General features: G+C 69.5%; 54 protein-coding genes (1 of these 54 running past the window's edge). 30 read left to right on the top strand and 24 right to left on the bottom strand.

Going from position 1 to position 55,283, the window contains the following annotated elements; translation table 11 throughout:
* The 4 genes in view from bcerS to I4Q42_RS09215 are tightly spaced (at most 32 nt apart) and all read right to left on the bottom strand, a layout consistent with a single transcriptional unit that may run on beyond the window.
* Positions 1 to 1,027, bottom strand: the 5' portion of a protein-coding gene (gene bcerS, locus I4Q42_RS09230; protein ID WP_198575778.1) for a ceramide synthase. Its footprint begins 128 nt before the window's first position; only the first 1,027 of its 1,155 coding nucleotides appear in the window; the start codon lies at positions 1,025 to 1,027; its stop codon lies beyond the left edge, outside the window.
* Positions 1,027 to 2,088 carry an LptF/LptG family permease gene (locus I4Q42_RS09225; protein ID WP_198575777.1) on the bottom strand — a complete coding sequence of 354 codons (1,062 nt, stop codon included), beginning with the start codon at positions 2,086 to 2,088 and terminating at the stop codon, positions 1,027 to 1,029. Before I4Q42_RS09225 ends, bcerS begins: the two co-directional genes overlap by 1 nt.
* Positions 2,085 to 3,278, bottom strand: coding sequence for an LptF/LptG family permease (locus I4Q42_RS09220; RefSeq protein ID WP_198575965.1), 1,194 nt, complete (start codon positions 3,276 to 3,278; stop codon positions 2,085 to 2,087). The genes I4Q42_RS09225 and I4Q42_RS09220 overlap by 4 nt, the downstream gene beginning before the upstream one ends.
* Before the next feature lie 32 nt (positions 3,279 to 3,310).
* The gene (locus I4Q42_RS09215; protein WP_198575776.1) at positions 3,311 to 3,748 is read right to left on the bottom strand and encodes an HIT family protein; all 438 of its coding nucleotides are present in this window, start codon (positions 3,746 to 3,748) and stop codon (positions 3,311 to 3,313) included.
* 72 nt (positions 3,749 to 3,820) lie between these two features.
* Between I4Q42_RS09215 and I4Q42_RS09210 the strand changes: the two genes are divergently transcribed.
* Entirely contained in the window at positions 3,821 to 4,306 is a 486-nt protein-coding gene (locus tag I4Q42_RS09210) for a DUF2141 domain-containing protein (protein WP_198575775.1), read from the top strand.
* 152 nt (positions 4,307 to 4,458) lie between these two features.
* On the opposite strand, the gene I4Q42_RS09205 is transcribed toward I4Q42_RS09210, so the two are convergent.
* Positions 4,459 to 5,346, bottom strand: coding sequence for a metallophosphoesterase family protein (locus I4Q42_RS09205; RefSeq protein ID WP_198575774.1), 888 nt, complete (start codon positions 5,344 to 5,346; stop codon positions 4,459 to 4,461).
* 150 nt (positions 5,347 to 5,496) lie between these two features.
* On the opposite strand from I4Q42_RS09205, the gene I4Q42_RS09200 reads away from it, so the two are divergent.
* The 3 genes from I4Q42_RS09200 to I4Q42_RS09190 are packed head-to-tail and all read left to right on the top strand — an operon-like array spanning position 5,497 to position 8,362.
* Positions 5,497 to 6,546: a CDP-alcohol phosphatidyltransferase family protein gene (locus I4Q42_RS09200; protein WP_232793009.1), complete on the top strand. Its 1,050-nt coding sequence runs from the start codon at positions 5,497 to 5,499 to the stop codon at positions 6,544 to 6,546.
* Positions 6,546 to 7,457, top strand: a complete 912-nt coding sequence (locus I4Q42_RS09195; protein ID WP_198575772.1) for a diacylglycerol/lipid kinase family protein — start codon at positions 6,546 to 6,548, stop codon at positions 7,455 to 7,457. Before I4Q42_RS09200 ends, I4Q42_RS09195 begins: the two co-directional genes overlap by 1 nt.
* Positions 7,454 to 8,362, top strand: coding sequence for a hypothetical protein (locus I4Q42_RS09190; RefSeq protein WP_198575771.1), 909 nt, complete (start codon positions 7,454 to 7,456; stop codon positions 8,360 to 8,362). The genes I4Q42_RS09195 and I4Q42_RS09190 overlap by 4 nt, the downstream gene beginning before the upstream one ends.
* Here I4Q42_RS09190 and I4Q42_RS09185 read toward each other — a convergent pair.
* Positions 8,359 to 8,823: an energy transducer TonB gene (locus I4Q42_RS09185; RefSeq protein WP_198575770.1), complete on the bottom strand. Its 465-nt coding sequence runs from the start codon at positions 8,821 to 8,823 to the stop codon at positions 8,359 to 8,361. The genes I4Q42_RS09190 and I4Q42_RS09185 overlap by 4 nt on opposite strands.
* Before the next feature lie 54 nt (positions 8,824 to 8,877).
* Here I4Q42_RS09185 and I4Q42_RS09180 point away from each other — a divergent pair, with 54 nt between their 5' ends.
* Positions 8,878 to 9,471, top strand: a complete 594-nt coding sequence (locus I4Q42_RS09180) for a helix-turn-helix domain-containing protein (protein WP_332873049.1) — start codon at positions 8,878 to 8,880, stop codon at positions 9,469 to 9,471.
* A 246-nt stretch (positions 9,472 to 9,717) separates the two neighbouring features.
* Complete coding sequence (locus tag I4Q42_RS09175) at positions 9,718 to 10,935, top strand: MFS transporter (RefSeq protein WP_198575769.1); 1,218 nt, start codon at positions 9,718 to 9,720, stop codon at positions 10,933 to 10,935.
* 222 nt (positions 10,936 to 11,157) lie between these two features.
* Here the strand turns inward: I4Q42_RS09175 and spt are convergent, their stop codons facing one another.
* The 10 genes from spt to I4Q42_RS09125 form a co-directional block, all read right to left on the bottom strand.
* Positions 11,158 to 12,372: a serine palmitoyltransferase gene (spt, locus tag I4Q42_RS09170; protein WP_198575768.1), complete on the bottom strand. Its 1,215-nt coding sequence runs from the start codon at positions 12,370 to 12,372 to the stop codon at positions 11,158 to 11,160.
* Positions 12,373 to 12,375: 3 nt separating this feature from the next.
* Entirely contained in the window at positions 12,376 to 12,627 is a 252-nt protein-coding gene (locus tag I4Q42_RS09165; RefSeq protein WP_198575767.1) for an acyl carrier protein, read from the bottom strand.
* An 80-nt stretch (positions 12,628 to 12,707) separates the two neighbouring features.
* A complete protein-coding gene (locus I4Q42_RS09160; RefSeq protein WP_198575766.1) occupies positions 12,708 to 13,658 on the bottom strand; it encodes an NAD-dependent epimerase/dehydratase family protein in 951 nt (316 codons plus the stop codon).
* Between the two features lie 4 nt (positions 13,659 to 13,662).
* Entirely contained in the window at positions 13,663 to 15,375 is a 1,713-nt protein-coding gene (locus I4Q42_RS09155) for a fatty acyl-AMP ligase (protein WP_198575765.1), read from the bottom strand.
* Complete coding sequence (locus I4Q42_RS09150) at positions 15,372 to 16,784, bottom strand: lipopolysaccharide biosynthesis protein (protein ID WP_198575764.1); 1,413 nt, start codon at positions 16,782 to 16,784, stop codon at positions 15,372 to 15,374. Before I4Q42_RS09150 ends, I4Q42_RS09155 begins: the two co-directional genes overlap by 4 nt.
* On the bottom strand, positions 16,781 to 17,935 hold the full coding sequence (locus I4Q42_RS09145; protein WP_198575763.1) for a glycerophosphotransferase: 1,155 nt from the start codon (positions 17,933 to 17,935) through the stop codon (positions 16,781 to 16,783). Before I4Q42_RS09145 ends, I4Q42_RS09150 begins: the two co-directional genes overlap by 4 nt.
* A gap of 11 nt (positions 17,936 to 17,946) precedes the next feature.
* The gene (lptC, locus tag I4Q42_RS09140) at positions 17,947 to 18,555 is read right to left on the bottom strand and encodes an LPS export ABC transporter periplasmic protein LptC (RefSeq protein ID WP_198575762.1); all 609 of its coding nucleotides are present in this window, start codon (positions 18,553 to 18,555) and stop codon (positions 17,947 to 17,949) included.
* A 71-nt stretch (positions 18,556 to 18,626) separates the two neighbouring features.
* Complete coding sequence (locus tag I4Q42_RS09135) at positions 18,627 to 19,775, bottom strand: DSD1 family PLP-dependent enzyme (protein WP_198575761.1); 1,149 nt, start codon at positions 19,773 to 19,775, stop codon at positions 18,627 to 18,629.
* 3 nt (positions 19,776 to 19,778) lie between these two features.
* On the bottom strand, positions 19,779 to 21,053 hold the full coding sequence (locus I4Q42_RS09130; protein WP_198575760.1) for a D-arabinono-1,4-lactone oxidase: 1,275 nt from the start codon (positions 21,051 to 21,053) through the stop codon (positions 19,779 to 19,781).
* Between the two features lie 219 nt (positions 21,054 to 21,272).
* Complete coding sequence (locus I4Q42_RS09125; protein ID WP_198575759.1) at positions 21,273 to 21,935, bottom strand: TetR/AcrR family transcriptional regulator; 663 nt, start codon at positions 21,933 to 21,935, stop codon at positions 21,273 to 21,275.
* A 149-nt stretch (positions 21,936 to 22,084) separates the two neighbouring features.
* On the opposite strand from I4Q42_RS09125, the gene I4Q42_RS09120 reads away from it, so the two are divergent.
* The 12 genes from I4Q42_RS09120 (at position 22,085) to I4Q42_RS09065 (ending at position 36,400) form a co-directional block, all read left to right on the top strand.
* On the top strand, positions 22,085 to 23,170 hold the full coding sequence (locus I4Q42_RS09120; protein WP_198575758.1) for a serine hydrolase domain-containing protein: 1,086 nt from the start codon (positions 22,085 to 22,087) through the stop codon (positions 23,168 to 23,170).
* Between the two features lie 209 nt (positions 23,171 to 23,379).
* Positions 23,380 to 24,780 (top strand): M20/M25/M40 family metallo-hydrolase, encoded by a 1,401-nt coding sequence (locus I4Q42_RS09115; protein ID WP_408611061.1) that lies wholly within the window; start codon positions 23,380 to 23,382, stop codon positions 24,778 to 24,780.
* 556 nt (positions 24,781 to 25,336) lie between these two features.
* Positions 25,337 to 26,251 (top strand): cell division protein FtsQ, encoded by a 915-nt coding sequence (gene ftsQ / locus I4Q42_RS09110; protein ID WP_198575757.1) that lies wholly within the window; start codon positions 25,337 to 25,339, stop codon positions 26,249 to 26,251.
* 33 nt (positions 26,252 to 26,284) lie between these two features.
* On the top strand, positions 26,285 to 27,610 hold the full coding sequence (gene ftsA / locus I4Q42_RS09105; RefSeq protein WP_198575756.1) for a cell division protein FtsA: 1,326 nt from the start codon (positions 26,285 to 26,287) through the stop codon (positions 27,608 to 27,610).
* A 432-nt stretch (positions 27,611 to 28,042) separates the two neighbouring features.
* Complete coding sequence (gene ftsZ / locus I4Q42_RS09100; RefSeq protein WP_198575755.1) at positions 28,043 to 29,581, top strand: cell division protein FtsZ; 1,539 nt, start codon at positions 28,043 to 28,045, stop codon at positions 29,579 to 29,581.
* A 254-nt stretch (positions 29,582 to 29,835) separates the two neighbouring features.
* Complete coding sequence (locus tag I4Q42_RS09095; protein ID WP_198575754.1) at positions 29,836 to 30,306, top strand: Lrp/AsnC family transcriptional regulator; 471 nt, start codon at positions 29,836 to 29,838, stop codon at positions 30,304 to 30,306.
* Between the two features lie 292 nt (positions 30,307 to 30,598).
* Positions 30,599 to 31,714: a histidinol-phosphate transaminase gene (hisC, locus tag I4Q42_RS09090; RefSeq protein ID WP_198575753.1), complete on the top strand. Its 1,116-nt coding sequence runs from the start codon at positions 30,599 to 30,601 to the stop codon at positions 31,712 to 31,714.
* Between the two features lie 30 nt (positions 31,715 to 31,744).
* Positions 31,745 to 32,806 carry a 4-hydroxyphenylpyruvate dioxygenase gene (gene hppD / locus I4Q42_RS09085; RefSeq protein ID WP_198575752.1) on the top strand — a complete coding sequence of 354 codons (1,062 nt, stop codon included), beginning with the start codon at positions 31,745 to 31,747 and terminating at the stop codon, positions 32,804 to 32,806.
* 128 nt (positions 32,807 to 32,934) lie between these two features.
* Positions 32,935 to 34,212 carry a homogentisate 1,2-dioxygenase gene (gene hmgA, locus I4Q42_RS09080; RefSeq protein WP_198575751.1) on the top strand — a complete coding sequence of 426 codons (1,278 nt, stop codon included), beginning with the start codon at positions 32,935 to 32,937 and terminating at the stop codon, positions 34,210 to 34,212.
* Positions 34,213 to 34,237: 25 nt separating this feature from the next.
* Positions 34,238 to 35,242, top strand: a complete 1,005-nt coding sequence (locus I4Q42_RS09075) for a fumarylacetoacetate hydrolase family protein (RefSeq protein WP_198575750.1) — start codon at positions 34,238 to 34,240, stop codon at positions 35,240 to 35,242.
* The gene (locus I4Q42_RS09070; RefSeq protein ID WP_198575749.1) at positions 35,239 to 35,625 is read left to right on the top strand and encodes a Rieske (2Fe-2S) protein; all 387 of its coding nucleotides are present in this window, start codon (positions 35,239 to 35,241) and stop codon (positions 35,623 to 35,625) included. The genes I4Q42_RS09075 and I4Q42_RS09070 overlap by 4 nt, the downstream gene beginning before the upstream one ends.
* A 211-nt stretch (positions 35,626 to 35,836) precedes the next feature.
* Complete coding sequence (locus tag I4Q42_RS09065) at positions 35,837 to 36,400, top strand: GNAT family N-acetyltransferase (RefSeq protein ID WP_198575748.1); 564 nt, start codon at positions 35,837 to 35,839, stop codon at positions 36,398 to 36,400.
* A gap of 84 nt (positions 36,401 to 36,484) precedes the next feature.
* Here the strand turns inward: I4Q42_RS09065 and I4Q42_RS09060 are convergent, their stop codons facing one another.
* Positions 36,485 to 37,306, bottom strand: coding sequence for a flagellin (locus I4Q42_RS09060; RefSeq protein ID WP_198575747.1), 822 nt, complete (start codon positions 37,304 to 37,306; stop codon positions 36,485 to 36,487).
* Between the two features lie 314 nt (positions 37,307 to 37,620).
* A complete protein-coding gene (locus I4Q42_RS09055) occupies positions 37,621 to 37,965 on the bottom strand; it encodes a hypothetical protein (RefSeq protein ID WP_198575746.1) in 345 nt (114 codons plus the stop codon).
* A gap of 75 nt (positions 37,966 to 38,040) precedes the next feature.
* Here I4Q42_RS09055 and I4Q42_RS09050 point away from each other — a divergent pair, with 75 nt between their 5' ends.
* A complete protein-coding gene (locus tag I4Q42_RS09050; RefSeq protein ID WP_198575745.1) occupies positions 38,041 to 39,030 on the top strand; it encodes a helix-turn-helix transcriptional regulator in 990 nt (329 codons plus the stop codon).
* On the opposite strand, the gene I4Q42_RS09045 is transcribed toward I4Q42_RS09050, so the two are convergent.
* Positions 39,027 to 40,037, bottom strand: coding sequence for a DNA topoisomerase IB (locus I4Q42_RS09045; protein WP_198575744.1), 1,011 nt, complete (start codon positions 40,035 to 40,037; stop codon positions 39,027 to 39,029). The genes I4Q42_RS09050 and I4Q42_RS09045 overlap by 4 nt on opposite strands.
* Positions 40,038 to 40,142: 105 nt before the next feature.
* Between I4Q42_RS09045 and rlmJ the strand changes: the two genes are divergently transcribed.
* From rlmJ to phaH, 3 genes are all read left to right on the top strand, one after another.
* Complete coding sequence (gene rlmJ, locus I4Q42_RS09040; RefSeq protein WP_198575743.1) at positions 40,143 to 40,967, top strand: 23S rRNA (adenine(2030)-N(6))-methyltransferase RlmJ; 825 nt, start codon at positions 40,143 to 40,145, stop codon at positions 40,965 to 40,967.
* A gap of 4 nt (positions 40,968 to 40,971) precedes the next feature.
* Entirely contained in the window at positions 40,972 to 42,246 is a 1,275-nt protein-coding gene (gene chrA, locus I4Q42_RS09035; RefSeq protein ID WP_198575742.1) for a chromate efflux transporter, read from the top strand.
* A 90-nt stretch (positions 42,247 to 42,336) separates the two neighbouring features.
* Complete coding sequence (phaH, locus tag I4Q42_RS09030) at positions 42,337 to 43,047, top strand: phasin PhaH (protein ID WP_198575741.1); 711 nt, start codon at positions 42,337 to 42,339, stop codon at positions 43,045 to 43,047.
* A gap of 1 nt (position 43,048) precedes the next feature.
* Here the strand turns inward: phaH and I4Q42_RS09025 are convergent, their stop codons facing one another.
* Both I4Q42_RS09025 and I4Q42_RS09020 read right to left on the bottom strand, forming a co-directional pair.
* Positions 43,049 to 43,531, bottom strand: a complete 483-nt coding sequence (locus I4Q42_RS09025; RefSeq protein WP_198575740.1) for a hypothetical protein — start codon at positions 43,529 to 43,531, stop codon at positions 43,049 to 43,051.
* Between the two features lies 1 nt (position 43,532).
* Positions 43,533 to 43,991: a PaaI family thioesterase gene (locus I4Q42_RS09020; RefSeq protein ID WP_198575739.1), complete on the bottom strand. Its 459-nt coding sequence runs from the start codon at positions 43,989 to 43,991 to the stop codon at positions 43,533 to 43,535.
* 112 nt (positions 43,992 to 44,103) lie between these two features.
* On the opposite strand from I4Q42_RS09020, the gene I4Q42_RS09015 reads away from it, so the two are divergent.
* From I4Q42_RS09015 to I4Q42_RS08990, 6 genes are all read left to right on the top strand, one after another.
* Positions 44,104 to 44,418, top strand: a complete 315-nt coding sequence (locus I4Q42_RS09015) for a DUF3253 domain-containing protein (protein ID WP_198575738.1) — start codon at positions 44,104 to 44,106, stop codon at positions 44,416 to 44,418.
* 88 nt (positions 44,419 to 44,506) lie between these two features.
* The gene (locus I4Q42_RS09010) at positions 44,507 to 45,160 is read left to right on the top strand and encodes a glutathione S-transferase family protein (protein ID WP_198575737.1); all 654 of its coding nucleotides are present in this window, start codon (positions 44,507 to 44,509) and stop codon (positions 45,158 to 45,160) included.
* Positions 45,161 to 45,222: 62 nt separating this feature from the next.
* Positions 45,223 to 46,338, top strand: coding sequence for a phage tail sheath family protein (locus tag I4Q42_RS09005; protein WP_198575736.1), 1,116 nt, complete (start codon positions 45,223 to 45,225; stop codon positions 46,336 to 46,338).
* Positions 46,339 to 46,385: 47 nt separating this feature from the next.
* Positions 46,386 to 46,970 (top strand): uracil-DNA glycosylase family protein, encoded by a 585-nt coding sequence (locus tag I4Q42_RS09000; RefSeq protein ID WP_198575962.1) that lies wholly within the window; start codon positions 46,386 to 46,388, stop codon positions 46,968 to 46,970.
* Entirely contained in the window at positions 46,967 to 48,007 is a 1,041-nt protein-coding gene (locus tag I4Q42_RS08995) for an alpha/beta hydrolase (protein ID WP_198575735.1), read from the top strand. Before I4Q42_RS09000 ends, I4Q42_RS08995 begins: the two co-directional genes overlap by 4 nt.
* Positions 48,008 to 48,138: 131 nt before the next feature.
* Positions 48,139 to 49,200 (top strand): Leu/Phe/Val dehydrogenase, encoded by a 1,062-nt coding sequence (locus I4Q42_RS08990; protein ID WP_198575734.1) that lies wholly within the window; start codon positions 48,139 to 48,141, stop codon positions 49,198 to 49,200.
* A gap of 170 nt (positions 49,201 to 49,370) precedes the next feature.
* On the opposite strand, the gene I4Q42_RS08985 is transcribed toward I4Q42_RS08990, so the two are convergent.
* Positions 49,371 to 50,813, bottom strand: a complete 1,443-nt coding sequence (locus tag I4Q42_RS08985; RefSeq protein ID WP_332873048.1) for an MFS transporter — start codon at positions 50,811 to 50,813, stop codon at positions 49,371 to 49,373.
* A 93-nt stretch (positions 50,814 to 50,906) separates the two neighbouring features.
* Here I4Q42_RS08985 and I4Q42_RS08980 point away from each other — a divergent pair, with 93 nt between their 5' ends.
* On the top strand, positions 50,907 to 51,206 hold the full coding sequence (locus I4Q42_RS08980; protein WP_198575733.1) for a UvrB/UvrC motif-containing protein: 300 nt from the start codon (positions 50,907 to 50,909) through the stop codon (positions 51,204 to 51,206).
* Positions 51,207 to 51,273: 67 nt separating this feature from the next.
* Positions 51,274 to 52,452, top strand: coding sequence for a vWA domain-containing protein (locus I4Q42_RS08975; protein WP_198575732.1), 1,179 nt, complete (start codon positions 51,274 to 51,276; stop codon positions 52,450 to 52,452).
* 133 nt (positions 52,453 to 52,585) lie between these two features.
* Here the strand turns inward: I4Q42_RS08975 and I4Q42_RS08970 are convergent, their stop codons facing one another.
* A complete protein-coding gene (locus I4Q42_RS08970; RefSeq protein ID WP_198575731.1) occupies positions 52,586 to 53,092 on the bottom strand; it encodes a MerR family transcriptional regulator in 507 nt (168 codons plus the stop codon).
* On the bottom strand, positions 53,089 to 55,065 hold the full coding sequence (locus tag I4Q42_RS08965) for an acetyl-CoA carboxylase biotin carboxylase subunit (RefSeq protein WP_198575730.1): 1,977 nt from the start codon (positions 55,063 to 55,065) through the stop codon (positions 53,089 to 53,091). Before I4Q42_RS08965 ends, I4Q42_RS08970 begins: the two co-directional genes overlap by 4 nt.
* Positions 55,066 to 55,283 lie beyond the last annotated feature (218 nt).

Below are 55,283 nucleotides of genomic sequence, written 5' to 3'. Positions count from 1 at the left end.
GGGCCGAGGTGCGGCCGGCGTGCATCATCTGGAACGGCAGCATGCGGCCGCGGATGCCCTCGGCGAACTTGCGTTTCACGCCCATCAGCGGGATGCGGGCCGACTTCACGCGCTTGACCTTCAGCCGCCACAGCAGCTTGGCCCAGCCGAACGGCAGCAGCTTGCCGCCGAGGTCGCGGATGGCCTCGTTGACGTTGGGCAGGAACACCAGGATCCCGGCGGCCTCGCCGTCGATCTCGGCGAACCAGGTCAGGCGCTTGTCGATCACGGCCTTGAGGGCCTTGGCCAGCTGGGCGGTCTCGGCCTCGGTGGTGGGGGTGAAGCCCCAATTGTCCTTCCAGGCGTCGTTGAGGATGTCGGTCAGGGTGGCGACCTCCTCGTCGTAGCGGCTCATGTCGAGCTGGCGCAGCACGACGCCGTCGGCCGGCGGACGCTCGGCGCGGCGGCGCACGGCCGGCGGCAGGTCGACATGCATCGGGGCGTAGTAGGCGTAGACGTCCTTGGCCTTGGCGTAGCCCTGCTGCTCGACGCGGGCCCCGGCATAGGCCGGGTCATGGCCCATCATCACCATTGGCGGGGTGTCGAAGCCGTCGACCAGCAGGCCGACCTCCTCGTTGATCGACAGGTTGAACGGACCCATCACATGGGTGCGGCCGCGCTCGAGCAGCCAGGCCTCGGCGGCGGCGAACAGGGCGGAGAAGACCTCGGCATCATCCTCGGCGGCGATCAGGCCGAAGTGGCCGTCGAGGCGTCCGGGCGTCTTCTGCGGCGTCAGCTCGTCGATCTGGGCGCTGATCCGGCCGACGTCGCGGCCGCCGCGCACGGCCAGGAACAGCTGCACCTGCGCGTGGGCGAAGAACGGGTTGGTCTTGGGCGACAGGGCCTCGGTCCGCTCCAGGAACAGCGGCGTGATCCAGTTGGGATCCTTGGCGTTGAGGCGCGCGGGAAGGGCGATGAAGCGCTTGAGTTCTTCAGGCGTGCGCACGGGCAGGACCGAGATCGCCTCGGCCGCGGAATCGAAAGGCATCATCCCTCCAGGGATACGAAGGTGCGCACCGCGAGGGCGGCGAAGACGGCGGGGGCGGACCAGGCGGCCAGGATCGGCGACAGCGATCCGGACTCGCCCAGCGCCGACAGCAGGCCGTCGGCGACCAGATAGACCAGGCCCGCGGCCAGCCCCGTGGTCAGCAGGACGGCGCCTTGGCCGCTGCGGAAATTGGCCCAGGCGACGGGGGCGCTGAGCAGCAGCATGACCAGGGCCGCCAGCGGTCCGGAGAAGGCGGTCTGCAGGCGGGTGGCGTAGAAGCTCTGCGGGCGGTCGGAGCCGCCGTTCTCCAGCGCCCGGCGGGCCGAGGCGGCCGAGGGGGCGGGGGCGTCGGCGAACAGGGCCTGGACATCGGCGGGCCGCAGCGCCGTGGGCCAGGTGGCCGAGGCGGCGATCATCGGCTCGACCCGGTCGCCCATGAAGCGGGTGGTGACGGGCTTTTCCAGGCGCCAGGCGCCGTTCCGGTAGCTGGCGACGGGGGCGGCGACGCGTTCGGTCAGGGCGCCGGTCTTGTCGCGGCGATAGATCGTCAGGTCCCGCAGTTCCGCGCCGTCGGACACGGACTCCTTGGCGGTGACCAGGTCCTCGCCTGCGCGGAAGGTGCGCGGGACGGGGGCCTTGCGGTCGGCGACCGGGGTGGTGGCGGCCCACCAGGCGCTCAGCGTCGGGTCGGTGCGCGGCGAGATCACCTGGCCGCACAGGGCGTCGAGCGACAGCACGGCGATCGCCACCGGCACGGCCATCAGCACGATGCGGTAGCCGGAAACGCCGCTGGCGCGCATGGCGACGACGGCGTTCTCGCGGGCCAGCTGCGAGAAGGCGAACAGGCCGCCGGCCAGCACGCCCAGCGGCGCGACCTGCTCGAACAGGCGCGGGGCGCGCAGGGCGGCGTAGTAGAACACCCCGCCCACGCCCAGACCGCGGTCGAGGATGTCGGTGGTGACTTCCAGCAGGTCGAGGATCTGCAGGATGGCCATCAGCACCAGGATGGCGCCGAGCACCCGCGTGGCCACGGTGCGCAGGACGTAGAGCTGCAGCCTCATGCGGCGCGCTCCTTGGGCTGGAGAAGTTTGATCATGCGGCGGAACCAGGCGCCCATGGCCAGGACGAGGCGCGAGATCGGGGTGTCGCCGGGCCGCGTGCGGCTGCCGACAAACAGCCAGACCGCCAGGCCCGTGAACACCAGGAACGGCGCGCCGACGGCGGGGATGGGGGCCAGGCGACCGGACTCGGCCAGGCTCTGGCCCAAGAGCAGGCTGTGCTGGAAGGCCAGCAGCAGAACCCCGGCCAGCAGCAGGCCCGGCGCGCGATTTCCGCGCTTGGCGGCCAGGCCTAGCGGGAAGGCCAGCAGCGGCAGGAACGGCAGGAAGGCGGCGCGGGCCAGGCGGCCGTAGAACTCGGCCCACAGGGTGGCCTTGGGCACGACCGGATTGGGGGAATTGGCCTGGCGGGCCAGTTCGCCCAGGGTCAACTCGCGCTCGTCGCCGCCCCGGGCGCGCAGGAGCCCGGCGGCGGCCTTCAGCGGGGCCTGGGTGGTCAGGTCGTCGAAGGCCAGGCTGCGATAGGCGCCGCGCGCGTCGTTGCCGATCCGGCGGCCCGACTTCAGGCGCATGGTCACGGTCTTGCCGTCGGGAGCGACCTGCAGGGTGGCGCTGGCGGCGGTGATCAGCTCTTCGCGGCCGGCGGCGTCGGGACGGCGGATGAAGACGCGGGTCAGGGTCTGGCCGGAGAGGTCGGCGCTGTCGGCGGTCATCATCGAGCCGTCGTCGTCGATGAAGGCGCCGCCCGACAGGCGGCCGTTCCAGCCGGCGTTGACGGCCGCGTGCATCACGGCGCGATAGGCGTAGCGGCTGTAGGGCTGGACATAGCCGAACACCCCGATGCTGAAGACGCTGAGCGCCAGGCCGATGCAGACGAAGGGCGCTGCGACCCGCTCCAGCGACTGGCCGCCGGCCAGCAGGGCGTCGATCTCCGAGCCGTCGGAGAGCTTGCTGATGACGATGAACAGGGCGACGAAGAACGCCACCGGCAGGGCCAGGCCCAGATAGTGCGGCACCAGGTTTAGGGCCAGCTGGGTGACGTAGTCGAAGCGGGCGCTGCTCTGCGACAAGAGGTCGAGCAGGCGCAGCACGCGCTCGAGCAGCAGGGCGATGACGGTCAGGCCCAAGCACCCGGCGAGCGGCCAGCCCAGCAGGCGCAGCAGGTAGCGGTCGATCAGGCCGAAGGCTGTCAGGCGACGGGGATCGGGCTTCTTCTTGGTCTTGCTCACGCGGCGGCCCAAGCCTCGGCGAAGTCGGCGGCCAGGCGGGCGACGGCGTCGTCATCCAAGGCGACGGCAGAGCCCAGGGCCGGGGCGGCCGGCCAGCCGGCGTCGGGGAAGCTGGCCCCCTCGTGCTCGCGCGCGCCGTCGTAGCGGGGCAGCACGTGGAAATGGACGTCGCGGTCGACCATCATCAGCATCAGGTAATTGATCTTTTCGTACGCAACCTTGGCCTTCAAAACGCGTTCGATCCCGGCGACGGCGACCCCCATGTCGGCGAAGGCTTCGGGGCTTAACTCCGAAAACGCCTGCACGGGTTCCTTGCATACGAGGACGAGAGACCCGAAAGTCGGCTGCTTGGGACGGACCAGGACCAGCCAGCGATCGGTCTCCGCGACTTTCGAGCGGGGATAGCCGAACGCGAGGGCTGTGGGATTGGGCATGCGGCAACCGATACTGCAGGCGAGTCCGGACGCGGATCGCGACGCGGCGACAATAGGGACACGGCGTTTTACATGGAAGCACGAACCGTTCTTCCGGTTCTGGCGGCGCTAGGGACGCTGCTGGGCGGGCTGGGACTGGCGACGCCGGCGGCGGCGCGGCAGGACTGCGTGGGTCGCGACACCGGCGTGCGGCTGACGGTCGAGGTGGGGCGGCTGAAGTCGGCCTCAGGCGAAGTGACGGTGACGGTCTATCCGTCCGATCCCAGCCGGTTCCTGGCCCCGCGCGGCAAGCTGCTGCGCCTGCGGGTGCCGGCCAGCGCCCCGACCACCGAGGCCTGCTTCAACCTGCCCAAGGCCGACATCTACGCGGTGGCCGTCTATCACGACGCCAACAACAACCGGGATTTCGACCGCAACGCCGTGGGCCTGCCCACCGAAGGCTACGGCTTCTCCAACGACGCCCCGTCGCGCTTCGGGGTGCCGTCGTTCGATTCGGCGCGGTTCGCGGTGAAGTCGGGGGACAACACGATCCGGGTGCGGATGCGGTACGGGAAGTAGCTTCTCTTCGCGGGCCTATTTTTAGAAGTCATCGCCCGCTTCATGCGGGCGACCCAAGCTGAGTCAGCCATTTCCGAAATGCCGCTTGGGTCGCCCGGACAAGCCGGGCGATGACTTCTGTTTTGGGATTGGTCGAGCGCAGATCGGCTGGATCAGACTACCGAATACCGCCCAAGCTCGCGGATCCCGCCCGTCTCCGGATCCAGCCCCCGCGCCACCACGCGCAGCGAAAACCCGCCGTCGCGCTCCTCGATCTCCAGCGCATGCCACCGCGCCGGTGAGTGGCCGCCGCTCCAGGCCGAGGCGGACGGCACGCCCAGCACCGGGATCGCCTTACCGTCCGGGCCGGGAATCGTCGCCGTCAGCGACTCGTGGGCGTGGCCGTGCAGGACGAGGTCGGCGCCGCGGCGGGCGAAGACGGCGCGCAGATCGGCCTGGTCCTCCAGCGCCTTGCGCGACGACACCGCCCCGGCGTTGGGCGGATGATGCAGCAAAACGACCTTGAAGCGGTCGGCATAGGCCGGGTCGGCCAGCAGGGCGTCGAGCTTTGCGAGCTGCTCGGGGCCCAGGCGGCCGGTGGCCAGGTGCGGGGCGGTGGGCACGGCCGAGCACAGGTTGAACAGGGCCACCGGGCCGCGCAGCCGCACCTGCGGGAAGGCGGCCCCCTCGTCGTCGCCCAGCCAGGCGGTCCAGGGCGCGAAGCGGGCGGCGCCGCTCTCGCCGACCAGGGCGTCGTGGTTGCCGGGGCTGACGGTGATGGTCTCGGCCGGACCCAGGCCTTGCAGCCAGCGGGTGGCGGCGGCGACCTCGGCGTCCGAGGCGAAGTTGGTCAAGTCGCCCGTAATCGCCACATGATCGGGGGCGTGGGCCTGCAAGTCGGCGACCAGGGCCGCCAGCACCTCGGGCCGATGGACCTTGCGCTTGCGGCGCCAGGCGATGCGGCTGAGCAGGCGCTTGGAGGCGACGTCGCGCAGGCCGAACGCGCCCGGCGGCGGCGGCAGGTGAGGGTCCGAAAGGTGTGCGAGGCGGAATATCGACAAGAGCGACCGGAGCGAATGTGGCGGATTTCAGCGAAGCTGCTTATCAATCGCCTCGGCTTTCAAGGGGTTTAAGTTCCGGTGACGGGTGAAATCAATCCGGCGGGTTCGCGCGCTGTGACCGTGGGCGAGAACCAGGCGCGCATCTGGGGCATGACCTCGGGCGAGCGGCTGTCGCGCCTCTATCGCCGGATCGGGCTCTCGGAAGGGGCAGGAGCGGGCGACATCGTCGCCGTCCACGCCGGCTGGGTATTCGACGAGTCGCTGATCAAGGCCCTGGCCGGCCGGCCTTGGGCGGTGCTGGTCGACGACGCGGGCGCGGCCACGGCGGTCAATGCGCCCGCCGAGGTCGCCGAAGCGGCCGTCGCGGCCCTGGCGGCCGGCCAGGATCCCTCGACCATCGATCCGCGCTTCGTGCGCCTGACCGCGCTGGAGGTCGGCTCGGCCTATAACAGCGCCCTGCGCAAGCGCGAGCCGCCGGTGCTGGAGCGCCTGACCAAGGACACCGTCCGCGCGGTCGAAAAGCGCCTGTTCCAGGGCTCCTACAAGGGCGTCACCGATCTGGTCACCAAGTACGTCTGGCCGACCCCAGCGCGGATCGTCACGCGCTGGTGCGCCCTGGCGAAGATGACGCCCAACCAGGTGACCTTCATCGGCTTCCTGCTGACCATCGCCGCCTTCGTGCTGTTCTGGCGCGGCCAGTTCGGCTGGGGCCTGGTCTGCGCCTGGATCATGACCTTCCTCGACACGGTCGACGGCAAGCTGGCCCGCGTGACCCTGACCTCGTCCAAATGGGGCAATGTCTTCGACCACGGCATCGACCTGGTTCACCCACCGTTCTGGTGGTGGGCCTGGTATGTCGGCGTGTTCGCGGTCGGCCTGCCGATGCCCTATGCGCCGTGGCTGCTGGCCATCGTGGTCGGCGGCTATGTGGCCCAGCGGGTGGAGGAGGGGATCTTCCTGTCGCTGTTCAAGCTGGAGATGCACGCCTGGCGGCCGTTCGACAGCTTCTTCCGGCTGATCACCGCCCGCCGCAATCCGAACCTCATCCTGCTGACCGGCAGCGTGCTGGTCGGCCGTCCGGACGTCGGCTTCGTGCTGGTGGCCGCTTGGACGGCGGTCTGCTTCGTCGTCCACGCCGTCCAGATCCTGCAGGGCTTCGCCGCGCCGAAGGGCTCGATCCAGAGCTGGCTGTCGCGGTGATGCGCGTCGGCGTCGTCCGCAACCCGCGCAGCCACGCCAACCAGGGGCGGGTGCATGCGCCGACCCCCGAAGGCGTGCGCGTGGTCGAGCCGGCGACGCGCGAGGCGCTGTCCGAGGAACTGGCCCGTTTCGCCGAGGAGCGCATCGACCTGCTGGTCATCGACGGCGGCGACGGCACGGTGCGCGACGTGCTGGGCCTGACCCCGGCGACCTTCGGCGACGACATGCCGATGCTGGCGGTGCTGCCGTCGGGCAAGACCAACGTCCTGGCCATCGATCTCGGCGCGCCGCGCGACTGGCGGCTGGAAGAGGCCCTGGCCGCCGCCGCGAGCCCCGAGCCCCGGATCAAGATCCGCGCCCCGCTGGAGGTGCGCTTCGCCGACGGCCGGCCGCCGCTGCGGGGCTTCTTCTTCGGCTTGGGGGCCTTGGTGCGGGCCACGGCCCTGTCCAAGCGCGTCAACCGCTTGGGCGTGTTCCAGAGCCTGTCGGTGGCGGTGACCCTGGCGGGCGCCGCGATCGGCGCCCTGTTCGGCGGGGCGCGCGACCAGTGGCGGCAGGGCGTGGCGGTCAAGGTGGCCATCGACGGCGAGGCTCAGCCGGTTGGTGAGCGGTTCGTGCTGCTGGCCACGGCGCTGAAGCGCCTGCCGTTCGGCCTCAAGCCCTTCGGTCCACCGCGCGAGGGGCTGAAGGTGCTGGACGTCGACGCCCCGCCCAAGCGTCTGTTGCGCATGCTGCCGACCGTGCTCAGCGGCGAGGTGAAGCCGACCCTGGAGGCGCGCGGCTATCGCCGCCGCGATCCGGCGGCGTTGTACGCCTCGGGCCAGTTCGACTTCGTGCTCGACGGCGAGGTGTTCGAGGGCGGCAAGGTCGCCGTGGCCCTGGGCGCGCCGCTGCGCTTCGTGGTCGGATGAGCGCGGTCCGGCCGCTGGTCGAGGCCGAGCTCGACCAGGCGATCCCCGCGCCGATCCGCGCCTTCGCCGAACACCTGACGACGGTGTTCCCGAGCGCCCAGGCGGTGCTGTTCTACGGCTCGATCCTGCGCACCGGCGACCTGTCGGGCGTGCTGGACTTCTACGTGCTCACCCAGCGGCCGCCGCCCGGCTTGCGAGGCGTCGCCACCCGCATCTTGTGGCCCGACGTCAGCTATCACCAGCTGGAGCATGAGGACGTGACCCTGCGAGCCAAGGTCGCCTCCATGACCCTGTCGCGCTTTTCCCAGGCGGTGAAGGGGCGGGGGATCGACACCACCCTGTGGACCCGGTTCGTCCAGCCCTCGGGCTTGGTCTGGGCGGCGGACGCCACCGCGCGCGAGACGGTGATCGAGGCCGTGCGCCGCGCCGCCCGCACCGCCGCCCGCTTCGCTACCGCCCTGGGGCCCGAGGAAGGCCCGCCAGAGGCCTATTGGACGGCGCTGTTCCAGGAGACCTACGCCGCCGAGTTCCGGGTCGAGAAGGCCGGGCGCGAGGCCTCGATCCTGGCCTTCGATCCCTGCCACTACCAGCGCCTGCTGCCGGCCTGCTGGGCCGACGACGGCCGGCTGGACGGCGAGGGGCGGCCGGTCCCGGAGATGTCGGCCATCGAGCGCAAGCGCCTGAAGAGCGCCTGGCGCCTGCGCCGCAACCTCGGCAAGCCGCTGAACGTCGCCCGCCTGGTCAAGGCCGCCTTCACCTTCCAGGGCGCGGCCCGCTACGCCGCCTGGAAGATCGAGCGCCATACCGGCTTCAAGGTCGAGCTGACCCCTTGGCGCGAGCGCCACCCGGTGCTGGCCGCGCCAGGCGTGCTGCTGCGGCTGTGGAAGTGGCGGCGGGCCCGCTAGGGCGTCTTGGGATCGTCGGCGGCTTCCGAAATCGGCGGGATGGGGAGCTCGTCGCAGTTCACGGTCGCCTGGCCCGTGAAGCGGGACAACAGTTCGAACCGCACCCGCACCTCCTGCTTCTGATCCAGTGACAGGCTCCGGGCGAGCACGAGCGCCGCGAAGCCGAAGCCATACTCGCCATCCTCATGCACTATGGTGCAGGCAGGCGGGCCGTCGGGCCTGGGCTCGCACGACAGAATGGCGGATCCGTTCTTGTTCATGCGTTTCGCCCGGTCGGCATAGGCGTTCGAGGCCTCCTTGCCGGTGACGGTCAGCGACTGCCGCGCGGTCGTCACGAGGATCTGGACCCGAGTGGGTTCATTGCACCAGCCATGGATACGGATCACCGGGGGCGGCGGCGAGGCGCAGCCAGCAAGGCCTGCCGCGGCCAGCGACAGGACGAGAGGAACGACGATGCGCAAGTTGGCCTCGGGGTGATTCACCCTGCAAGGTTGTAGGAAAGCAGCTTCACGCGCGTGGCGTCCAGTCTTGGCCGCACCCTGCCATCGGACTATTCTAGCCCCATGCTGCACGATCTTCCCGTCGGCCGGGCCTTGCGCAGGTTCCGGCGCCTCAACGCCGTCAAGCAGGGGCATCTGGCCGAACTGCTGGCGGTGTCGCAGGCGACCGTGTCGCGTTGGGAAAGCGGGGCGCAGGAGCCGGACGAGGTCCATCGCGAGCGTATCGTCGCCCTGATCGCGGCCCAGGCCGACCATCGCGGCGATGCGGCGCTGAAGCGGCTGGTCGAGACCTCGTCGATGCCGGTGCACCTGGTCTGCGACGCCACCCACCAGTTGCTGGCGGTCTCGCCGCCTCGCGCCGCCACCTGGAGGGTCGAGGCGGGTGAGATGCTGGGAACCTCGCTGTGGCGCTTCGCCAGCCCCGGCGTCGTCGCCGCCCAGGCGGCGCTGGCCTACGGCGGCTGGTTCGAGCGGCCTTACCAGCAGCTACGGTTCGAGACGGGGTCGAACGGCCACGACGACATCCCGATCCTGCCTGGCCTGCTGCAATGGGAGACCGTGCCGCTGTCGGACGGCCGCACGGGCCGGCTGGCGACGACGGTGGGGTAGCGGAAGGCGCAAGCCTCTCCCAATCTCCCGTCATTCCCGCCCTTGTGGCGGGAACCCCTGGTTCCGTTTGAACGGGAAGCACAAGCGGACTGCCTCGCAGTCCGCCTCACCTGCACCTGCGGCTGATAGAGGGGTTCCCGCCACAAGGGCGGGAATGACGGGAGGAATAGGGGGGCAGATCTGGTGAGGCCCTCCACGCATAAGTTTTGCGTTCCCTCGCGCGACGGGTCGCCCTAGACCGCGCGGATGATCCGTACATGGCTGAACATCGTCGCGCTCTGGCTCATCGGGGTGCTGGCCGCCGCGCAGCTGCCCAAGATCGCCGTGCTGGCGCCGGTGCTGCGCGAGACCTTCCATCTGTCATTGGCGCAGGCGGGCCTGCTGGTGTCGCTGCTGGAGATCGGCGGGGCGGTGTTCGGCATCGCCGCCGGCCTGGCGCTGGGACGGTTCGGCGGGCGGCGGTTCCTGGTCTCGGGCCTGGCCGTGCTGCTGGTGACCAGCGTCGTCGAGGCCTTGGCGCCGACCGTCGGCGTGCTGTTCGCCGCCCGGGCGATAGAGGGCGTCGGCTACGTGCTGGTGGTGATCGCCGCCCCGACCATGATCGTGGCCATCGCGCCCGATCGCATCCGCGGCCAGGCGCTGGTGCTGTGGAGCACCTTCGTGCCGGTCGGCGTCGCCGTCGGCAGCGGCGTCACGGGCCTGGCCGTGGCCGCGACCAGCCCGAAAGGGGCGATGCTGCTGTGGGCGGTGCTGTGCGCCCTGGGCCTGTTCGCCGCGTCGAGGCAGGCGCGGGGAACGCGCAGCGAGGCCCGGATGACCTGGCCGGCGCCGGCCGCCGTGGTGCTGACCTTCGGTTTCGGGCTGTTCACCGTCTTCGTCTGCGCCCTGACCATGCTGCTGCCGAGCTTCCTAACCGAGCAGGCGGGGGCCAGCCTTTCCGGCGCCAGCCTGGCCACGGGCCTCGTCTCGCTGACGGCCCTGCCGGCCTCGGCCATCGCCATGCGCATCCTGCACGCGGCCGGCGCCGATCCGCGGCGGGCGGTGGTCGCCACCGTGGTTCCGGCGCTGCTGGCTGGAGCGCTGGTTTCGGTGTTCGTCTTCCACCCGGCCGTGGTCGCAAGCGGAGCGGCCGCCGTGTCGGTCGTCGCGGGCCTGGCCTCGCTGCTGGGCGGGATCGCCTCGCCGATGGTGTTCGCTCGCCTGCCGAGCCTGGCCGGGGCCACGGGCTCGGACGATCCCCGGATCGCCGCCGCCAACGGCCTGCTGACCCAGTTCGGAGCCGGCGGGGCGCTGATCGGCCCGCCGCTGGGCGGGCTGGTGGTCGGGCGCTGGGGCTGGCAGGGCCTGGGCGTCTGCGTCGCCGTGCTGGCGGTGGCGATGCTAGCCGCGATCCTGGCGGCCGAGCGGATGGGACGGGCGGGGGCGGAGAGCCCCGAGGCCGACATGGCGCCTTCGCGACCCTAGATTTCTAAACTCCCGTCATTCCCGCCCTTGTGGCGGGAAACCCTCTGTCAGCCGCAAGGGCGGATGGGGCGGACTGCTGAGCAGTCCGCTTGCGTCTCACCTGCGAGCGGAAACAGGGGTTCCCGCCACAAGGGCGGGAATGACGGGAGGAAAGGGAGGGGGAAACGAAAAAGCCCCGGCCTTTCGACCGGGGCTTTCGTCTTTTTCAGTTCGCGCCGCGTCTTAGGCGGTAGCGCGCTTCTGGCCGTCGATGACGCCCAGCGCCGCGCCGACTTCGGCGAACACCTTGAGCACATGATCGATCTGCTCGTGGGTGTGGGCGGCGCTGATACTGGCGCGCAGCAGCGGGCGGCTGTCGGGCGTGGCCGGCGGCAGGGCGAGGTTCAGATAGACACCCGATTGCAGCAGGCCGTTCCACATGGCGATGGCGCGCTCGACGTCGGGCATGGTGGCCGCGACGATCGGGCTGGCGGCCGGGCCGGTGACGAAGCCCAGGGCGTTGAGGCCGTCATAGAGGCGGCAGGCGTTGCTGTTGAGCTGCTCGCGCAGGTGCGGCTTGGCGATCATCTGCTCCAGCGCCGTCAGGGTCGAGGCGACCACGGCCGGCGGCAGGGAGGCGGTGAACATGTACGGGCGGCAGATCACCCGCATGACCTCGAAGTCGTCGAGGCTGGAGACGCAGAAGCCGCCGATTGCGCCCAGGCTCTTGGAGAAGGTGCCGACGATGAAGTCGACGTCGTCTTCCACGCCCGCGGCCTCGGCCAGGCCCCGGCCGGTGGCGCCGAGCACGCCCATCGAGTGGGCCTCGTCGACCAGCAGGTAGCCGCCCATCTCGCGCTTGATGGCGGCGATTTCCTTGAGCGGCGCGGTGTCGCCGATCATCGAATAGATGCCTTCGACGACGATCAGGCGCTCGCCGGGGACGTCCTTGAGGCGACGCAGGCGCTTGGCCAGATCCTCGGGATCGTTGTGGCGGAAGCGGATGACTTCCGCATGGCCGAGACGCGAGCCGTCATAGATCGAGGCGTGGCTGTCGGCGTCGAGGATCAGGTGGTCGCCGCGGCCGACCAGGGTCGACAGCACGCCCAGATTGGCCTGGTAGCCGGTGGTGAACACCATGGCGTGCTTGTGGCCATAGAACTTGGCCAGCGCTGTCTCGAGCGCCACGTGGGCCTCGAAGCTGCCGTTGGCGATGCGCGAGCCGGTGGTGCCGGTGCCGCGCTCCTGGACGGCCTTGACCGAGGCGGCGATCGCCTTCTCGTCGAAGGTCAGGCCCAGATAGTTGTTGGTGCCCAGCAGGATCGTCGGGCGACCCTCGACCACGCCTTCGGTCGGCGAGACGACGGCGTCGAAACGGACGGTGAACGGGTCGGCGCCCGCCTGCTGGATAGCCTTATACGCGTCGCGATAGGCCAGATGCTTGTCGAACAGACCCATCGGTCAAGCCTTGGTTCGGAGATCGTTGATCAGTTTGGAGAGGTCGCCGGTGGTCTCCACCGAGGCGAGGCGATCGAGCGGGATGGAGATGTCGAAGGTGTCCTCGAGCTCCATCACGATGTTCATCAGGGCCAGCGAATCTACGGCGAGATCGCGGCCGATGTGGGTGTCGTGGGTCACCTCGACGGTCCGGCCGAGCACCTTGCTCGCGGCCAGTCCGATCTCACGCAAACTCAGATCCGTCACTGTATCCATGCCAAACGCCAGTCGCCCCCGACACAAGCACTGTCACCGTACCGTAACAGCGTCCATGTCAGATATCTGCCACAATTGAACTAGTCGCTGTATTTTTTCGGCAACCAGCCGTGAAGGCGATACCAGTCAACCGTATCGCCGAAGCCGGCGGCAACATCGTGTGGACTCGGCGAAGGCGCAAGGGACGGATCGGCCGAAAAGGCCCAATCGGGGTGCGACAGTTCGCGCGCCTTGCCCGAACCGAACACCGTGGGTTGCTTGGAGAGCCGGCTTGCTACGTCCGCGACGTGCCCCGCCAGGCGGATGACCGCCTCCGGGACGCGCAGCAGGCGGGGCGGCGGCGCGCCGACCGCGGTTGCGGCGGCGGCCATGAACTCCGACCACGCATAGCCGTCGGGGCGGCCGTCGCAGATCGCGGCCAGGCCCGTGCGGCCGCTCTTCACCAGGTCGAGGATCTGGGCGGCGGCGTCGTGCACGTGGATCATGGCCACGCGCGAGGCGGGCGACAGCACCGGCAGCAGGCGGCTGTTCTGGGCGGCGGCGAACAGGCCCAGGGTCTCGCGGTCGCCGGGGCCGTAGATGGCTGGCGGGCGGACAACCAGGGCGCCGGGCGCGGCGGCCAGCACCGCCTCTTCGCCAGCCCGCTTGCTGGCGGCGTAGTCCGACAGCTGCGGCTCGCGCGCGGCGAGGCTGGAGATCAGCGCGAAACGGGCGCCGGCCCGGGCGGCGGCCGTCGCCACGGCGACTGCCCCGTCGACATTGACCTTGTCGAAGCCGGCGCGCGAGGCGGCCTTGATCAGGCCCGCCGCGTGGATAACGGCGCTGGCGCCGTCGCAGAGGTGTTCGAGGGCCGCAGCGTTGGCCAGGTCGCCGAACACCACCTGCGGCTCGATCCCGCGCCAGAACGGCGAGACTGGATCGCGGCGCGACAGGATGCGGGGCGTGTAGCCGGCCTCGGCCAGGGCGCGGACCAGATGCTGGCCGAGAAAGCCGGTGGCGCCGGTGACGGCGATGATCCCCCGGCCGCTCACGGCCTCAGGCGCGCTCGTAGGCGCCGGCCAGATAGGCGGCCTTGGCCTTGGAGCGGCTCAGCTTGCCCGACGAGGTCTGGGGCAGGGCGTGGGCCCCGACCAGCTTGACCTGGGTCTCGACGCCATGACGGGCGCGCAGCACGCCTGCGACGGTCTCGACCAGGGCCGCGCGGCTGTCGGCGTCGCCGCCGCGGGCCTGGACCAGGATGGTGACGATCTCTTCCTCGCCGGCGTCGCCGGGCACCGAGAAGGCGGCCACGTCGCCGCTGCGCAGGCCGGGGACCTCGCGCTCGGCGGTCCATTCCAGGTCCTGCGGCCAGATGTTGCGGCCGTTGAGGATGATCAGGTCCTTGGCCCGGCCGGTGATGACGATCTCGCCCTCGACCAGGAAGCCGAGGTCGCCGGTGTCGAGCCAGCCGTCGGCGGCCAGCACGCGGGCGGTCTCTTCGGGCTGCTCGAAATAGCCGCCCATCAGGCTGGGGCCGCGCGCGAAGATGCGGCCGACCCGGCGCTCGGCCAGCACCGCGCCGTCGGCGTCGCGCACTTCCAGTTCGTGGTGGGGCAGGGCCGGGCCGCAGCGGGCGAAGGCGCGGGCTCGCGGGGCGTCGGCGCCGACGCTGACGGCCAAGTCGTCGCGCTCCAGCCGCTCGATGTCGAGGATCTCCAGCTTCAGGCCCTCGCCCAGCGGGGCCATCGACAGGGCCAGGGTCGCCTCGGCCATGCCGTAGCTGGCGACATAGGCCTTATCGGAGAAGCCCACGGACGCGAAGCGCTCGGCGAAGGCCTCGACCGGGGCGGTGCGGATCATGTCGCCGCCGAGGCCGGCGCTGCGCCAAGCCGACAGGTCCAGGTGCTCGATCGAGGCGGCCTCGGCGCGGCGGGCGCACAGCTCGTAGCCGAAGGTGGGGCTATAGGCGATCGTGCCGCCGTTGCGGCTGATCAGGTCGAGCCACAGCAGCGGCCGGCGCACGAAGGCGCCGGTGGGCAGCAGGTCGACGGTCATCTGGCTGGTCAGCGGGCTCAGCAGGAAGCCGATCAGGCCCATGTCGTGATAGAGCGGCAGCCACGAGACGGCGCGGTCCTGCGGTTTGACCTGCAGGCCGTCGCGGGTGATGGCCACGGCGTTGGCCATCAGGGCCTTGTGGGTCACCAGCACCCCGGTCGGGAAGCGCGTGCTGCCCGACGAGAACTGCAGGTAGCAGGGGTGCTCGGGCGTGATCTCGGGCAGGGCCGCATTGGCGTCTTCCGGCAGCTCGGCCAGCGGGCCGGCGAAGTCGAGATCGGCGGCGGCGTCGATTTCCTTCAGCCACTCGGCCATGCCGGCCGGGCCGATCAGGATGCGGGCGTGGGCCGAGGCGCACATGCGGCCGATCTGCTCGACATAGGCCGCGCGGCCGCCCAGCGGGGCGGGCAGGGGCAGGGGGGCGGGCACGAGACCGGCATATTGGCAGGCGAAGAAGGCGCGCACGAAGTCGCCGTCGGTCTCGGCGATCAGGGCGACGCTGTCGCCGACCTTGGCGCCGGTCGCCAGCAGGCGGCGCGCGAGCACCAGGGCTTGCTCGCGCAGGCGCGCGTAGGTCAGGGCCTCGACCAGTTCGCCGCGCAGCGAGAACAGATTGATCCCCGTCTCGCCCGTGGCGGCGAAGTCCAGGGCGGCGGTCAGGGTCGGGAAATCGGCGAACCGGACGGTCCGGCCGGAGGCGGTGGGCGTAATCATTGCGGATCGCCTTTGCGCTCGTTCCGGGGGTCCACGCAAGCCTGTTCGCGCGCGAATAGGTTTTCGCTCTCCCGCTCGGCGGCGGCTTCATGGCGAAGCTTCGACCGCAGGGTGAGCAGCATGCCTACGGCCATGCCGGCCATGGCCAGCACCAGGGCGGCGCCCGCGCCCGTCAGGCCGAAGGTCTTCAGCAGCGGGGCGAGGGCGGCCAGGTAGGCCACGCAGACGATGATCCGCACCCGCAGGGCCGCGCCGGCCGCCCGCATCGAGACCAGCATCGGCTCGATCGGCAGGGCCATGACGCCGATGGCGGCGGCGGCCACCTGCCAGGTCATGATGCCGGCGGCGGGGGCGAATTCGGCGCCCATGATCACCGTCAGCAGCCATTGTCCGGCCAGCAGGCAGACCAGCAGCAGCAGGCCCGCGACCCCGCCGCCGATCACGCCGATCTGGCGGGCCAGGCGCAGCATGGCGGCGTCGTTCTTCTGGGCGCGCAGCTTGGCGAATTCAGGATGCAGGGCCGGCAGCATCAGGCGGGCGGGCTTGGCCATGCCGTCGGCCACCTGCCGGCCGATGCGCCACAGAGCCGCCGGACCGGGGCCGACCAGGGCGCCGACCGCCAGGGTCAGGACGTGGGTGAAGCCGACGTCGATGGTGCTGCTGAAATTGGTCGCCCAGGCGAAGCGCCAGATCCCGGGTTGTCCCGCAGCGAGCGGTCCCTTGAAGCTGAAGCCCGCGAGCAGGCCGCGCCCGTGCAGGCTCCAGACGGCGATGGCGGCGACATAGGCGAACGAGGCCACCGTGCCCGCCGCCCAGGCCAGCAGGAAGCCCTCGACGGGCGCGTGCAGGGCGGCGGCGATGGCGCAACCGGCCAGGCGCACGGTCGAGGAGATCGCCTGCTCGGCCGCCAGCATCTTGAAGCGGTCGAACAGGCGCAGCAGGCCCACGGCCGTGGCCGAGGTCATGGCCGCGATCGACAGGCAGTAGAGGGCGGCCGCCGGCGCCATGTCTTGCGACCAGCCCAGGGTCTTGCTGAACAGCAGGGCCCCGCCGACCCCCAGGGTCACGCCGACCAGGGCGCCGATGGCGTCGAGGATCAGGGCAAAGCGCAGCACCTGCTGGAAGGTCGGCTTGTCGCCGTCGAGCAGGGGCTTGGCGCCATACTGCACGACCGTCTGCCAGGACTGGAACTTGGCGACCTCGCCCAGGGCCTGGGCGAAGGCGTTGATCAGGGTCAGGACGCCGAAGGCCGCCAGGCCCAGGCTGCGGCCGGCGATGGCCATATAGGCCAGGCCGACGATCGCATTGACCCCGCGCCCGCCCAGCAGGGCGCCGGCGTTGGCCAGCACGCGGGCCAGCGGCTTGCCCCTGGGCTGATCCCCCTTGGCTTGCTCCTGAGGACCGCTCATCGGTCGAGGGCGGCCAGGCGGTCGACGATGGCACGGGCCGCGCGCTGCGACGACGGCGTGTCGGTGAGGTCGAAGGTCTCGGCGACGCCGACAGCTTGCGCGTCCAGATAGTCGCCATGGCCGGCGAAGGCCGCGGCGGTCGCGTCGCAGATGTTGTCGGCGCTCTCCAGCACCGGGCCGTAGCGCCAGTGGTGAAAGCTCTCGTCGCCCTTCCAATCGGCGTGGGCCGGATTGAGGAACAGGCACGGCTTGGGCGTGCGCAGGAACTCGTACACCTGGCTGGAGGCGTCGCCGAGATAGAGGTCGGCTGAGCGCGTGTAGGTCATGTCGAAGGCGGCCGGCCCGCCGAGGTCGATATGGATTCGCGGATGGCCCACGAAGCGGGCGACGGCGCGGCGGTCGGCCTCCGAGGCGGTCTCGAACAGGCGCACATGCGGGGCGAAGATCAGGTTGAACCGCTCGTCGGCGGCGAACTGCTCCAGGATCGACAGGCCGAACGCCGCCCACGAGCCCAGGGTCTCGTGGAAGTGCGGGTTGTAGACCACGGTCGGCAGCGGTTTTTCGAAGGCCGGCACGGCGCTGGGCGGCAGGGCGTCCACCAGATCGAACTTCGGATAGCCGACCATGGCGCAGGCTTCCGGCTTGACCCAGCCCTCGTCGACCATCCGGTCGCGCTGCTTGGGGCCGGCGGCCATGACCAGGTCGAAGGTCCGCAGGCGCGGCTCGAACGGCCCGCCGCGGTCGCCGGCGCCGTGCTGGGTGTAGACCAGGGCCGTGCGGCGAACGCCCAGCTTGCGCAGCAGGGCGGTGGTGCGCTCGGGCGTGACCACGGCGTCGTAGCCCGACAGGCGGGCCGCATTGAGCGCCAGCATCAGGGCCTTGGGCGGCGGGGCGTTTTTCGACAGTTTGCGCAGCCAGGCGGGCGGCAGCAGGCGCAGGGTGACGGGTGCGCCGCCCAGCCCGTCGAGCATGCCCTGGATGTAGTCGAGGTGGCCGGCCGAGGTGGCGGCGATCTCGACCTGGATCTCCGGCCAGCCGCGCGCCAGGGCCACGGCCGTCGACAGGCTGTGCCAGACCTGGTGCGGCTGGGCGATGTAGAGAAAGCAGATGCGGGTCGCGCGGGCGCGGTCCAAGAGTCCGAGGCCGGTCATGTCGCGCGGGCCTACTGGGTCTGGACGCGGGTGCGGACGCGGCCCTTGAAGACCACGCGGTCGCCCTTGTCGCTGACGCTGTAGCTGTCGGCGCGGACATTGCCCTGCGGACCGGTGCCGGCCACGGCCATCGGGCCGAGCGCCTCGCCGGTCTTGGTGTCGATGCGGGCCTCCTGCGAGGCGAACTGGTAGCCCTGGCCGTTGTCGATCTTCACGTCCTGGGTCAGCACCAGCAGGTTCTGGGCTTCCTGGTAGACGCCGCTTTTCGAGGTCACCCGGCTGGCCTCGGGCGCGCCGTAGCCGCGCACCAGGGTCGGGTCGACCAGCTTGACCTTGTTGGGATCGGCCGGGTCGCGCTCGGCGCGGCGGGCGGTGATCAGGAAGGCGCGGCCGTCGCGCATGGCCCCGGTGAAGCGCGGGTTGTCCATGGCCAGCGGCGCGGCCGTGGCGGCCTTCACCGCGTTGCGGGCGTCGATCATCCGATACGCCGTCTGGCCGACCACGGCGACGCCCACCCCGACGGCGAACACCAGCAGGCCCGCCCGCGTCCAGCGCGCGGAAGGCCGACGCCGGTTGCGGCGCGGCTTCTTGGCGGCGGTCGAGAGGGCGGCGGTGGTCATGCGGCGGACGATCCAGAACGGACGCCATGGATAGTCTTCAACGCGGCCGAGGCCAAAGGGGTTTTTCGTTCCTACCGCGACCGCCCGCGCGCCGTGACCGGCCAGATCGCCACGAGCGTCTCGCCCTCGACCACGTGATAGGCGTCGTAGAGGTTCACGGTCGGGTCGCAGTGCGGGACGGCCAGGGTGACGCGGGCGCCCAGGGGCGGGGGCGCGCCCGACGACGGCACGAGGGCGCCGTGCTCATCGCCCATGAAGAAGTAGCGCGAGCCTTCCGGTGCGCCGGCCACGACCTGGGGCGGATCGGCGTCGGTGGACATCGATTTGAAGCCCGCATCGACGGTGACCATGCCGGGGCTGTTGGCGCTGACCACGCGGGCGTCGATGACCAGCGAGCGCTGGTAGGGGCTCGCTTCCGCTCCCTCCCCAGCCAGATCGCAGGCCAGGTACTGGTCGTCCATGAACACGTAGGAGCCGACCTGCAGCTCGGTGAAGATGTCGAGCTCGGCGTCGATGCGGTGCGAGCCGGTGCCCGAGCCGCTGACGATCGGCGGTGCGCCCCCGGCGGCGGTCAGGGCGGCGATGACTTCGCGGATATAGGCCCCGCGATCCTCCAGCGCCGACTTGCGCACGTCGAAGGCCTCGATGTGCTGCTGGACGCCGCAATAGCATTGCAGGCCGGCATAGGTCAGTGAGGGCTGGGCCTGGATCGCCTCGAACAGCGCCACGGCGGCTTCGGGCGACGCCACGCCCGTGCGGTGGATGCCGGGGTCGAGGTCGATGACCACCTCCAGCGGCTTGCCCGCCGCCGATGCGGCCGCGCCCAGGGCGGCGACGTTGTCGGGATGGTCGGCGACGACCTTCAGGCCGGCGGTCTTCAGGTTCAGGGCCGCCAGACGGGCGATAGCCGGCGCGGAGACCACGGGGGAGGTGATCAGCAGGCCCTCGATCACGCCGTGGGCCGCCAGGGCCTCGGCCTCGCCGGTCTTGGCGCAGCACAGGCCGACGGCCCCGGCCGCGATCTGAAGCCGGGCGATGTCGGCGCTCTTGTGGGTCTTGGCGTGGGGGCGAAGCTTCAGCCCCTTGCTCGCGGCGAAGGCGGCCATGGTCGCGATGTTGGCGGCGAGGGCGGCCCGATCGACCACCAGAACGGGCGTGTTCAGCTGCTCGCGCGAGCCTTGTTGGCCGACCAGATCGGCGTGCAGGGCGATATCCGTCATGGGTCAGATCCCGAACAGCTGGGTCATGTGGGCGTTGGCGAACTTGGCGGCCGGGTCCCAGCTCTGGCGTACGCGCAGGAAGTCGGCCGCGCGGGGATAGAGGCGGTGGACGTCGGCGGGGGTCAGGCCGTGGCGCTTGGCCCAGTGCGGGCGACCGCCGCCACTGGCCAACACGGGCTCGACCTCGGCGAAGACCTCGCGCCACGGCATCCTGGCGTACTGGTGGAACGAGATCGAGGCGCCGGGGCCGATGTTGAAGGGGCTCAGCCAGATGTCGTCGCCGGCCACGAGGCGGAACTCGAACGGGAAGGCGATCGGCAGGCGGCGCTTGCGGATGTGGTCCATGGCCGCCTTCAGGGTCGGCAGGCCCGTTTCGCGCGGCATCTCGTATTCCATCTCCTCGAAGCGGACGTTCCGCTCGGAGGGGAAGATCTCGTAGGCCGGGGCCGCGCGGCGGCTGGGCGCGCCGGCCAGCTTCATCAGCAGCCTTTGCAGCGGCGCGGTCAGGACGGGCAGGGCGGCGCACAGGTCGCAGACCGCCCGGAAGATCGCCTCGTCGCCTTCGCCGCCCTTGCCGGGCGTCTCGTCGGCGGCCTCGGCGGGAACCGGGTGCAGGGTCTTGAAGATCACCTGGTCGCTGTAGGGAAAGACCCAGAACTCCATGTGCCGGGTGGCGGCGGCCAACTCTTCAAAGCGCTCGACCACCTCGGCCAGGGGCAAGCGGCTGATCCGCTCCTCCAGATGGTAGGCGGGCACGACATTGATGCGGATGGCGACGGCCACTCCCAGCAGGCCGAGCGACAGGCGCTGGGCCTGATAGAGCTCGGGTTCCAGGTCCGGGCCGCACTCGACCAGCCGGCCGTCGGCGACGAGCAGGCGGAAGCCGCAGGCCTGGGTCGCCAGGCTTCCGAGCGCCGCGCCGGTGCCATGGGTGCCGGTCGAGACGGCACCGGCCAGGGACTGGGGATTGATGTCGCCCTGATTGATCAGCGACAGCCCCTCGGCCCACAGGGCGGCGGTCAGGCGCTTGAGGCTCCAGCCGGCAGGCGCCCAGACGGTCTTGCGGTCGGGGGCGATCTCGACCGCGCCTTCCAGGTCGGACAGGTTCAGCAGCAGGCCGTCGGTCTCGCACAGCGGCATGAACGAGTGGCCGGCGCCGGTGACGCGGACCTTGCCGGCCTGGGTCACCAGGGTGGAGAGTTCCGCGATGGTGCGCGGCCGGGCGAGGCTGCTGGGCGTCGCGGTGACGCTGCCCGACCAGTTCTTCCAAGCCTCCATCGGCGTTCCCCCGCTGCGATGGACTGACGATAGTAAAAACTATCGTTATTGCAAGTCGGTGTTGTCGGACGGTTATAGCGAACCTCCCCCTGTGGGGGAGGCGATCGCGCCAGCGATCGGTGGGGGGAGTTCGTACGAAGTCGGCCAGCGGCTCGGAAGCTGAAAACGGCCCCCCACCGGCCTTCGGCCGCCTCCCCCACAGGGGGAGGTTCCTTGATCTCAAAGCTCGACGTCGAACGTCTCGAAATACCGGTCGAACAATCGCCCGATCTCCTGAGACAGCGCGCCGGCGTCCTGCTCGGGCTCCTCGATGGCCATCTCGGTGGCGGCGTAGGTCAGCTCGACCATCATCCGGGTGGCGACGGCGATGCGGGTGGCGGGGACGGCGGGAAAGCGGGCGGCCAGGACTTCGCCGAACTGCTCGGCGACCATGTTGCGCGAGGCGAAGCGCAACTGCTGCAGCATCGGTACGGCGCGCAGGGCCCGGCCGATGGCCGCGCCGCCGGGGAAGCGCCGGGTCATGTCGATGACGTCGGTCAGCAGGGCGGCGACCTTGGCCACGCGCTCGCTGGCCGTGTCGCCCTCGAGCCCGCCGGCCGCCATCCAGGCGAACACCGCCTCGTCCTGGATCCGCATCAGCCGATCGCCCAGCTCCTTCAGGATCGCGTACTTGTTGGGGAAGTAGCGATAGAGGGCCGGCGGCGTCAGGCCCGCGCGCTTGCAGATGGCGTTGGTGGTCAGCTGCTCGAAGCCGGCCTCGACCAGAAGCTCCCCCGCCGTGGCCAGCACCACCTCGTAGGTGTCCTGGGCCCGGGCCTGGGTCGGCCGCAGCTTGGCGTCGAGGGGAATGTCGGCGGCCGGCTCGGCCGTCGGCTTGGGCATCGGGGTCTCCTGAAGTCCCGACCAGACCTAGAGCGCTTCCGGTCGAATGCCAATGTTCGTCCATCGCCAAAGCTTAACGGGACTTCGCTCGCGGCGCGGGCGAGGGTCGGGCCGAAGCGCTGGGGGCGGCTCTTCGTGGGGTGAGTTGCATGATCGATCGTCGCGGTCTGTTCGCCGCCGCCGGGGCGCTGTGCGCCGCGCCCGGCCTGTCCTTCGCCGCGCCAGCCAGGCTCGGCGCTGACAATCCGGTCGTCGAGGCCTTCGTCGCCGAGCAGAAATTCCAGGGCGTGGTGATGATCGGCCGGCGCGGCAAGCCGTCTTACGTGCGCGCCTTCGGCTCGGCCGACATCGAAGCGAACAAGCCCGCGACGCGCGAGACGATCTATGGCGTCGCCTCGATCTCCAAGTGGCTGACCACCATCGCCGTTCTTCGACTGGTCGAGCGGGGCAAGCTGTCTCTGGATTCGCCGATCGCCACCTGGCTGCCCGACCAGCGGCCCGACACCGGCAAGACGGTGACCCTGGCGCACCTGCTGTCCAACGCCAGCGGCATACCCAACGCCTTCACGCCGGCCCTGAAGGCCGATCCGGAGCTGCTCAAGCACGAGCTCTCGGCGGCCGAGGCGGTGAAGCGGTTCGGCCAGGGCGACCCGCTGTTCCCGCCGGGCACGAAGTTCGATTACCACCTGGTCAACTGGTTCATCGTCACCGCGATCGTCGAGGCGGTCATGGGCAAGCCGTTCCAGACGGTGGTGTGGGACCTGACGACCGGTCCGCTGAAGATGAGCCACACCCAGGCCGGCCTGATCGACGCCGATCCGGGCGTGGCGCAGTCCTACTATGCCGGCCCGCCGCTGGCGCCGCGCAGCAATCCGCGGCTGTCGGTAATGGCGGCCGGCGGCGGCTATTTCAGCACCGCCGACGACCTGCTTGTCGCGGCCCACATCGTCTTCGACACGCCGTTCCTCAGCGAGGCCTCGCGCAAGGCCCTGACCACCATCCTCGTCCCCGAGCAGGACTATGCCCTGGGCGGCCGGGTGCGGACCCTGACCATCGACGGCCAGCCCAGACTGGCCGGCTGGGAGACAGGGCGCACGGCCGGCTTCAGCTCGGTGCTGGGCCACAGGCTCGACACCGGCGACACGGTCGTGATCCTCAACAACACCGACCTGTCGCAGAAGGCGCTGGATCTCTTCGCCGACAAGCTGTTCGGGGCCGCGCCGCGGCCTGGGTAAGGCGAAGTTCTGTGCGTGGTCCTCGTCCTTCGACAGGCTCAGGATGAGGACCAAGTGCAGGCCGAGCGGTAGAAAAACCTCATCCTGAGCTTGTCGAAGGACGAGGTTTTCGCCCTGGCTGACGACTGCTGACAAAAGTGGGCGCGGGGCGGGGTTCTCGGGCCGAAGAGCAGTGCTATGAAAAGCCGCCTTAGGGGAGAATCCTGCTCATGTTCCGCAGCCTGCTAACCGCCGTCGCCGCTTCCGCTTTGCTGGCGGGGGCTGCTCACGCTCAAGACGTCAAGACCGCCGAGGCGCTGCGCGACAAGGCCCTGACCGACCGGCTGGCCTGGGACATCACCGAGGACCTGACCACCAGCATCGGCCCGCGCCTCGTCGGCTCGCCGGGCATGGAGCGGGCCAAGGACTGGGGCGTGGCCAAGTTCAAGGCCCTGGGCTTCACCAACATCAAGGTCGACCAGTTCCAGAAGCCGTCCTGGACGCGGGGCGAGGAGAGCGCCGAGCTGGTCGCGCCCTATCCGCTGAAGCTGTCGATCGTGGGCCTGGGCCGCACCATCCCGACGCCCGCCGCCGGCATCGAGGCCGAGGTGGCGCTGTTTTCTACCTATGCCGAGATGATCGCCGCGCGGGAAAGCGCCATCAAGGGCAAGATCGTCGTCATCACCCAGCCGATGGTCCGCGCCCAGGACGGCGCCGGCTATGGCGTCGCCGGCGTCTCGCGTCGCTCCGGTCCGGTCGAGGCCGCCAGGCGCGGGGCCGTGGCCCTGCTGATCCGTTCGATCTCGACCTCCAGCTCGACCGTGCCCCACACCGGCGTCACCACCAACGGCCCCGACGTGATCACCATCCCGGCCGCCGCCTTGGGCGTGCCCGAGGCCGAGCAACTGGAGCGCCTGGCCAAGAAGGGCCCGCTGCGCATCAAGCTGAAGCTGGCCTCCAGCGTCGACGCCGGCGACGTGGCCTGGAACATCTCGGGCGACATCAAGGGCTCGGAAAAGCCCGACGAGGTGATCGTCATTGGCGGCCACCTGGACAGCTGGGACGTCGGCACCGGGGCCTTCGACGACGCGGCGGGGATCGCCATCACCACGGCCGCCGCCAAGCTGATCGGCGATCTGCCCAAGCATCCCAAGCGCACCATCCGCGTGGTGATGTGGGGCTCGGAGGAAAGCGGCGGCTCGTCCGACGCCTTCCTGGCGGCCAACAAGGACGGGCTGTCCAAGCTGGTCCTGGCCGGCGAGAGCGACACCGGCGCCGACCGCATCTACAGCCTGCAACTGCCCAAGGGCGCCGAGGGGCATCCGGCCATGAAGGCGGCGATCCAGGTGCTGAGCCCGCTGAAGGTCTATTTCGACAAGGCCCCGGCCGCCCATGGCGGCGCCGACATCGGCGGCGTCGAGGGGGCGGGCGTGCCGGTCATCAACCTGAACCAGGACGCCAGCCGCTACTTCGACTACCACCACACCGCCGACGACACCCTGGACAAGGTGGATCCGATCCAGTTGGCCCAGAACGTCGCCGCCTGGACGAGCTTCCTCTACTTCGTGGCGGACAGCGACATCGACTTCCGCGCGCTCAGCGCCGCGGCTCCGGCGCCGGCGGGGCACTGAACGCTACACCCTCCTTCTTGCCAGACGCCCCATTCTTGAAGGTCATCGCCCGGCTTGTCCGGGCGACCCAAGCTGATCCTCAGTGGATCTCCGATCAGCTCGGCTTGGGTCGCCCGCATGAAGCGGGCGATGACTTCTTGTTGGGGGAGGGGATGCGATCCCCCGAAACACTCCCCGCGCGTGCGGCGCGTCGCCGCGACCGTCGGGTGAGTCAAAAGGTCGCGAAGCGCGCGGCCGTTCATACTTTACGTGCTCGTCCACAGATTTGCCGCGCCGCGGCAAAGCTTGCGCAGGGCCTTCCCGGGCAAGGAAAAATCGCCGCAAACCCCAGTCGCGCAAGGGCGCGACCTGGTTAACGGCCGTGCCGAAATGGCGCACGTCTTGGTTGCCGAGCCGTAATACGGCGAGCCCATCGTTATGACGACATTAACGACCTTCGGGCCTTTCTACGCCTCCATAGGCGCTTCATTCGAACTTGCTCCAGTCGTCGAACGACGGTCGGGTCCGGTGCGGCGCCGAAGGGTTCCTTTTTCTCTAGTGTCTGTGGAGGACGCTTATGCCCGCGGCAGTGCGGGGGGGACCGCGCAAGCCTGCGCGCCCCCGGGCCGAAGCGCCCGCAAGTCCGAATACGACTCGACCGGCTTCGCGCGGCCCCGCGCAGCCGGCGGGGAAGCTGCACGCCGCGCGCGGCGGGGTCGGCGTCTCGCCGGGCCTGGCCCTCAGCATCGCCGGCGGCGCGCTCGTGCTCGCCCTGGTCGTCACCCTGGCCACCGGCCACCGCGCCCAGCGCCTGGGCGAGGCCATGGTCCACGGCGTCGATGGCGAATTCGCCAATCTCGGCTTCAAGCTGAAGACCGTCCACGTCACCGGCGCCTCGGCCACCGCCCAGGCCGATATTCTGAAGGCCACCGGCCTCTACCAGGACCAGCCGACGCTCGGCATGGACCTCGTCGATCTGAAGACCCGCGTCGAGGGCGTGGGCTGGGTGAAGTCGGCCAAGGTTGTCCGCCTGCTGCCCGACACCGTGATGATCGCCGTCGAGGAGCGCCCGGCCCTGGCCGTATGGCAGCACTCGGGCCGCCTGAAGGTGATCGACGCCGAGGGTCGCATCATCCGCGAGGCCGACGCCGCGCGCTTCCCGCACCTGCCGCTGGTGGTGGGGCAGGGCGCCGACCAGGCCGCGGGAAACATCCTGCCGGCGGTCAACGCCCGGCCGCGCCTGCGCGATCGTCTGGAGGCGCTGGTGCGCGTCGACGACCGTCGCTGGGACCTGAGATTGAAAGATGGCTCGCTAATCCAGCTGCCGGCCATTGACGAAGAATCCGCGTTGATTCAATTGGATCAACTGGACCAGCGGCAGCGCATCCTCGATCTCGGCTTCGCGCGCATCGACCTGCGCGATCCCGAGATGGTGGCGATCCGGCCCCGTGACTCCGTGCTGCCTGGGCAGCCGGTGGCCAACGGGGCTTAAGAACAAAAGTGATGGACTGAGGTGACCCTGACCATGTCGCGACTTGAGGACCGGAGACAGGCCCGTGACGGCCTGAAGGCGACGCTCGTGCGTCAGCCCGCGGTCGCGGCTGTCGACCTGGGCGCGTCCAAGGTCACGTGCTTCATCATGAAGGGCGACGGCATCCATCGCGACAACCGCACCCTGACGACCGCCGGGGTCGGCTATGTGCAGTCGCGCGGCGTGCGCGGCGGGGCGATCGTCAATCTCGACGAGGCCGCCCAGGCCATCGCCCAAGCCGTTGAGCGCGCCGAGACGGTCGCCGGCGTCAACGTCCAGGGCGTGTCGGTCTGCACGGCCGGCGGCCAGATCGCCAGCCACCGCGTCCACACCCAGGTTTCGCTGGGCGCTCGCCCCATCGCCGACGGCGATCTGTCGCGCGCCATCTCGTCGGCCCTGGCCCAGGTTCGCCTGCCGGGCCGCAAGCCCATCCACCTGCTGCCGATCGCCTGGTCGGTGGATGGCCAGAAGGGCATCCGCGACCCCCGCGCCATGTTCGGCCGCGCTCTGGGCCTCGAACTGTTGGTCGTCTCGATCAACGAGAACGTCTTCCACACCCTGGCTCACTGCGTCGAGCGCGCCCACCTGTCGTTCGAGGGCGTGGTCGCCGCACCCTTCGCCTCGGCCCTGGCGGCCTTGGAAGAGGACGAGATGGACCTGGGCGCGGTCTGCATCGACATGGGCGGCGGCTCGACCTCGGTGGCCGTGTTCAACAACGGCGCCCTGTGCCACGTCGACAGCCTGGCTGTCGGCGGCGGACATGTGACGCAAGACATCGCCCGCGGCCTGCAGACCTCGGTCGCCGGCGCCGAGCGCATCAAGACCCTGCACGGATCGGCCATCGCCTCGGCCAACGAGGACCGCGAGATGATCGAGGCCCCGCCGCGCGGCGACGATCCGGGCGCTGGCCCCGTCATCGCCCCTCGGAGCCTGCTCAAGGGCATCATCCAGCCGCGCGTCGAGGAGACGCTGGAACTGCTGCGCGAGCGCCTGAAGGCCTCGGGCGCGCCGGTGGAGCCGGGGGCGGGCATCGTCCTGACCGGCGGCGCCAGCCAGCTGGCCGGCGTGCGCGAAGTCGCCGTGCGGGTGTTCGACCGTCCGGTCCGCCTGGGCCGTCCGCGCCGGGTGCCGCACCTGGCCGACGCCGCCTCGGGTCCGGCCTTCTGCGCCGCGGCCGGCGTTCTGCACCGCGCCGCCTTCGGCCCGCGCGAGGTGGTGTCGCCCAAGGCCCTGACCGGCGGCCAGGTGCGCAAGCGCCCGATGGACCCCAACGCCTCGCCGGTAGCCAAGGCCGCCGCCTGGCTGCGCGACAACCTCTAGGGCTTTCGTCCCATCGCGGGATTTCGAAGCGCCTCGCCCGAAAGGGCGGGGCGTTTTGGTTTGCGCCCGCCCAAATCACTTCGCGCTCGCCCGCCAGGTGAATTAACCCTGTCGCTTAACTTTCTAAGTGCCTGAAAGGCTGAACAGTGTAGTTTCGCGCCCCCGAATCTGGGGGTTTCGGGCCGAAAAAGCGCCCAGCGACGTTGCGCCGCACGGCCCTTCCGGCACCGCTTGGGAACCAAGGAGTTCCAAGCAATTCCTTTGGATAACTCGCTTTTTTCGCCCCAAGTGGGATCGACCTGCAGCCGACTCAGATTATGGCTTTAACCGCCAGTTAACGATGGTGGTTGTTCTGTTAACCCGATCGTCGAGGCGTTACCGACTTGCGGTCGGTTCAATTGACGAATTCGGCGTAAGGACGCGAGGGTCCCCATGGCTATTTCACTTTCGGCGCCGCGCACCACTGAGCTGAAGCCGCGTATCGTGGTCTTCGGGGTCGGCGGCGCGGGCGGCAATGCCGTGAACAACATGATCGAGGCGGGCCTCGAGGGTGTCGAGTTCGTCGTCGCCAACACGGACGCTCAACAGCTCCAGTTCGCCAAGACCGACCGTCGCATCCAGCTCGGCGTGCAGATCACGCAGGGCCTGGGCGCCGGCGCGCACCCCGAGGTGGGCATGAGCGCCGCCGAGGAAAGCTTCCCCGAGATCGGCGAGCACCTGGAAGGCGCTCACATGGTGTTCATCACCGCCGGCATGGGCGGCGGCACCGGCACGGGCGCTGCCCCGATCATCGCCAAGTGCGCTCGTGAACGCGGCATCCTGACCGTCGGCGTGGTGACCAAGCCCTTCCACTTCGAAGGCCGCCACCGGATGCGCTTGGCCGACGCCGGCATTCAGGAGCTGCAACGCTACGTCGACACCCTGATCGTCATTCCGAACCAGAACCTGTTCCGCGTCGCCAACGAACGCACGACCTTCGCCGAAGCCTTCGGCATGGCCGACCAGGTGCTGCACTCGGGCGTCCGCTCGATCACCGACCTGATGGTCCTGCCGGGCCTGATCAACCTCGACTTCGCCGACGTCCGCACGGTCATGACCGAGATGGGCAAGGCGATGATGGGCACCGGCGAGGGCACCGGCGAAGACCGCGCCCTGATGGCCGCCCAGAACGCCATCGCCAACCCGCTGCTCGACGAAGTCTCGCTGAAGGGCGCCAAGGCCGTGCTGGTCAACGTGACCGGCGGCATGGACATGACCCTGCTCGAAGTGGACGAGGCCGCCAACGCGATCTCCGACCAGGTCGACGCGGAAGCCAACATCATCTTCGGCGCGGCCTTCGATCCGTCGCTGGACGGCGTGATCCGCGTGTCGGTTGTCGCCACCGGCATGGACGGCGCCTCGATCCAGCAGATCGAGCCCAAGCCCGTCTCGCGCAACGTCCAGGCCCCACCGCTGCTGGCCGAGACCACCCGTCCCGCGCCGCAACCGGCTCCGCAGCCGGTCGCCCAGCAGGCTCCGGCCCAGCCGGAAATCCGCCCGGGTTCGCGCTACGAGGCCCGTCCGATCGAGCGTCCGACCTCGGCCGCCTATCCGGAACCCGCCTATGAGCCGGCCCCGCAGCCGGTCCAGGCCCAGGCCGACCTCTACGCCCAGCCGGAAGCCGCCTACGAGCCGGAACCGGTCTATGAGCCGGCCCCCGCGCCGCGCGTCACCCGCATCGTCGACCCGATGGTCGCCGAGGCCGAAGACGAGCCGCTGTACAGCGATCACTACGAGGATCGCCGTCAGCAGAAGAGCGGCGGCTGGATGAGCCTGTTCGGCGGCGGTCGCCAGCAACGCTACGAGCCGGCCCCGCAGCCCCAGGCGCGCCAGACCAGCTCGGTGCGTCCGCAACTGCAGCCGATCGAGCCCCAGGCCGACGACGGCGAGGATCTGGAGATCCCGTCGTTCCTGCGTCGCCTGGCCAACTGAACACCGAGTTAGTACCAGTAAGCGTAACAGTAAGCGTACCGCGTAAGTCGAAGCGCCCGGGTCTCTGGCCCGGGCGTTTTGCTTTGTAAAACGCTCCCCCTGAAGGGGGAGCTGTCGCGGAGCGACTGAGGGGAAGTGACTGCTGAGCCTCAGCGACAACTTCCCCCTCCGGCCCTTCGGGCCACCTCCCCCTTCAGGGGGAGGATCTTTGGCGCTAGACCTATCGTGCCAATGATGCGCCGTTCCAGGTCACGATGAAGCTCACTCGCACCGACAAGAAGATCCTCGACGTCCTGCAGCGCGATAGCGGGGTCACGAACGTCGAGTTGGCCGAACGCGTCGGGCTGTCGCCCAGCCCGTGCCTGCGGCGGGTCAAGCAACTGGAGGCGGCAGGGCTGATCAGTGGCTATGTGGCGGTGCTGGATCGTCGCAAAGCCAAGCTCGACCTGCTGGCCTATGTCGAGGTCGCCGTTGATCGCCACAACGAGGCGGCCGCCGAGGCCTTCAAGGAGGCGATCCTGCGCGAACCGCTGGTGGTGGGCTGCCACGCCATGACCGGCAGCTACGACTACCTGCTGCGGGTGGTCGCCCCCAGCCTCGACGCCTATGCCGAGTTCACGATGAAGCGCCTGCTGAAGATGCCGGCCGTGAAGGACATCCAATCGAGCTTCGTGCTGGAGACGATCAAGGACTCCACGGCCCTGCCGCTGGATTATCTGGAGTAGGGGGTCCTTCTCCCCTCGCGGGAGAAGGTGGCGGCCGAAGGCCGTCGGATGAGGGGTCTCTCAAATCCCTCAACTTCGCCCAGTCGTTCCGCCCTCGCGGCGTTGCAGGTCGTGCGACCCCTCACCCGACCCGCTTCGCGGGCCACCCTCTCCCGCAAGGGGAGAGGGATCAGTGAGATTTTTAGGTCATAAAATGACCCATTCAGCTTCTCTCCAGGTCATCATCGCCACAACGCGTCTCCGTGCCTGACCTATCCTGACGTCCGTATCCCCGACTCCCGGAGCGGCCGTCATGCTGGTTCTCGATCGCAAGCCCAAAGCCGCAGCCACGCCGATGCGCGCCGCCCTCGACGGCGTCGTGGCCTACAAGGCCGGCATGACCCTGGCCGAGGCCGGTCGTCGCACGGGCCTGTCGGACTTCGCCAAGCTGGCCAGCAACGAGAACCTGCTGGGGGCCAGCCCCAGGGTCGCCGCCGCTGTGATGGCCGCCGTGGCCGAGCCGCAGATCTATCCCGACCCCTATTGCGAGACCCTGCGCGCGGCCATCGGCCAGCGCCTCGGCGTTTCCTCGGAGCGGATCGTGGTGTCGCCGGGCTCCGAGGCCCTGATCGACTACGTGTTCCGCGCCGTGCTGGCGCCGGGCGACGAGATCCTGCTCTCGTCGCCGACCTTCCCGGCCTACGACATCTTCGCCCGCTGCGTCGAGGCGACCATCGTCGACGTGCCGCGCCTGGCCAATTTCGACCTCGACGTCCCGGCCGTGGCCGCCGCGGCCGCCAAGGGGCCCAAGCTGCTGATCCTCTGCACGCCCAACAACCCGACCGGCAACGCCCTGTCGAAGGAAGCCGTCGAGACGGTGCTGGCCGCCACGCCCAAGACCACCCTGGTGTTCGTCGACGAGGCCTATCGCGAATATTTCGAGGCCTACGACATGCTGGCCGTGCTGGAGGCCTGGGGCGGCCCGTGGATCGCCGCGCGCACCTTCTCCAAGGCCTATGGCTTGGCCGGCATGCGGGTGGGCTACGGGATCGCCTCGAGCGAAGACCTGATCGCCTATCTCGACCGCCTGCGCCCGCCGTTCAACGTCACCGCCGTCAGCCAGGCCGCCGCCCTGGCCGCCTGGGATGACCGCGAGCACCTGGCCTCGACCGTGGCCCTGACCCTGTCCGAGCGCGTCCGCGTCGAGGCGGCGCTGGACGAGATGGGCGTCGAATACACCCGCTCGGAGGCCAATTTCGTCTTCCTGCGCACCCCGGCCGGGCCGGAAGCGACTGCCATGCGTTTGTTGCACGAGGGGCTCATCGTCCGTCCGACGCCCGTAAAGGGCGGCTGGGTGCGCATCACCGTCGGCCGGCCGGCCGACAACGACCGCCTGATCGCCGGCCTCCCGGCCGCGCTGGTCCCGTAAGAAAACATCACGAGCCTTAGGGAGGCCCGCATGCCCGTCACGTCCGACAACCCCCTCGGCCTCAACGGTTTCGAGTTCGTCGAATTCACCAGCCCCGATCCAGCGGCGATGAAGGCGATCATCGAGCAGCTGGGCTTCGTGCCCGCCAGCACCCATCCGACCAAGGCCGTGACCCGCTACAAGCAGGGCCGCATCAACCTGCTGGTCAACGAGGATACGGCCGGCCAGGTCGCCGATTTCCGTAGCCAGCACGGCCCGTCGGCCAACGGTATGGCCTTCCGCGTCGACGACGCAAGCCAAGCCTTCGCTGACGCTTTGAAGCGCGGCGCCAAGGCCGCCGACGCCAGCCGTTCGGTGCTGGGCGACGGCGCCAAGGTGTTGGAGGGCATCGGCGGCAGCTTGCTCTATCTCGTCGAAGGCGAGGGCTCGATCTACGACGGCTGGACGCCCGTTCCCGGCGCGGCCGAGGCTGAGGCGGCCAATTCGGTGGGCCTGGATCTGCTCGACCACCTGACTCACAACGTCAAGCGCGGCCAGATGCGCACCTGGTCGACCTTCTACAATCAGGTCTTCGGCTTCGAGGAGCAGAAGTACTTCGACATCAAGGGCCAGGCCACGGGCCTGTTCAGCCAGGCGATGATCGCGCCCGACAAGGCCATCCGCATCCCGCTGAACGAGAGCCAGGACGACAAGAGCCAGATCGAGGAGTTCATCCGCCAGTACAATGGCGAGGGCATCCAGCATCTGGCCCTGACCACGCCCGACATCTACGACACCGTCGAGAAGCTGCGCGCCCGGGGCGTCAAGCTGCAGGACACCATCGAGACCTATTACGAGCTGGTCGACAAGCGCGTGCCGGGCCATGGCGAGGACCTGGAGCGCCTGAAGAAGAACCGCATCCTGCTGGACGGCAATGTCGGCGACGAGGGCCTGCTGCTGCAGATCTTCACCGAGAACCTGTTCGGGCCGATCTTCTTCGAGATCATCCAGCGCAAGGGCAACGAGGGCTTCGGCAACGGCAACTTCCAGGCCCTGTTCGAAAGCATCGAGCTGGACCAGATCCGCCGGGGCGTGATCACGGTCGAGGCCTGAGGGGCCACACCTCTCCTTCAACAAGCTCAGGATGAGGTGTTTACTGCGAGACTAGCATTCGTCCTCACCCTGAGCTCGTCGAAGGGCGAGGACGGTCGCTCCGCGTTGAACGATCCAAGGACCCAACCATGGACCTCCGCTACCAGACCGGCTTCGGCGCTCACTTCGCCACCGAGGCTGTGGCCGGCGCCCTGCCGGTGGGGCAGAACTCGCCGCAGCACGTGCCGTTCGGCCTCTATGCCGAGCAGATCTCCGGCACGGCCTTCACCGCGCCCCGGCACGAGAACCGCCGAAGCTGGCTCTACCGCCTGCGGCCCAGCGCCGGGCACGGCGCCTACAAGCCCTACGTCCAGCCGCGTCTGACCAGCGTCTTCGATGCGCCCGTCACGCCCAACCGCCTGCGCTGGGACCCGATCGAGATCCCCGCCGTGCCGACCGACTTCGTCGACGGCCTGGTCACCCTGGCCGGCAACGGCGACGTGGCGGCTCAGGCCGGCATGGGGGTGCACCTCTATCTCGCCAACGCCTCGATGACGAACCGGGTGTTCTACGACGCCGACGGCGAGTTGCTGATCGTGCCGCAGCAGGGCGTGCTGACCCTGGTCACCGAGATGGGGCGCCTGAAGGCCGGCCCCGGCCACATCGCGGTGATCCCGCGCGGCGTGCGCTTCCGGGTCGAGGTGGATGGGCCCTCGCGCGGCTATGTCTGCGAGAACTACGGCGCGGCCCTGCGCCTGCCGGAGCTGGGGCCGATCGGCTCAAACGGCCTGGCCAATCCGCGCGACTTCGAAACGCCCGTCGCGGCCTTCGAGGACGTCGATGCGTCGACCCTGGTGATCCAGAAGTTCCAGGGATCGCTGTGGGCGGCCGAATGGGACCACAGCCCGCTCGATGTGGTCGCCTGGCACGGCAATCTCGCGCCGTATCGCTACGACCTGGCGCGGTTCAACACGATCAACACGGTCAGCTACGACCACCCCGACCCGTCGATCTTCACGGTGCTGACCTCGCCCAGCGACACGCCGGGCACGGCCAATGTCGACTTCGTGATCTTTCCGCCGCGCTGGATGGTGGCCGAGCACACCTTCCGCCCACCCTGGTTCCACCGCAACGTGATGAGCGAGTTCATGGGCCTGGTGCACGGCGCCTACGACGCCAAGGAAGGCGGTTTCGCCCCCGGCGGCGCCTCCCTGCACAACTGCATGAGCGACCACGGTCCCGACGTGGCCAGCCATCGCAAGGCCACCGACGCCGATCTTGGCCCGCACAAGATCGAAAACACCCTGGCCTTCATGTTCGAGAGCCGCTGGGTGATCGCGCCGACGAAGTTCGCGCTGGAGCATCGCGCGCTTCAGGCCGACTATGACGCGTGCTGGGACGGGTTCCCCAAGGCCCGCCTGCCGTAACCAGAACAATGAGAGGAAGCGCCGAATGAAGCTCGCGTCTCTGAAGGGCGGCCGCGACGGCCGGCTGGTCGTGGTGTCGAACGACGTCGCCTGGTGCACCGACGCCGGGACGATCGCGCCGACGCTGCAGGCCGCGCTCGACGACTGGGAACGCTGCGAGCCGCTGCTGCGCGGGCTGGCCGAGAGCCTGGAGCACGGCGGCGTGCCCAAGGACCGCTTCCACGAGCACCATGCGCTCAGCCCCTTGCCGCGCGCCTACCAGTGGCTGGACGGCAGCGCCTACGTCAATCACGTGCAGCTGGTGCGCCAGGCGCGCGGGGCCGAGATGCCCGAGAGCTTCTGGACCGATCCCTTGATGTACCAGGGCGCGTCGGATGGGTTCCTCAGCCCCCGCGACACCATTCCGCTGGCCGACGCGGCCTGGGGCTGCGACCTGGAGGGCGAGATCGCCGTCATCGTCGGCGACGTGCCGCTGGGCTCCAGCCGCGAAGAGGCCCTGGCGGCCATTCGGCTGGTGATGCTGTGCAACGACGTCTCCCTGCGCAACCTGATCCCGGCCGAGCTCGGCAAGGGTTTCGGCTTCGTGCAATCCAAACCGGCCAGCGCCTTCTCGCCGGTGGCGGTCAGCCCTGACGCCCTGCCGGGCTGGAGCGACGGCAAGCTGTCGGGCGCGCTGCTGGTCGAGCTGAACGGCAAGGATTTCGGCGCGGCCGACGCCGGCGTCGACATGACCTTCGACTTCGGGACCCTGGTGGCCCACGCGGCCAAGACCCGGGCGCTGAGCGCCGGCACCATCGTGGGCTCGGGCACGGTTTCCAACCGCGGCGAAGACGGCGGCCCGGGCAAGCCGATCGCCGAGGGCGGTCTTGGCTACTCCTGCCTGGCCGAACTGCGCACGGTCGAGACCATTCTGCACGGCTCGGCCAAGACGCCGTTCCTGCTGGGCGACGACACCGTCCGCATCGAGATGAAGGACGCCAAGGGCCACACGATCTTCGGCGCCATCGAGCAGCAGGTCGAGCGGGTTTGAGCGAAGAGGTCGCCTCACAGGTCGAGCATGGCGGAAGGGTCTGGTCGACGCCGGCCGGGGTCAATCTCGGTCCGCTCGACCTGATCGCCGACGGGGCGGCCCGCAACTACGTGCTGCAGATCGGCACCAACCGCTTCCACGGCTTCGTGGTGCGGCGGCGCGAGGCGGTGTTCGGCTATGTCGACCGCTGCCCGCACGCCGGCCTGCCGCTGGCCCAGGCGCTGGACCAGTACCTGACCCCCGACGGCGGCATGATCGCCTGCTCCTGGCATGGGGCGGTGTTTTCGATCGAGGACGGCGCCTGCCTTGGCGGCCCCTGCGCTGGCGCTCGGCTGACGCCTTGGCCCGTGCGGGTCGAGGACGGCCGGATCAAGACCGCCTGAAACCCTTCGCCCAAAAGAAAAGCCGCCCTCCAGGAGAAGAAGGCGGCCGAGTCATTGGGAGGAAACGCCCTAGGAAGGGCAAATCCTGTATAGCCGCTCTTGCTTGCCGTGACAACGTTGTCATTAGCTTTTTCCGAAAAAAGTTTTCGGAAAGGCGTGGGGCCTTTGCCGGGCTTGCCTCGGGCGCTTTGCGCCGAGCCGTCGGGCGACTATGTCGGAGGACATGACCCGCCTCACCCTCCGCCTCGCCAAGCCTGAAGACGTTCCGGCCCTGACGGCCCTGATGAACGCCGCGATCGCCGAGCTGCTGACGCCGTTCCTGCCGCCCGAGGGCGTGGCGGCGTCGTTCGAGGTCATGGGTCTGGACAGCCAGCTGATCGCCGACGGCACCTATTTCGTCGTTCAGGACGGCGAGGCGATCGCCGGCTGCGGCGGCTGGAGCCGGCGGGCGACCCTGTTCGGCGGCGACCATTCGGCCGGGCGCGATGCGGCCATGCTGGATCCGGTCCGCGACGCGGCCCGGGTGCGGGCGATGTACACCCACCCCGACCACACCCGGAAGGGCGTGGGCCGGATGATCCTGGCGGCCTGCGAACAGGCGGCGGCGGGGGAGGGGTTCTCGCGGGCCGAGATGGCGGCGACCATGGGCGGCGTGCCGCTGTATGAGGCCTGCGGCTATGAGGCGATCGAACCGTTCACCGCGCCGACCTCCAAGGGCTACGACGTGCCGCTGGTGCGGATGGGCAAGGCGCTGACGCCGGCGCCCGTTCGCTAGGGCTCAAGAAAAAGGGCGAACCTTGCGGCCCGCCCCCATAGTCTTGGTCGTCGGGGCGCGGTGGGCCGCGCTGCCAGGTTCCGCTTAGCGGAACAGGCTCAGGATCGAGCTCGACGACTGGTTGGCGATAGACAGCGCCTGGATGCCCAGCTGCTGCTTGGTCTGCAGGGCTTGGAGCTTGGCGCTTTCCTTGGCCAGGTCGGCGTCGACCAGGTTGCCCACGCCGGCGTCGAGGCTGTCTTGCAGCTTGCCGACGAAGGTCAGGTGGGTGTCCAGGCCGGTCGAGCTGGTGCCCAGCGAAGCCAGCTTGTTGGTCGCCGTTTGCAGGGCCGTGTCGATGGTCGAGATCATCGTCTTGGCCGCGGCGGCGTCGGTGAACGACGTGCCGGCGCTGAGGCCGATGCCGGCCAGCGACAGGGTCTTGGAGTTCACCGTGATGCCCGAACCGTCCGAGTTGGCCAGGTAGGTCAGCTTGGTGGTCTTGCCGTCGATGATGCTCGCGCCGTTGAACTTGGCGTTGCTGACGGCCTTGGTGATCTGGTCGCGCAGCGAGTTGAAGTCCGACTTCAGGGCGTTGAACGAAGCGGTGTTCAGCGAGGTGTCGGAAGCGGCCAGGGCCTTTTCCTTCATCTTGCCCAGCAGGTCGGTGACGGTGTCGCCGGCGGCCAGGGCGACGTCGATGGTGGACTGGCCGCGTTGCAGCGAGTCCTTCACGGCGTTGATCGAGGAGGCGGTGGCCGACTGGTTCTTGGCGGTGGCCCAGATGGCGCCGTTGTCCTTGGCGCTACCGATCTTCTTGCCGGTGTTGATGCGCTGCTGGGTGATCTGCAGGTCGCTGTTGGTCGAGTTCAGGTTTTGCAGGGCGATCATCGCCCCCGAGTTCGTGTTCACGCTGTTCAGCGCCATAACGAAGACTCCTTCTTGAGGTGTCCGACGTCATTTTGACATCGGAGGGCTTTTTGCCCTCCTGCAATATTTCGCAATCTTCTTAGCATTGAGTGAAAATGTCGCGGTTACCGAGAGCTTAGTGGTAAGTCTCCGTTAACCTTCATTGACGCAGTCGGCGCGGCTGAATCGCCGGGTTCGTCGGGGCGAGTCATCGAGACTTTCCCAGGCGTCGTCTAGACTCTGATGTCCTTGTGTCGAGCGAGGAAGCTGGGCGTCTGGCCCGGCTTTCATCATCGAAGATTCAAGCCGCTCGTGACTTGTGCGCTTGGAGATCATGCGCAGAGGCGCGCCGGCTCGGCGGCGGGATCCTCGGTCTCGAACAGGTCGAAGGCCTCTTCCCAGGCGGCCAGGCGGGTCTCGCGCAGGGCCGCGTCGTCGATCACCCGCACCAGCTGGTCCTCGCGGTCGTTCCACACCAGGCCAAGGTCGGTGGAGCGCTCGGCGTCGCCGCCCAGCAGCAGGATGACGTCGGCCTTGGCGGCGCGCTCGGGGCTCAGGCGCATCAGGGTGCGGCCCGCGCCCAGGTCGCGGTGGATGTCGGCGAAGGCCAGCACGGCCGAGATCATCGCGGCGCTGACCGGGCGGACGTGCCAGGGCTGGCAGGCGAGGCGGCTCATGTCGGTTTCTCCGAAACGAAGGCGATGATCTCTTTTGAAGGTGCGTTGCGTCAAAAACGGTCGTAATGAACCGGAATGAGACATGAGAAGGCGACGAAGCTGCTCGACCTGGCCCGCCTGTTGGCCAGCACCTCCGAAGGTCTGACCCTGGACGAGATGGCGCAGGCCATGGAGGTCGGGCGGCGCACGGCCGAGCGCATGCGCGACGCGGTCTGGGCCGCTTTTCCGCAGATGGAGTCGATCGAGGACCCGCCAACCCGACGGTTCCGCATCCCGTCCGGCCTGGACAGCCTGTTCCAGACCCCGACCGCCGAGGAACTGGCGGCCCTGCGCACGGCCGCTGACTCCAACGCCGCCGCCGGCGCCGAAGGCCGGGCCAGCGCGCTGTACGCCCTGGAGGGCAAGCTGCTGTCGGCCCTGAAGGGCTCGGCTCGCCGGCGCGTGGCCCCCGACGTCGAGGCCCTGGTTCAGGCCGAGACCATCGCCGTCCACGCCGGCCCGCGGCCCTACGAGGACCAAGGCGTGCTGGCCCAGATCCGCAGCGCGGTGAAGGGGCTGACGGCCCTGTCGTTCCGCTATGACGGCGGCAGCCAGCCGGGACGCACCCGCAAGGTCACGCCGCTGGGCATCCTGTTTGGCCGCAGCAACTACCTGGTGTCGCTGGAGGGAAGCGATCCCCGGCCGCGCACCTTCCGCCTGGACCGTATGGCCGGGGTCGAGGCCCTGGACGCCCCGGCCTCGCCGCCGGCCGATTTCTCACTGCAGGCCTTCGCCGACGAGAGCTTCGGCATCTATCACGGCGAGATCGAGGACGTGGTTCTGCGGATCAAGCCCGAACGGGCGGAGGACGCTCTGCGCTGGCGGTTCCACTCCAACCAGGTGGTGGAGCGAGGTCCGGACGGCGTGGTGACGGTGAGCTTCCGGGCCAGCGGCATGCTGGAACTGGCCTGGCACCTGTTCACCTGGGGCGATGCGATCGAGATCGTCTCGCCGGAGAGCCTGAGGCAGCGGATGATCGAAGAACTGGAAAAGGCGCTGGCGGCGCATCGCTCCAGCCCGGCCTAGTTCGCCACCAACCTCAGCAACGCCAGCTCCTGCGCCCTTGCCGAACTGGCCCGCCGCCTGGGCAGGGCGCTGGTCTCGAACGCTTCCAGCACCCGGGGGTGGATATAGGCCGCCCTGCAGACGGCCGGGGTGTTGCCCAGAAGGCCGGCCACGGCCTTGATGCACAGGTTCAGCGCCTTCTTGGCCTCGGTCTTGGTCTCCGGGGCCGGTTGCAGGCTCAGCGCCTCCAACGCCGCCAGCGAGCCGTACCAGGTGCGGAAGTCCTTGGCCGAGAAGTCCTCGCCGGCGACGGCGCGGATGTAGTCGTTGACGTCGTGGCTCTCGATCGCCCGGCGTTGGCCGTCCTCGTCGAGATACTGGAACAGGCGCTGGCCGCGCAGCTCCTGGCAGGCGCCGACGATGCGGGCGAGCCGGCGGTCGCGAAAGCCCGTGCGATGGGTCTTGCCGCTCTTGCCCCTGAACTCGAACACCGCCCCGCCGCCGGCCAGCTTCAGGTGGCGCTTCTGCATCGTGGTGAGGCCAAAGCTCTTGTTGGTCTTGGCGTATTCGTCGTTGCCGACGCGGATCAGGGTCAGCTCCAGCAGGCGCACGACGGCGGCCAGCACCTTCTCGCGCGGGAGGCCGCGGCGGGCGAGGTCGGCGTCGACGCGCTTGCGCAGGCGGGGCAGGGCGCGGCCGAAGGCGGCCATGCGCTCGTACTTGCGGGCGTCGCGGTCGGCCCGCCAGTCGGGGTGATAGCGGTATTGCTTGCGGCCCTTCTGGTCGCGGCCGATCGCCTGGATGTGGCCGTTGGGATCGGGGCAGATCCACACCCCGGTCCAGGCCGGCGGGATGGCCAGGGCGCGGATACGGTCTAGCGTGGCGGCGTCCTTGACCGTGCGGCCGTCGGCGTCGGCATAGCTGAACTTGCCCGGCTTCCCCAGGCGGCTCAGGCCCTGTTCCTGGTCGTTGACATAGGCCAGCAGGGTCTTTTCGGCGGGAGTGGTGTCGGCGGTGTCGCGCGCCATGGCGGTCACCGCGCGCCGAGGGTGGAAAAATGCCGGGCCATGCGTTCGCTCCCAACCTAATCTCGGCCAACGTGGTAGAGCGTTCGTCCGTTCCGGGGAGCTTCGATGAACTACCGCCACGCCTTCCACGCCGGCAATTTCGCCGACCTGCAGAAGCACGCGATCCTGCTGGCCCTGCTGAAGGCGCTGACCGCCGACGAGAGCCCGCTGGCGGTGATCGACACCCATGCCGGGGCCGGGGCCTACGACCTGCGCGGCGACATGGCCCAGAAATCCAAGGAAGCCGCCGCCGGCATCGGCCGCCTGCTGGCCGAGGGCGACGCCCCCGAACCCTTCGCGCCGCTGCTGAAGGCGGTGGAGGAACTGAACGTCGGCAATAAGGACGCGCCGCTCTATCCGGGCTCGCCGCTGCTGATCGCCCGCGCCCTTCGCCGAAGCGACCGTTACGCCGCCTGTGAGCTGCGCGACGACGACTTCGACCAGCTGCGCAAGGTGCTGGGCCCCTATGCCTTCGCCCAGGCGCTCCAGGCCGACGGCTACGCCACGGCCGAGGCCCGCGCGGGGCGGGGCGGGCGGACCTTCGTGCTGATCGACCCGCCGTTCGAGCGCCCCGACGACTACGCCCAGTGCGTGGCCACGGTGCGGGCCGTGCGCGCCGTCGATCCGGCCGCCGTGCTGGCGATCTGGACGCCGCTGAAGGACCTGGAGACCTTCGACGCCTTCATCCGCGCGCTAGAAAACGTCACGGACGACGCGCTAGTGGCCGAGCTCCGCCTGCGGCCCTTGAGAGATCCGATGAAGATGAACGGCAGCGCCATGGTGCTGGTCGGCGCGCCGACGGACATCGAGCCTCAGGTCGCGCAGATCACCACCTTCCTGGCTGAGCGCCTGGGCGATACGGGCGCCGCCGGCCGCGTCTGGCGCGCCTGACCGCGTGAGTCCCACGCCCAGCCTTCGCCAAGCCTGCGCCGTCTGGCTGAAGGTCGGTTGTCTGGGCTTCGGCGGGCCGGCCGGGCAGATCGCGCTGCTGCACCGCGAGGTGGTCGAGAAGCGCGGCTGGGTCGATGAGGACCGCTTCGCACATGCCCTGAGCTTCTGCATGCTGCTGCCAGGTCCCGAGGCCCAGCAACTGGCCACCTGGCTGGGCTGGCGGCTGCACGGGGTGCGCGGCGGGCTGGCGGCGGGACTGTTGTTCGTGCTGCCGGGGCTGTTCGCCATGCTGGGCCTCTCGGCGCTCTATGTCGTCCACGGCCAGGCGCGCTGGGCCGCGCCGGCCCTGCTGGGGCTGAAGGCGGCGGTCGTGGCCCTGGTGCTTCAAGCCCTGCTGAAGATGGCCGGACGCGCCGCCCGCGATCGGGCCGGCAAGGTCGCGGCGGTGCTGGCCTTTCTGGCGCTGAGCTTCACGATCGCGCCGTTTCCGCTGGTCATCCTGGTCGCCGGCCTGGCCGGGTGGTTCCTGGGCGGGCGAGGCGCGATCCCCGCCTCCGCCGAGCCGCCGTCGCCGTTGAAGGGGGCGGGCAGGGCGGCGCTGGTGTGCCTGGCCGCCTGGCTCGCGCCCGTGGCCCTGGCCTTCGTCCTGGCGCCGCGCTCGGCCCTCGCGCAAATCGGCGGGGTGTTCAGCGGGCTGGCGGTGGTCAGTTTCGGCGGGGCCTATGCGGCGCTGGCCTATGTGGGTCAGGTCGCCGGCGAGCTGAACTGGCTGACGCCGAACCAGATGCTCGACGGCCTGGGTCTAGCCGAGACCACGCCGGGGCCGCTGGTGCTGGTCTTCGTCTTCGTCGGCTTCGTGGCCGCCTGGCGCGACGCCGACCCGGCCCTGGCCTGGCCCGCCGCCATCGCCGGCGGACTGATGGCGGCCTGGGCCACCTTCGCCCCGTCGTTCCTGTGGATCTTCGCCGGCGGGCCGTTCGTAGAGCGCCTACGCACCCATGCCCGCGCGGCGGCCGCCCTGTCGTGGGTGGGGGCGGCGGTGGTCGGGGTGATCGCCAGCCTGGCCCTGTGGTTCGCGGTGCACCTGCTGTTCCGCAGCGGCGACGACGTCGTCTGGGGGCCGTTCAGGACCACCGTTCCGGACCTCGCTAGCCTCGACCCTGCTGCCCTGGGCCTGGTGGTCCTGGCCTGCGGCCTGACCTTCGCCCTGCGGCTGCCGATCCTGGCCCTGGTGGCGGTGATGACCCTGGCGGGCCTGGCCTGCGGAGCGCTGTTCTAAAGCTTACCCAAGGTCAGCATTTTTGCGCTTGCGAACCAGCGATCTGTGTTATGCTGCGCCGCACAATCGCGATCGACGGAGTGAACGGCCATGGCTTCCTCGTCCTTCTTGCCCTTGTCGTCCGACAGCCCCGAAACGCCTTCGGCGCCCAACCTGCTGTTGGGCGCGGCCTCGCCCCTGTGGGCGGTGTTCGGCGGCGCGGCGGCGGCCGGGGCGACCTGGTGGTGGTGGGCCAATCGCTGGCGCGAGGCCGTCAATCTCGAGGCCCTGATCGCCCTGGCGCCCGAGCCGGTTTCGCGCGGCGCGCTCGATGCGCCGGCCGTGCTGGACACGCCGGCCGAGGTGGTCGAGGCCGCTGTCGCCGAGGTCGAGCCGATCGTCGAGACGGTCGCCGCGTCCGTCGTCGAGGTGGCCGAAGTCGCCGCCGAGGTTCCCGTGGCCATCGCCGAAGCCTCGATCGAGGTGCTCGAAGCCGTGGTCGATATCGCGCCCGAGCCCGTGGCCGAGGCGGCCGCGCCGGTCGTCGAAGCCGCCGAGACCGTGGTCGCGGAGGTCGCCGAGCCGGTGCTCGAAACCGTGGTCGAGACCGTCAAGACCGCCGCCGACGACCTGACCCTGCTGGTCGGCATCGGCCCCAAGCTGGCGGCCTCGCTGGCCGACCTGGGCGTCACCCGCTTCAGCCAGATCGCCGACTGGTCGCAGGACGAGCTCGACAGCTTCGACAAGCTGCTGAACCTCAAGGGCCGCGCCGAGCGCGACGCCTGGATCGCCCAGGCCAAGCGGCTGGCGGGAGGAGCCTGAGCTAGAACTTCGGGGTGAAGGCCGGCTCGCGCGGATGGGCCTTCTCCATGCTCCAGGCGCCCCGGCCTCGTTGCGCGGTGAAGACGAACCGCTCGCCGCTTGGCTGGATCAGCAGGACGCTGGCCGTGTGGCCGATCACCGCCGGGCGGCCACAACGGTGCTCGCCCGACCGGTCGACCGTCGTGCAGCCTGGGTCGCCGGCGCCGGGCAAGGCAAGGACGCTGTCGATGTTGCCGGCCGTCGCCGTCTCGGAAAACAGCCGCTCGCCGTCGCCATTGGCCCAGAGGATCCAGAGCGCCAACTTCCCCTGGACGGTGTCGTAGAACAGCTGAAGGCGGTCGGACCGACCGTCGCCGTCGAAGTCCAAATCGATGAATCTGGCCCCGGCCGCGATCGGCGGCAGCACCCTGGCGCCGGAGGGGATCCGAGCATTCGGATCGGGAGCGGCGGTCAAGGCCAGGGCCGCCAGGACGATCGTCAGCATCCTAGGCTCCTCCCATCGACCAGATCTTCTTGATCACGCCGGAAAAGCTCAGCATCGGCTGGCCGCCGGTGGACAGCAGGCCGCGCACGAAGATCATCGAGCCGCCGGCGCGCACCACCTCGCCGGTCGCCTCGACCAGATCGCCGGGCTTGGCCGGGCCGACGAAGTCGCCGTTCAGCGACACGGTCACGGCCTTGGCGTTCTCAAGCTCGCGCCAGGCGATGGCGAACAGCGAGAAGTCGGCGAAGGTCAGCATGCAGCCGCCGTGCATGAAGCCGCCGCCGTTCATGTGACGCGGCTCGGCCCGGAAGGCGCAGCGGACCTTGCCGTCGTCCTCGCGGAAATAGAACGGCCCGGCGGTGTCCTCGAAGGGATCCAGGCCCGTCCAGGTGCGCCATCCGGCCCAGTCGCCGTCCTCGACCAGCTTCGGTCCGCTGACGATCTCGTTGCCGCCGTCCATGCCCTGCGCTCCCGTACTTTCTCGTTGTTTTGCGGTCCAGCTAAGACCCCTGCGCGCGCCGAAGCAAGGCATCCGGCTTACGTCGAGAGCCGAACCGTGGCATGGCTTGCCCATGACCACCCCGATCCAAGACACCATCCTTTCGCAACTGGCCGCCCTGCCGGCCGGCAAGTCCATCGACCCGATGTCGGTGGCCAAGATCCTGCAGCCCGAGCGCTGGCAGCGCCTGCTGGGCCACATCCGCACCGACGCCGTCGAGCTGGCCAAGGAAGGCAAGATCGTCATCCTGCGCCACAACAAGCCGACCAACCCCGAGAAGTTCCGGGGCGTCTATCGCCTCCGCCTGCCGATGGAAGGCGACCCGACCAGCTTCCCGGACGTGGCCGACGACGAGGCCGACGACGGCGTTGACGGCGCCGAGGACTGAGCCGGTTCAGGACCCGCTTTTCAGTGGGTCTTGAAATGAAACTTGATCGATGAACCTATGAGCGTCTCGAATATGTCGGGAGGCTCCTATGATCGTTTTCGGCTCGTCGCTTTCTCCCTATGTGCGCAAGACCCTGGCCTTCGGCGCCGAAAAGGGTCTGGCGCTCGAGAACCGGGTGTCGCCGCCCGGAACCCTCGACCCCGACTTTGCCGAGTGCAGTCCGTTCAAGAAGATCCCGGCCTTCCAGGACGGTGATTTCAGGATCTCGGACTCCTCGGCGATCATCACCTATCTCGAAGCCCTGCATCCCGAGCCCAACCTGATCCCGGCCGAGCCCCGCGCTCGCGCCCGGGCGGTGTGGTTCGAGGAATATGCCGACACCATCCTGGTCGCGGCGGCCGGCAAGATCTTCTTCAACCGCATCGTCGCGCCGCGCTTCATGCGCCGGCCCGGTGACGAGGCGATCGCCGCGAAAGCGCAGGCCGAAGAGCTGCCGCCGGTGCTCGACTACCTGGAAACCATCGTCCCCGAGGCCGGCGGCTTCCTGCTGGAGGATCGCCTGACCCTGGCCGACATCGCCGTCGCCAGCCCGTTCGCCAACCTCCGCCACCTTGCGCTCGATCTGTCACGTTGGCCGCGCACCAAGGCCTATACCGATGCGATCCTGGCGGGGCCGTGCTTCGCAGCCCTGATCGCCAAGGAGGAAGGGTTGCTGGCTTTGGTTGCGCCCGTCGCAGCCTAAGCGCTTGCCAAGCCGCGCCGGCCACGGGAGGTTGACTCTCAAGCGCGGGAGCACCAGCCGTCATGCCGGATCCGACCTTTCCTGGCGTATTCATCGAGGAGGTCGGCTCGCCGCCTTTGATCGTCGGTCTGCCGACGGCCGTGGCGGCCTTCGTCGGATGCGCGGGCGAGGGACCGAGCGACCTTGCCACGGCGATTGGCGGCGCGAGCGCGTTCGAGATCGCCTTCGGCGCGCCCGACAGGCGCTTTCCCTTGACCCTGGCGGTTCGGGATTTCTTCGCCAACGGCGGCGAGGCGGCGGTGGTCGTGCGACTGTCCGGCCAGGCGACATCGCCTGAAAACCTGGCGGCCGCCCTGGCTGCGCTCGACGAGGTCGACCTTAATATCCTGCACCTGTCACCCGATCGGATCGATGGCGAGGCGCCGCGCTTCGCCCGAGAGGCCGCTGCGGCCTATGTAGAGCGGCGGCGGGCCATGCTGATCCTTGATCCACTGGCGGCCTGGAGCGACGGCGGCCTCGGCGCGGTGACGGCTGAAGCCTTGGGTGACTTCTCCCTGGCGGCCTCAGGTCGCACCGCCTGCTACCTGCCAAGGCTTCGTGACGCCGATGGGGTGCGTCCCGCGGGTGGCGCGGTGGCCGGCATATGGGCCAGGATCGACGGCGAACGCGGGGTTTGGGCCGCGCCGGCCGGGGTTCACATCGCCGTCCAGGGCGCGGAGCCCGAGCGGACCTTGAGCGACAACGAGAACGGCGCTCTCAACGAGCGCGGCTTCAATGCTCTTCGGCTCTTTCCCGGTGCGGGCTTTGTGGTTTGGGGCGCCCGCACCCTGGCCGCGCCCCTCGATCCCGCGGCCCGCTACGTGCCTTTGCGCCGACTGGTCGATCACGTGGAGGCCAGCGTCGAGCGCGGCCTGGACTGGGCGCTGTTTCACGCCGCCGGTCCGCCGCTGTGGACACGGGTTACCGCCCAGGTCGAGACCTTCCTGGTCGGCCTCTGGCGAGCCGGCGCCTTGGCGGGCGTCAAGCCGAGCGAGGCCTTCGTCGTCATCTGCGGCGCCCGCAACAACACGCCGGCGGACGTGGCGGAGGGGCGGCTGCGGGTCGACATCGGCTTGGCCGTGCAACGCCCCGCCGAGTTCGTGGTGACCTCGATCCAGGTTTCGACGGGCGCGGCTTGAGGTCGCCGCCCCTTGGCGCGGGGGCGGGTTCGTCCTACCTGCCGACCATGCCGCTGGACGTCCTGCTCTCCGAAATCCGCGCCTGCCGCGCCTGCGTCGGCGACCTGCCCGAGCCGCGGCCCGTCGTGCGGGTGGGCGAGGGGACGCGGCTGCTGATCTGCGGCCAGGCGCCCGGGCGGCTGGTGCACGAGACCGGCCTGCCGTTCAACGATCCGTCCGGCAATCGCCTGCGCGACTGGATGGGGATCGATCGCGACACCTTCTACGGTCGGCCCGAGATCGGGGTGGCGGCCATGGCCTTCTGCTTTCCCGGCACCAATCCCAAGGGCGGCGACTATCCGCCGCCGCCGCGCTGCGCCCAGCTGTGGCGCAGGCCGTTGCTCGAAAGCCTGCCGAAGGTCGAGCTGACCCTGCTGGTCGGCGGTTACGCCCAGGCCTGGGCGCTGGGCGACCGCATGAAGGGCTCGATGACCGACACGGTCGCCGCCTGGAGCGAATATCTGGCGCAAGGCGTTCTGCCGATGCCGCACCCGTCGTGGCGCAACACCGCCTGGCTCAAGCGCAATCCCTGGTTCGAGGACGAGGTGACGCCCTATCTTCGCCGCCGTGTCGCGGGCATTCTGGCCGAATGAACCGTCGGAGCCTTCTTCTCACCGTCGGGGCCGCCGGCCTCGCCGCCGCCTGCGCCCCCATCATCCAGCGTCCCGACCTGGCCCCGCTCGGCCTGCGCGGCGCGCGGTTGCAGGACGACTGGTTGGTCAGCTTCGACGGCGCCCGGCTGGGTCTCAAGACCTGGCTGCCGGAGGCGGGCGCACCGGTCACACAGGTGATCGTCGGCCTGCACGGCATGAACGACTATTCCAACGCCTTCCACCTGGCGGCCGCCTTCTGGGCCAAGCAGGGGATCGCCACCTACGCCCTGGACCTGCGCGGCTTCGGACGCTCGCCCAACCGAGGCGTCTGGGCCTCGACCGACCTGATGATCGAGGACGTCCGCACCCTGGTCGCCCTGGTCCGCGAGGCCCATCCCGAGGCCAAGGTCGCCCTGGCCGGGGTCAGCATGGGCGGGGGGCTGGCCATCGCCGCCATGGCCAGCGACAACCCGCCCGCCGCCGACACGCTGCTGCTGTTCGCCCCCGCCGTCTGGGGCTGGTCGGCCCAGCCTCTGCCCTACAAGACCAGCCTGTGGATCAGCGCCCACACCGCCCGCAGCTGGGTGGTCAAGCCCCCCGAGTGGCTGGTCTCCAAGGTTCAGCCCACCGACAATATCGACGAGCTGCGCCGCATGGGCCGCGACCCGCTGATGATCTGGGGCGCGCGCTCCGACACCCTCTATGGCCTGGTCGGGCTGATGGAGCGGGCCTGGGCGTCGCTGGGGCGGGTGAAGGTTCCGGTCGCCTACTTCTACGGCGCGCACGACGAGATCATTCCCGACGAGCCGACGCAGCAGGCCGCCCGCCGGCTGAAACCCGACGATCGTTCGGCGTTCTACGCGAACGGCTACCATCTTCTTCTGGTCGACAAGCAGGCCGAAGTGGTCTGGCGCGACGCCGCGGCCTTCCTCGCGGACCCCCAGGCCGACCTGCCGTCGGGCGCGCCGCCGATCCCGGGCGCGCCGACCGCGCCCAATATCGTCAAAGTTCAGGGCGTTCCGGCTGGTCGCTCGTAGATCGTCCGGCATTTCGCAGTGCGAAAAGAATGATCGTCGGCTGATATGAAAATGAGCCGATGAAGTGATCCTTGCGGCGACGCGTGGAGGGGCGTACATCCCCGCCCATTGTTTTCCGGCTGAGGCACGGCATGACCTTGTTCGATCTTCCCGATTTCGAAGGGCACGAAGGCGTCCATTCGTTCTACGACGAAAAGACCGGCCTCAAATCGATCATCGCCGTCCACTCCACCGCCCGCGGCCCGGCCGCCGGCGGCTGCCGGATGTGGGACTACGCCAGCAGCGAGGCGGCCCTGACCGACGCCCTGCGCCTGTCGCGCGGGATGTCGTACAAGAACGCCATGGCCGACCTCGACTTCGGCGGCGGCAAGGCCGTGATCATCGGCGACAGCCGCAGCCAGAAGAGCCCCGAGCTGTTCGAGGCCTTCGGCCGCGCCGTCGACAGTCTGGGCGGCAGCTACTGGACGGCCGAGGACGTCGGCGTCTCGCCGGCCGACCTGGAAAGCACCCGCAAGACCACCCGCTACGTCGCCGGCCTGGAAGGCCACGCGGCCGCCTCGGGCGATCCCTCGCCGGTCACTGCCGAAGGCGTGTTCCGCGGCGTGCGCCTGTGCGTCGAGCGGGCGCTGGGCCGTGACCTCAAGGGCGTCAAGGTCGCCATCCAGGGCGTCGGCCATGTCGGCGCCTATCTGGCCGAGAAGCTGCACGCGGCCGGCGCCGAGCTGATCATCGCCGACGTCAACCAGGTCGCCCTGAACGAGGTAGCCGCCAAGACCGGCGCGACCATCGTGCCGGCCGACGCCATCTTCGACGTCGAGGCCGACGTTTTTGCGCCGTGCGCCTTGGGGGGCGCGATTTCCGCCACGACCCTGCCGCGCCTGAAGGTCAAGGTCATCGCCGGCGGCGCCAACAACCAGCTCGCTGACGCCCTGATCGGCCAGACCGTGTTCGATCGCGGCATTCTCTACGCCCCGGATTACGTCATCAACGGCGGCGGCATCATCAACGTCGCGGCCGAGATCCGCGCCCTAGAAGCCGGCGGCGCCTTCGATCCCGACTGGGTGGCGACCAAGCTCGACCGCCTGGCCCTGACCCTGGTCGAGGTGCTCGACCAGTCGAAGAGCGAAGGGCGTCCCGCCAACCTGGTGGCCGACGAGATCGCCCGGGCGCGGATTTCTGCGGCGCGTCCCTGATCCTTCTCCCCTTGCGGGAGAAGGTGTCGGCGATAGCCGACGGATGAGGGGTCTCTCAGAAATCAGACGCCGTGACAGCTGCACCGCTGTCGCGGCGTTTTGCGTTTGTGCGACCCCTCACCCGACCCCCGCCTTCGCGGGGGCCACCCTCTCCCGCAAGGGGAGAGGGATCATCTTCCGCTCAAACTCGCCCCCGCGTCCTTGTCCAGCCGCAGGTAAACCGGCAGCGCCAGCAGCGTCACCACGCCGATCGCCACGAACGGCCAGACGAAGCTCGACGGCGTCAGGTGCGCGCCGCTGCCGCGCGTCAGGTGCAGCATCAGGCCGCCGAAGCTGACTCCCAGCGCCAATCCCACCTGCTGCGTCACCGCCGCCAGGGTCGAGGCCGCCGCGACGCGCGGCTGGGGCACGTCGGCATAGGCGATGGTGTTGGCGGCGATGAACTGGCTGGACCGCGCGAAGCCGCCGACCAGCAGCAGCACGATCATCAGTCCCATCGGCGTCGCCGCCGTGAAGGCGCCCGGCACGGCGGTCATGATCGCCGTGAACACCACGAACGCCGCCAGGGCCGAGCGGAATCCGTAGCGCTTGAGCAGGGCGCCGGCGAACGGCCGGGCGACCAGCACCCCGGCCCCGGTGGCGATGGTCACGGCGCTGGCCTTCAGCGGGCTCCAGCCCAACGCGACTTGCAAGAGCAGCGGCATCAGGAACGGGCTGGCCCCGATGCCCAATCGTACGAAGGTGCCGCCCAGCAGGCTGGCGCGATAGGTCGGGTAGCGCAGCAGGGTCAGGTCGAGGATCGGCCGGCTCACCGCCTTGCAGCGCTGCAGGTAGAGCCAGCCCGCGCCCAGTGACACCGCCAGCAGGGCCAGTTGCACCAGCGGCGGCAGCAGCGGCAGGCCCGCCGTCTCGGCCAGGCCGATCAGCCCCGACAGGGCGACGGCGCTGAACACGAAGCCCAGGGTGTCGAAGCGGCCGGCCTCGCGGTCGGGCGCGCCCTTGGGCACGAAGCGGCGTACGGCCAGGGCCCCGACCAGGCCGATCGGCAGGTTCAGGTAGAAGATCCACGGCCAGTCGGCGACCGACAGCACCAGGCCCGCGATCGGGGGCCCGATCAGCGGTCCGACCATGGCCGGCATGGTAAACCAGCCCATGGCGCTGATCAGCTTGTCCTTGGGCGTCGAGCTGACGACGATCAGCCGCGCCACCGGCGTCATCATCGCCCCGCCGATCCCCTGGATCACCCGCGCCCCCACCAGTTGGCCCAGGTTCTGCGACAGGCCGCACAGGGCCGAGCCGCCGAGGAAGACGACCATGGCGGTCAGAAAGACCCGTCGCGCCCCGTAGCGCTGGGCCGCCCAGCCGCTGGCCGGGGTGAACACCGCCAGGGCCAGGATGTAGGAGGTCAGGGCCAGCTTCAGGTGGATTGGGTCTGCGTCGAAGGCCTGGGCCAGGCGCGGCAGGGCGGTCGACAGGGCCGTGGAGTCGATGAACTCCATCAGGAGCGCGCTGGCCACGGCCAGGGAGACCAGGCGGGTGGTCCAGGGCGACGGCTCGGTCAGGCTATCTGACGGCGGCGCGGCGGCCGGACTGGCGGAGGCGGGATCGGACACGCCGCAGGGCCTACGCCCGCAAGGCCGGCGCCTCAAGGAAAGAGTCGCCGAACCGCGATCTGGAGCGTTGTCTTCCCAGAGCAAGGAGCGGCCATGCCCGAGACCCATATCGAGGCGCTGGAACAGCGCATGGCCCAGGCCGTCGCCGCCGAGGATTTCGAGGCCGCCGGCCGCCTGCGCGACGAGATCGCCGGCCTGCGGCGGTCCGAGCGGCTGCACGAGACGCCCGAGGATCCGGCGACCCAGGCGTCCTACTTCCGACGCCAGGTGCCGGGGAAGATGGGGCTGGGCACCGACCAGCCGGTTCCGGCCAGGCCGCCCGGCTGGACGCCGCCGCAGAAGCCCGACCCGATGACCGCCGGTCATTCGCGCGGCGGGCGTCGAAAGACCTAGGGCCGTTGCGTCCGGGGGCGGAAGGCTTCATGCTTTCGAACGACCGTTCGAGACTGAGACCCGATCGATGTTCCTCCGCTTCTTCTCCGAGCTGCGCCAGGCCAAGGTGCCGGTCAGCTTGCGCGAATACCTCCTGCTGATGGAGGCCCTCGACAAGGGCGTCATCGACCGCTCGATCGATGACTTTTACTACCTGTCGCGCGCCAGCCTGGTGAAGGACGAGAAGAACCTCGACAAGTTCGACCGCGTGTTCGGCCACGTCTTCAAGGGGCTTGAGACGACGGGCGAGGGGATCACCGCCGACATTCCCGAAGAGTGGCTCAAGGCCCTGACCGAGAAGTTCCTCACCGACGAGGAGAAGGCCCAGATCGAGGCCATGGGCGGCTTCGAGAAGCTGATGGAGACCCTGAAGGAGCGCCTGGCTGAGCAGAAGGAGCGCCACCAGGGCGGCAACAAGTGGATCGGCTCGGGCGGGACCAGCCCGTTCGGCAACAACGGCTACAATCCCGAAGGCGTGCGCATCGGCCAGGACAAGAGCCGTCATGGCCGGGCCGTGAAGGTCTGGGACAAGCGCGAATACAAGAACCTCGACGACAGCGTCGAACTGGGCACCCGCAACATCAAGGTCGCCCTACGGCGCCTCCGCAAGTTCGCCCGCACCGGCGCGGCCGAAGAGCTGGACCTGAACGGCACCATCCGCGGCACGGCCGAGAAGGGCTATCTCGACATCCAGCTGCGCCCCGAGCGCCGCAACGCCATCAAGGTGCTGATCTTCTTCGACATCGGCGGCTCGATGGACGGCCACATCAAGCTCTGCGAGGAGCTGTTCAGCGCCGCCAGGACCGAGTTCAAGCACCTGGAATTCTACTACTTCCACAACTGCCTCTACGAGGGCGTGTGGAAGGACAACAAGCGCCGGCACACCGAGAAGATCCCGACCTGGGACGTGCTCCACAAGTTCCCGGCCGACTACAAGGTGATCTTCGTCGGCGACGCGACGATGAGCCCCTACGAGATCACCTATCCGGGCGGCAGCGTCGAACACTGGAACGAGGAGCCCGGCGCCATCTGGATGAGCCGGGTCACCGACATCTACCAGAGCTGCATCTGGCTGAACCCCACCCCCGAGCGCCACTGGGACTACACCCAGTCGATCGGCGTCATGAAGCAGCTGATGAACGAGCGCATGTTCCCGCTGACCATCGACGGGCTCGACAAGGCGATGCGGGAGCTGGTGCGGGGGTAGGTGGAAAACCTCTCCCATAGGGAGAGGGAGGGGCCCATGCGAAGCATGGGAGGGTGAGGGGTTTCAAAGTCGGCGGTCCCATCACCACGCCCTGTATGAATGCAGGCGGGTAAACGGTGAGCGGTGTAACCCCTCACCCTCCCGCGCGCTGCGCGGGCCCCTCCCTCTCCCTCTGGGAGAGGGAAATCAGATACCCCGCGATCGCCGTCCGTCGCGCATCGAGCGCCTCCAGCTGCGCCCGCAGCCGCGCCTTCAGCCGCTCCGGACACGCCCCGTCCTCCCCCAGCAGGTCGGCGATCTCCGAGATCGGCAGGCCCAGCGCCCGCAGGTCGGCGATGGCCGACAGCCGCGCCCGCGCCGCCACGCCCAGCGTGCGGACGTTCTTGGCCCCCCGCCCGCAGGCGATCAGGCCCATCTCCTCGTAGTGACGGATGGCGCGCAGGGTCAGGCCCAGCTGCTCGGCGACCACGCCGATCGGCAGTTCGGTCGGACGCAGGGAAAAGCGCGGGGCGGGTGGAGCGATCTGGACGGCGGGCATCGGAACTCCCTTGCGAAGGCTCGTCTGGGCGCGGCGGCGTTCGGCCAGGGCGATGGCCGCCTTTGTCCGCGGACCGGGGATGGCGAGGTCGGGCTGGCTCACGCGAACTCCACCAGCACCTGATCGGCGGCCACGGGATCGCCGGCCTTGGCGTTGACGGCTTTCACCGTCGCGTCGCGCTCGGCGCGCAGGATGTTCTGCATCTTCATGGCCTCGAGCACGCAGACGATCTCGCCCTCGCGGACCTGCTGGCCGACCGCGACGTCCATCGACACCACGAGGCCCGGCATCGGCGACAGCACCAGCTTGGACGTATCGGCCGGGGCCTTGGCCGGCAGCTTCTCGTGCAGCTCGGCGCTGCGGGCGGTCAAGACCAGCACCCGGGCCTTGGCGGCCCGGTGGCGGATGGTGAAGCCCTCGGCGGCCGGCGCGACCTCGGCGGTGAAGGCCACGCCGTCCAGCACGGCGCGGAAGACCGCCAGACCTGGCCGCCAGGCGATGTCGGTCAGGACCAGACTGCGGCCCTCGTCGAGCAGGGTGACGGTCAGGCCCCGGTCGCTCTCGGCTTCGAACCGCACGCGCCGCTTGGCGTGGCCGACCACCACCGTCCAGTCCGTGCGCCTGGAGCCCAGCCGCCGGGCCAGCACCCGCTGCAGGGCGCAGCCCGTGGCCGCCAGGATGTCCAGCTGCAGCGGCGTGGGCTCGGTTCCGGAAAAACCGTCCGGGAACTCGTCCTTGATGTAGCTGGTGGCCAATTGGCCCGAGATGAAGCGCTCCTGGTCCATCACCGCGGCCAGGAACGGCACGTTGTGGCTGGGCCCCTCGATGTGGAAGTCCTCCAGGGCTCTCGCCATGCCCTTGACCGCCTCGGTCCGGGTGGGAGCCCACGAACACAGCTTGGCGATCATCGGATCGTAGAACATCGAGATCTCATCGCCCTCGCGCACCCCGGCGTCGTTGCGGACGAGATAGCCGTCCTTCTGGCCCTCCTGCGGTGGCGCATAGCGCACCAGCCGGCCGATGCTGGGCAGGAACTTGCGGTAGGGATCCTCGGCATAGATCCGGCTCTCGACGGCCCAGCCGTTGATCGACAGATCCTCCTGGCCGAAGGCCAGCGGCTCGCCGGCCGCCGAGCGGATCATCTGCTCGACCAGATCGAGGCCCGTGATCAGCTCGGTGACCGGATGCTCGACCTGCAGGCGGGTGTTCATCTCCAGGAAGTAGAAGCTCTTGTCCTGGCCGGCCACGAACTCGACCGTGCCGGCGCTGTCGTAGTTCACCGCCTGGGCCAGGGCGACGGCCTGGGCGCCCATGGCCGCGCGGGTCTGCGGATCGAGCAACGGCGACGGCGCCTCCTCGATGACCTTCTGGTTACGCCGCTGGATCGAGCATTCGCGCTCGAACAGGTGGACGACGTGGCCGTGCTTGTCGCCCAGCACCTGGATCTCGATGTGGCGGGGGCTTTCGATGAACTTCTCGATGAAGATGCGGTCGTCGCCGAACGCGCCGGCGGCTTCGGCCCGCACGGCCGGGAAGCCTTCCTCGACGTCCTTAGGGTTCCAGGCCACCCGGATGCCCTTGCCGCCGCCGCCGGCGCTGGCCTTGATCATCACCGGATAGCCGATCTGCTCGGAGATGCTCAGGGCCTCGGCGACGTCGGCGATCTCGCCGATGTGGCCCGGCACGCAGGACACACCCGCAGCCGCCGCGAACTTCTTGCTCTCGATCTTGTCGCCCATCGCCGAGATGGCGCCGGGGTTGGGACCGATGAAGACGATCCCCTCGTCGGCGCACCTCTGGGCGAACTCGGCCTTCTCGGAGAGAAACCCGAAGCCCGGGTGCACCGCCTGCGCGCCCGTCCGCTTGCAGGCGGCGATGATCTTGTCGGCGACGAGATAGCTCTGGGCCGCCGGCGAGGCGCCGATGTGCACGGCCTCGTCGGCCATCTCAACGGCCAGGCTGTCGGCGTCGGCGTCCGAATAGACCACCACCGTGGCGATCCCCAGACGACGGCACGTCTTGATCACCCGCACCGCGATCTCGCCCCGGTTGGCGATCAGGATCTTTGAAAACATCGGCGGTCCTCGGTGGGTTGGTCTTTGAGGAACCTCCCCCTGTGGGGGAGGTGATCGCGAAGCGATCGGTGGGGGGAGTGGCTGGGAAATCGGCCATCGCGCCGGCAGCTGAAAACTTCCCCCCACCGGCCTTCGGCCGCCTCCCCCAGAGGGGGAGCATCTCGCGTCCCACCCTTGATCAAAGCGGAATATTGTCGTGCTTCTTGGGCGGGTTGGTG

The organism is Caulobacter hibisci, assembly GCF_016135805.1.
Taxonomy (GTDB): domain Bacteria; phylum Pseudomonadota; class Alphaproteobacteria; order Caulobacterales; family Caulobacteraceae; genus Caulobacter; species Caulobacter hibisci.
This window is presented reverse-complemented; position numbering and strand designations above follow the sequence as displayed.

Coding starts and splice junctions, on each gene's coding strand:
- I4Q42_RS09225 (WP_198575777.1), bottom strand. CDS start 2,088: ATGAGGCTGCAGCTCTACGTCCTGCGCACCGTGGCCACGCGGGTGCTC.
- I4Q42_RS09215 (WP_198575776.1), bottom strand. CDS start 3,748: ATGCCCAATCCCACAGCCCTCGCGTTCGGCTATCCCCGCTCGAAAGTC.
- I4Q42_RS09210 (WP_198575775.1), top strand. CDS start 3,821: ATGGAAGCACGAACCGTTCTTCCGGTTCTGGCGGCGCTAGGGACGCTG.
- I4Q42_RS09200 (WP_232793009.1), top strand. CDS start 5,497: ATGACCTCGGGCGAGCGGCTGTCGCGCCTCTATCGCCGGATCGGGCTC.
- I4Q42_RS09195 (WP_198575772.1), top strand. CDS start 6,546: ATGCGCGTCGGCGTCGTCCGCAACCCGCGCAGCCACGCCAACCAGGGG.
- I4Q42_RS09190 (WP_198575771.1), top strand. CDS start 7,454: ATGAGCGCGGTCCGGCCGCTGGTCGAGGCCGAGCTCGACCAGGCGATC.
- I4Q42_RS09175 (WP_198575769.1), top strand. CDS start 9,718: ATGATCCGTACATGGCTGAACATCGTCGCGCTCTGGCTCATCGGGGTG.
- spt (WP_198575768.1), bottom strand. CDS start 12,372: ATGGGTCTGTTCGACAAGCATCTGGCCTATCGCGACGCGTATAAGGCT.
- I4Q42_RS09165 (WP_198575767.1), bottom strand. CDS start 12,627: ATGGATACAGTGACGGATCTGAGTTTGCGTGAGATCGGACTGGCCGCG.
- I4Q42_RS09155 (WP_198575765.1), bottom strand. CDS start 15,375: ATGATTACGCCCACCGCCTCCGGCCGGACCGTCCGGTTCGCCGATTTC.
- I4Q42_RS09150 (WP_198575764.1), bottom strand. CDS start 16,784: ATGAGCGGTCCTCAGGAGCAAGCCAAGGGGGATCAGCCCAGGGGCAAG.
- I4Q42_RS09145 (WP_198575763.1), bottom strand. CDS start 17,935: ATGACCGGCCTCGGACTCTTGGACCGCGCCCGCGCGACCCGCATCTGC.
- lptC (WP_198575762.1), bottom strand. CDS start 18,555: ATGACCACCGCCGCCCTCTCGACCGCCGCCAAGAAGCCGCGCCGCAAC.
- I4Q42_RS09135 (WP_198575761.1), bottom strand. CDS start 19,775: ATGACGGATATCGCCCTGCACGCCGATCTGGTCGGCCAACAAGGCTCG.
- I4Q42_RS09130 (WP_198575760.1), bottom strand. CDS start 21,053: ATGGAGGCTTGGAAGAACTGGTCGGGCAGCGTCACCGCGACGCCCAGC.
- I4Q42_RS09125 (WP_198575759.1), bottom strand. CDS start 21,935: ATGCCCAAGCCGACGGCCGAGCCGGCCGCCGACATTCCCCTCGACGCC.
- I4Q42_RS09120 (WP_198575758.1), top strand. CDS start 22,085: ATGATCGATCGTCGCGGTCTGTTCGCCGCCGCCGGGGCGCTGTGCGCC.
- I4Q42_RS09115 (WP_408611061.1), top strand. CDS start 23,380: ATGTTCCGCAGCCTGCTAACCGCCGTCGCCGCTTCCGCTTTGCTGGCG.
- ftsQ (WP_198575757.1), top strand. CDS start 25,337: ATGCCCGCGGCAGTGCGGGGGGGACCGCGCAAGCCTGCGCGCCCCCGG.
- ftsA (WP_198575756.1), top strand. CDS start 26,285: ATGTCGCGACTTGAGGACCGGAGACAGGCCCGTGACGGCCTGAAGGCG.
- ftsZ (WP_198575755.1), top strand. CDS start 28,043: ATGGCTATTTCACTTTCGGCGCCGCGCACCACTGAGCTGAAGCCGCGT.
- I4Q42_RS09095 (WP_198575754.1), top strand. CDS start 29,836: ATGAAGCTCACTCGCACCGACAAGAAGATCCTCGACGTCCTGCAGCGC.
- hisC (WP_198575753.1), top strand. CDS start 30,599: ATGCTGGTTCTCGATCGCAAGCCCAAAGCCGCAGCCACGCCGATGCGC.
- hppD (WP_198575752.1), top strand. CDS start 31,745: ATGCCCGTCACGTCCGACAACCCCCTCGGCCTCAACGGTTTCGAGTTC.
- hmgA (WP_198575751.1), top strand. CDS start 32,935: ATGGACCTCCGCTACCAGACCGGCTTCGGCGCTCACTTCGCCACCGAG.
- I4Q42_RS09075 (WP_198575750.1), top strand. CDS start 34,238: ATGAAGCTCGCGTCTCTGAAGGGCGGCCGCGACGGCCGGCTGGTCGTG.
- I4Q42_RS09065 (WP_198575748.1), top strand. CDS start 35,837: ATGTCGGAGGACATGACCCGCCTCACCCTCCGCCTCGCCAAGCCTGAA.
- I4Q42_RS09060 (WP_198575747.1), bottom strand. CDS start 37,306: ATGGCGCTGAACAGCGTGAACACGAACTCGGGGGCGATGATCGCCCTG.
- I4Q42_RS09055 (WP_198575746.1), bottom strand. CDS start 37,965: ATGAGCCGCCTCGCCTGCCAGCCCTGGCACGTCCGCCCGGTCAGCGCC.
- I4Q42_RS09050 (WP_198575745.1), top strand. CDS start 38,041: ATGAGACATGAGAAGGCGACGAAGCTGCTCGACCTGGCCCGCCTGTTG.
- I4Q42_RS09045 (WP_198575744.1), bottom strand. CDS start 40,037: ATGGCGCGCGACACCGCCGACACCACTCCCGCCGAAAAGACCCTGCTG.
- rlmJ (WP_198575743.1), top strand. CDS start 40,143: ATGAACTACCGCCACGCCTTCCACGCCGGCAATTTCGCCGACCTGCAG.
- phaH (WP_198575741.1), top strand. CDS start 42,337: ATGGCTTCCTCGTCCTTCTTGCCCTTGTCGTCCGACAGCCCCGAAACG.
- I4Q42_RS09025 (WP_198575740.1), bottom strand. CDS start 43,531: ATGCTGACGATCGTCCTGGCGGCCCTGGCCTTGACCGCCGCTCCCGAT.
- I4Q42_RS09020 (WP_198575739.1), bottom strand. CDS start 43,991: ATGGACGGCGGCAACGAGATCGTCAGCGGACCGAAGCTGGTCGAGGAC.
- I4Q42_RS09015 (WP_198575738.1), top strand. CDS start 44,104: ATGACCACCCCGATCCAAGACACCATCCTTTCGCAACTGGCCGCCCTG.
- I4Q42_RS09010 (WP_198575737.1), top strand. CDS start 44,507: ATGATCGTTTTCGGCTCGTCGCTTTCTCCCTATGTGCGCAAGACCCTG.
- I4Q42_RS09005 (WP_198575736.1), top strand. CDS start 45,223: ATGCCGGATCCGACCTTTCCTGGCGTATTCATCGAGGAGGTCGGCTCG.
- I4Q42_RS09000 (WP_198575962.1), top strand. CDS start 46,386: ATGCCGCTGGACGTCCTGCTCTCCGAAATCCGCGCCTGCCGCGCCTGC.
- I4Q42_RS08995 (WP_198575735.1), top strand. CDS start 46,967: ATGAACCGTCGGAGCCTTCTTCTCACCGTCGGGGCCGCCGGCCTCGCC.
- I4Q42_RS08990 (WP_198575734.1), top strand. CDS start 48,139: ATGACCTTGTTCGATCTTCCCGATTTCGAAGGGCACGAAGGCGTCCAT.
- I4Q42_RS08980 (WP_198575733.1), top strand. CDS start 50,907: ATGCCCGAGACCCATATCGAGGCGCTGGAACAGCGCATGGCCCAGGCC.
- I4Q42_RS08975 (WP_198575732.1), top strand. CDS start 51,274: ATGTTCCTCCGCTTCTTCTCCGAGCTGCGCCAGGCCAAGGTGCCGGTC.
- I4Q42_RS08965 (WP_198575730.1), bottom strand. CDS start 55,065: ATGTTTTCAAAGATCCTGATCGCCAACCGGGGCGAGATCGCGGTGCGG.